Annotated in this window: 47 protein-coding genes, 1 tRNA gene and 1 pseudogene (1 of these 49 running past the window's edge); 19 read left to right on the top strand and 30 right to left on the bottom strand. The window is 61.5% G+C overall.

What is annotated here, in order from left to right; genetic code table 11:
• Positions 1-314: pseudogene (locus ABSB13_RS02010) on the bottom strand (hypothetical protein); the annotation flags it as partial.
• 109 nt (positions 315-423) lie between these two features.
• Between ABSB13_RS02010 and ABSB13_RS02015 the strand changes: the two are divergent.
• From ABSB13_RS02015 to ABSB13_RS02035, 5 genes are read left to right on the top strand one after another with little or no spacing between them, the layout of a single operon-like run.
• The gene (locus tag ABSB13_RS02015) at positions 424-918 is read left to right on the top strand and encodes a MaoC family dehydratase (RefSeq protein ID WP_428105076.1); all 495 of its coding nucleotides are present in this window, start codon (positions 424-426) and stop codon (positions 916-918) included.
• A gap of 5 nt (positions 919-923) precedes the next feature.
• Entirely contained in the window at positions 924-2,090 is a 1,167-nt protein-coding gene (locus ABSB13_RS02020) for an acyl-CoA dehydrogenase family protein (RefSeq protein WP_428105194.1), read from the top strand.
• A complete protein-coding gene (locus ABSB13_RS02025; RefSeq protein ID WP_428105078.1) occupies positions 2,087-2,572 on the top strand; it encodes a MaoC family dehydratase in 486 nt (161 codons plus the stop codon). Before ABSB13_RS02020 ends, ABSB13_RS02025 begins: the two co-directional genes overlap by 4 nt.
• Positions 2,569-3,768 carry a CaiB/BaiF CoA transferase family protein gene (locus ABSB13_RS02030; RefSeq protein WP_428105080.1) on the top strand — a complete coding sequence of 400 codons (1,200 nt, stop codon included), beginning with the start codon at positions 2,569-2,571 and terminating at the stop codon, positions 3,766-3,768. Before ABSB13_RS02025 ends, ABSB13_RS02030 begins: the two co-directional genes overlap by 4 nt.
• Positions 3,765-4,673 (top strand): HpcH/HpaI aldolase/citrate lyase family protein, encoded by a 909-nt coding sequence (locus ABSB13_RS02035; RefSeq protein WP_428105082.1) that lies wholly within the window; start codon positions 3,765-3,767, stop codon positions 4,671-4,673. The genes ABSB13_RS02030 and ABSB13_RS02035 overlap by 4 nt, the downstream gene beginning before the upstream one ends.
• 13 nt (positions 4,674-4,686) lie before the next feature.
• Here ABSB13_RS02035 and ABSB13_RS02040 read toward each other — a convergent pair whose 3' ends face one another.
• The 3 genes from ABSB13_RS02040 to ABSB13_RS02050 form a co-directional block, all read right to left on the bottom strand.
• A complete protein-coding gene (locus ABSB13_RS02040; RefSeq protein ID WP_428105084.1) occupies positions 4,687-5,838 on the bottom strand; it encodes a CaiB/BaiF CoA transferase family protein in 1,152 nt (383 codons plus the stop codon).
• Between the two features lie 72 nt (positions 5,839-5,910).
• The gene (locus ABSB13_RS02045) at positions 5,911-6,516 is read right to left on the bottom strand and encodes a glutathione S-transferase family protein (protein ID WP_428105086.1); all 606 of its coding nucleotides are present in this window, start codon (positions 6,514-6,516) and stop codon (positions 5,911-5,913) included.
• A 63-nt stretch (positions 6,517-6,579) separates the two neighbouring features.
• Positions 6,580-7,605 (bottom strand): amidohydrolase family protein, encoded by a 1,026-nt coding sequence (locus ABSB13_RS02050; protein WP_428105088.1) that lies wholly within the window; start codon positions 7,603-7,605, stop codon positions 6,580-6,582.
• Between the two features lie 218 nt (positions 7,606-7,823).
• Between ABSB13_RS02050 and ABSB13_RS02055 the strand changes: the two genes are divergently transcribed.
• Complete coding sequence (locus ABSB13_RS02055) at positions 7,824-10,226, top strand: TonB-dependent receptor (protein WP_428105090.1); 2,403 nt, start codon at positions 7,824-7,826, stop codon at positions 10,224-10,226.
• A 158-nt stretch (positions 10,227-10,384) separates the two neighbouring features.
• A complete protein-coding gene (locus ABSB13_RS02060) occupies positions 10,385-11,536 on the top strand; it encodes an acyltransferase family protein (RefSeq protein ID WP_428105092.1) in 1,152 nt (383 codons plus the stop codon).
• Between the two features lie 26 nt (positions 11,537-11,562).
• Here ABSB13_RS02060 and ABSB13_RS02065 read toward each other — a convergent pair whose 3' ends face one another.
• The gene (locus ABSB13_RS02065) at positions 11,563-12,714 is read right to left on the bottom strand and encodes a thiolase family protein (protein ID WP_428105094.1); all 1,152 of its coding nucleotides are present in this window, start codon (positions 12,712-12,714) and stop codon (positions 11,563-11,565) included.
• Positions 12,711-13,133, bottom strand: coding sequence for a Zn-ribbon domain-containing OB-fold protein (locus tag ABSB13_RS02070; protein WP_428105096.1), 423 nt, complete (start codon positions 13,131-13,133; stop codon positions 12,711-12,713). Before ABSB13_RS02070 ends, ABSB13_RS02065 begins: the two co-directional genes overlap by 4 nt.
• Before the next feature lie 929 nt (positions 13,134-14,062).
• Between ABSB13_RS02070 and nifJ the strand changes: the two genes are divergently transcribed.
• The 4 genes from nifJ to ABSB13_RS02090 all read left to right on the top strand — a co-directional run bounded on the left by nifJ (position 14,063) and on the right by ABSB13_RS02090 (position 21,072).
• On the top strand, positions 14,063-17,674 hold the full coding sequence (gene nifJ / locus ABSB13_RS02075; protein WP_428105196.1) for a pyruvate:ferredoxin (flavodoxin) oxidoreductase: 3,612 nt from the start codon (positions 14,063-14,065) through the stop codon (positions 17,672-17,674).
• A complete protein-coding gene (locus ABSB13_RS02080) occupies positions 17,671-18,678 on the top strand; it encodes a dihydroorotate dehydrogenase-like protein (RefSeq protein WP_428105098.1) in 1,008 nt (335 codons plus the stop codon). Before nifJ ends, ABSB13_RS02080 begins: the two co-directional genes overlap by 4 nt.
• A 376-nt stretch (positions 18,679-19,054) precedes the next feature.
• Entirely contained in the window at positions 19,055-20,980 is a 1,926-nt protein-coding gene (locus tag ABSB13_RS02085) for a radical SAM protein (protein WP_428105100.1), read from the top strand.
• A gap of 16 nt (positions 20,981-20,996) precedes the next feature.
• Positions 20,997-21,072, top strand: a tRNA-Lys gene (locus tag ABSB13_RS02090).
• Positions 21,073-21,185: 113 nt separating this feature from the next.
• On the opposite strand, the gene ABSB13_RS02095 is transcribed toward ABSB13_RS02090, so the two are convergent.
• Entirely contained in the window at positions 21,186-22,910 is a 1,725-nt protein-coding gene (locus ABSB13_RS02095) for a hypothetical protein (protein WP_428105101.1), read from the bottom strand.
• A 274-nt stretch (positions 22,911-23,184) separates the two neighbouring features.
• Positions 23,185-24,306 (bottom strand): XRE family transcriptional regulator, encoded by a 1,122-nt coding sequence (locus tag ABSB13_RS02100; RefSeq protein WP_428105103.1) that lies wholly within the window; start codon positions 24,304-24,306, stop codon positions 23,185-23,187.
• Positions 24,307-24,350: 44 nt separating this feature from the next.
• Here ABSB13_RS02100 and ABSB13_RS02105 point away from each other — a divergent pair, with 44 nt between their 5' ends.
• Complete coding sequence (locus ABSB13_RS02105; protein ID WP_428105104.1) at positions 24,351-25,244, top strand: transporter; 894 nt, start codon at positions 24,351-24,353, stop codon at positions 25,242-25,244.
• A gap of 134 nt (positions 25,245-25,378) precedes the next feature.
• The gene (locus ABSB13_RS02110; RefSeq protein WP_428105105.1) at positions 25,379-25,585 is read left to right on the top strand and encodes a TOBE domain-containing protein; all 207 of its coding nucleotides are present in this window, start codon (positions 25,379-25,381) and stop codon (positions 25,583-25,585) included.
• A 38-nt stretch (positions 25,586-25,623) separates the two neighbouring features.
• Here the strand turns inward: ABSB13_RS02110 and ABSB13_RS02115 are convergent, their stop codons facing one another.
• From ABSB13_RS02115 to ABSB13_RS02125, 3 genes are all read right to left on the bottom strand, one after another.
• Positions 25,624-26,862: an aldo/keto reductase gene (locus tag ABSB13_RS02115; protein WP_428105107.1), complete on the bottom strand. Its 1,239-nt coding sequence runs from the start codon at positions 26,860-26,862 to the stop codon at positions 25,624-25,626.
• 91 nt (positions 26,863-26,953) lie between these two features.
• Positions 26,954-27,364, bottom strand: a complete 411-nt coding sequence (locus tag ABSB13_RS02120) for a hypothetical protein (RefSeq protein WP_428105109.1) — start codon at positions 27,362-27,364, stop codon at positions 26,954-26,956.
• The gene (locus ABSB13_RS02125) at positions 27,354-27,782 is read right to left on the bottom strand and encodes a hypothetical protein (protein WP_428105111.1); all 429 of its coding nucleotides are present in this window, start codon (positions 27,780-27,782) and stop codon (positions 27,354-27,356) included. The genes ABSB13_RS02120 and ABSB13_RS02125 overlap by 11 nt, the downstream gene beginning before the upstream one ends.
• A gap of 148 nt (positions 27,783-27,930) precedes the next feature.
• Here ABSB13_RS02125 and ABSB13_RS02130 point away from each other — a divergent pair, with 148 nt between their 5' ends.
• The gene (locus ABSB13_RS02130; protein WP_428105113.1) at positions 27,931-29,895 is read left to right on the top strand and encodes a hypothetical protein; all 1,965 of its coding nucleotides are present in this window, start codon (positions 27,931-27,933) and stop codon (positions 29,893-29,895) included.
• 441 nt (positions 29,896-30,336) lie between these two features.
• Here ABSB13_RS02130 and ABSB13_RS02135 read toward each other — a convergent pair whose 3' ends face one another.
• From ABSB13_RS02135 to ABSB13_RS02145, 3 genes are all read right to left on the bottom strand, one after another.
• On the bottom strand, positions 30,337-31,182 hold the full coding sequence (locus tag ABSB13_RS02135) for an IS1 family transposase (RefSeq protein ID WP_428105115.1): 846 nt from the start codon (positions 31,180-31,182) through the stop codon (positions 30,337-30,339).
• 32 nt (positions 31,183-31,214) lie between these two features.
• Positions 31,215-33,074 (bottom strand): AIPR family protein, encoded by a 1,860-nt coding sequence (locus ABSB13_RS02140; protein WP_428105117.1) that lies wholly within the window; start codon positions 33,072-33,074, stop codon positions 31,215-31,217.
• 332 nt (positions 33,075-33,406) lie between these two features.
• Positions 33,407-33,628 (bottom strand): hypothetical protein, encoded by a 222-nt coding sequence (locus ABSB13_RS02145; protein WP_428105118.1) that lies wholly within the window; start codon positions 33,626-33,628, stop codon positions 33,407-33,409.
• Between the two features lie 95 nt (positions 33,629-33,723).
• Here ABSB13_RS02145 and ABSB13_RS02150 point away from each other — a divergent pair, with 95 nt between their 5' ends.
• Positions 33,724-34,797, top strand: a complete 1,074-nt coding sequence (locus ABSB13_RS02150) for a phosphotransferase family protein (RefSeq protein ID WP_428105120.1) — start codon at positions 33,724-33,726, stop codon at positions 34,795-34,797.
• 21 nt (positions 34,798-34,818) lie between these two features.
• On the opposite strand, the gene ABSB13_RS02155 is transcribed toward ABSB13_RS02150, so the two are convergent.
• A complete protein-coding gene (locus ABSB13_RS02155; RefSeq protein ID WP_428105122.1) occupies positions 34,819-35,712 on the bottom strand; it encodes an alpha/beta fold hydrolase in 894 nt (297 codons plus the stop codon).
• A gap of 297 nt (positions 35,713-36,009) precedes the next feature.
• On the opposite strand from ABSB13_RS02155, the gene ABSB13_RS02160 reads away from it, so the two are divergent.
• From ABSB13_RS02160 to mscL, 3 genes are all read left to right on the top strand, one after another.
• Complete coding sequence (locus ABSB13_RS02160; RefSeq protein ID WP_428105124.1) at positions 36,010-36,951, top strand: acyl-CoA desaturase; 942 nt, start codon at positions 36,010-36,012, stop codon at positions 36,949-36,951.
• 456 nt (positions 36,952-37,407) lie between these two features.
• Entirely contained in the window at positions 37,408-40,002 is a 2,595-nt protein-coding gene (locus ABSB13_RS02165) for a protease pro-enzyme activation domain-containing protein (RefSeq protein ID WP_428105126.1), read from the top strand.
• Between the two features lie 101 nt (positions 40,003-40,103).
• A complete protein-coding gene (mscL, locus tag ABSB13_RS02170) occupies positions 40,104-40,538 on the top strand; it encodes a large conductance mechanosensitive channel protein MscL (protein ID WP_428105198.1) in 435 nt (144 codons plus the stop codon).
• Between the two features lie 100 nt (positions 40,539-40,638).
• Here the strand turns inward: mscL and ABSB13_RS02175 are convergent, their stop codons facing one another.
• The 10 genes from ABSB13_RS02175 to zwf form a co-directional block, all read right to left on the bottom strand.
• Complete coding sequence (locus ABSB13_RS02175; protein ID WP_428105128.1) at positions 40,639-41,898, bottom strand: aspartate aminotransferase family protein; 1,260 nt, start codon at positions 41,896-41,898, stop codon at positions 40,639-40,641.
• A 257-nt stretch (positions 41,899-42,155) separates the two neighbouring features.
• Complete coding sequence (locus ABSB13_RS02180; RefSeq protein WP_428105130.1) at positions 42,156-42,557, bottom strand: RidA family protein; 402 nt, start codon at positions 42,555-42,557, stop codon at positions 42,156-42,158.
• A 52-nt stretch (positions 42,558-42,609) separates the two neighbouring features.
• Positions 42,610-43,554 carry a DNA-3-methyladenine glycosylase family protein gene (locus tag ABSB13_RS02185; protein WP_428105132.1) on the bottom strand — a complete coding sequence of 315 codons (945 nt, stop codon included), beginning with the start codon at positions 43,552-43,554 and terminating at the stop codon, positions 42,610-42,612.
• A 49-nt stretch (positions 43,555-43,603) separates the two neighbouring features.
• The gene (gene lpxD, locus ABSB13_RS02190; protein WP_428105134.1) at positions 43,604-44,623 is read right to left on the bottom strand and encodes a UDP-3-O-(3-hydroxymyristoyl)glucosamine N-acyltransferase; all 1,020 of its coding nucleotides are present in this window, start codon (positions 44,621-44,623) and stop codon (positions 43,604-43,606) included.
• Between the two features lie 48 nt (positions 44,624-44,671).
• The gene (waaF, locus tag ABSB13_RS02195; RefSeq protein ID WP_428105136.1) at positions 44,672-45,793 is read right to left on the bottom strand and encodes a lipopolysaccharide heptosyltransferase II; all 1,122 of its coding nucleotides are present in this window, start codon (positions 45,791-45,793) and stop codon (positions 44,672-44,674) included.
• Between the two features lie 194 nt (positions 45,794-45,987).
• Positions 45,988-47,256 carry a Kelch repeat-containing protein gene (locus ABSB13_RS02200; protein ID WP_428105138.1) on the bottom strand — a complete coding sequence of 423 codons (1,269 nt, stop codon included), beginning with the start codon at positions 47,254-47,256 and terminating at the stop codon, positions 45,988-45,990.
• 90 nt (positions 47,257-47,346) lie between these two features.
• Positions 47,347-48,261: a PhzF family phenazine biosynthesis protein gene (locus ABSB13_RS02205; protein WP_428105140.1), complete on the bottom strand. Its 915-nt coding sequence runs from the start codon at positions 48,259-48,261 to the stop codon at positions 47,347-47,349.
• A gap of 152 nt (positions 48,262-48,413) precedes the next feature.
• The gene (locus ABSB13_RS02210) at positions 48,414-49,649 is read right to left on the bottom strand and encodes an acetyl-CoA acetyltransferase (RefSeq protein ID WP_428105142.1); all 1,236 of its coding nucleotides are present in this window, start codon (positions 49,647-49,649) and stop codon (positions 48,414-48,416) included.
• 45 nt (positions 49,650-49,694) lie between these two features.
• Complete coding sequence (locus ABSB13_RS02215; RefSeq protein WP_428105144.1) at positions 49,695-50,981, bottom strand: 3-hydroxyacyl-CoA dehydrogenase family protein; 1,287 nt, start codon at positions 50,979-50,981, stop codon at positions 49,695-49,697.
• A 264-nt stretch (positions 50,982-51,245) separates the two neighbouring features.
• The gene (zwf, locus tag ABSB13_RS02220; protein ID WP_428105146.1) at positions 51,246-52,769 is read right to left on the bottom strand and encodes a glucose-6-phosphate dehydrogenase; all 1,524 of its coding nucleotides are present in this window, start codon (positions 52,767-52,769) and stop codon (positions 51,246-51,248) included.
• 179 nt (positions 52,770-52,948) lie between these two features.
• On the opposite strand from zwf, the gene ABSB13_RS02225 reads away from it, so the two are divergent.
• Positions 52,949-53,392 carry a VanZ family protein gene (locus tag ABSB13_RS02225; RefSeq protein WP_428105148.1) on the top strand — a complete coding sequence of 148 codons (444 nt, stop codon included), beginning with the start codon at positions 52,949-52,951 and terminating at the stop codon, positions 53,390-53,392.
• A gap of 273 nt (positions 53,393-53,665) precedes the next feature.
• Here ABSB13_RS02225 and ABSB13_RS02230 read toward each other — a convergent pair whose 3' ends face one another.
• The 5 genes from ABSB13_RS02230 to ABSB13_RS02250 all read right to left on the bottom strand — a co-directional run.
• The gene (locus ABSB13_RS02230) at positions 53,666-54,334 is read right to left on the bottom strand and encodes a glutathione S-transferase family protein (RefSeq protein ID WP_428105149.1); all 669 of its coding nucleotides are present in this window, start codon (positions 54,332-54,334) and stop codon (positions 53,666-53,668) included.
• A complete protein-coding gene (locus tag ABSB13_RS02235) occupies positions 54,334-55,050 on the bottom strand; it encodes an HAD family hydrolase (protein ID WP_428105151.1) in 717 nt (238 codons plus the stop codon). Before ABSB13_RS02235 ends, ABSB13_RS02230 begins: the two co-directional genes overlap by 1 nt.
• Positions 55,051-55,295: 245 nt before the next feature.
• A complete protein-coding gene (locus ABSB13_RS02240; RefSeq protein WP_428105153.1) occupies positions 55,296-55,793 on the bottom strand; it encodes a TIGR03668 family PPOX class F420-dependent oxidoreductase in 498 nt (165 codons plus the stop codon).
• Positions 55,793-56,572 carry a HEAT repeat domain-containing protein gene (locus ABSB13_RS02245; RefSeq protein ID WP_428105155.1) on the bottom strand — a complete coding sequence of 260 codons (780 nt, stop codon included), beginning with the start codon at positions 56,570-56,572 and terminating at the stop codon, positions 55,793-55,795. The genes ABSB13_RS02240 and ABSB13_RS02245 overlap by 1 nt, the downstream gene beginning before the upstream one ends.
• A 136-nt stretch (positions 56,573-56,708) precedes the next feature.
• On the bottom strand, positions 56,709-57,671 hold the 3' portion of the coding sequence (locus tag ABSB13_RS02250) for a lipoyl protein ligase domain-containing protein (RefSeq protein ID WP_428105156.1). 117 nt of this gene lie beyond the right edge of the window; 963 of the gene's 1,080 nt are visible here — the last part of the coding sequence; the start codon falls outside the window, past its right edge; it ends in the stop codon at positions 56,709-56,711.

Consider the following 57,671-nt stretch of genomic DNA (forward strand, 5'->3'; position numbering starts at 1 on the left):
CCCGCCGGCCCGCCACCGCCGCCTCCCCCGCCGCTGCCCGCCGAGCCGCCGCCGGCGCCTTGGCTGCTGGTCTGACCGGTCTCCGACGGCGAGCGCATGATCTGAGCACTGTAGAACTGGCCTCCGCCGGTATAATAGTACGGTCCCGGATCGGTGAATTCCTTCTCCATGCCTTGATACTGGAACGGCCAATCGTTCGCCGTCCCGCTCACCGTCGGATTCCCTGATGGATCGTAGGTGTACGTCGTCGCCGGCGGAGACTGGGTCGAGGCGGTATTCACCAGCGCGATGCCCGGCAGAGGTTGTGCGGCCATGCGCGGATTCTAACCGTGTGCTGTTTTGTTGCAATAGTTGTAAGTTAACGGCGCGAAACTGCCGCGCCGAGGTCGCGGAGCGACCAGAGTTTTGCTAGGAGCAGGGTCTATGGCAGATCCCGATTTCAGTCAGTTCAAACTCGTGCCGAAAGGCCATGCGTTCGAGGAATTCCACCAGGGCCAGGTCTTCGAGCATCATTGGGGACGCACGCTAAACGCCGGCGACAATTCGCTCTTCACCACCGCGACGCTCGCGCATTGCCCGCTCTACTTCAACGCCGAGTATGCCCGCGCCCACGGTCATCCCGACATGGTGGTCAATCCGATGCTGGTGGTGTGCACGGTGGTCGGCATTTCGGTCGAGGATTTGAGCGAAGCGGGTGGACCGTTTCTCGGCCTCAACGGTTTGGAATTTCACCGCCCGGTCTATCCGGGCGATACGCTGACCGCGCGCAGCACCGTGGTCTCCACGCGCGAATCCGCAAGCCGCGGCAACTTCGGAATCGTCACGTGGCGCACCGAAGCCCGCAATCAACGCGACGAACTCGTCGTCAGCTACGAGCGGACCAACCTGGTCGCCAAACGCAGAGGAGCTGCATCGTGAGTTACATGACCGACGAGCGGCGGATGATTCAGCAGGCGGCGCGCGACTTTGCGATGAAAGAAGTTCTGCCGCTGGCGAACAAGCTCGATCCCGAGCAGGGCGACATCCCGATGTCGTTGCGCGACAAGCTGGCCGAGATGGGCTACTTCGGAATCGTGATCCCGGAGGCGTACGGCGGGCTTGGCCTGGGAGTGTTCGAGTACGTGCTGATCACCGAAGAACTCGCGCGCGGCTGGATGAGCGTCGCCAGCATCATCGCGCGCGGCAACGGACTCGGCGGCGGTTTCACGGCGGAGCAACGGCGCGAATATCTGCCGCGGATGGCGCGTGGAGAATTCCTCGGCGCGGCGGCGCTGTCGGAGGCCGACGCAGGCTCCGATCTCGCCAACGTCTCGTGCAAAGCGACGCGCGACGGCGATGGCTGGATGCTGAACGGGAGCAAGATGTGGTGCACGTTTGCCGACGGCGCGGATTTCATCTCGGTGTTGGCGCGCACCAAGCAACCGTCCGATCCACACCGCCGCCACGAGGGCATCAGTCAATTCCTGGTGCTCAAGGAGCGCGGCAAGTTTCCACCGGGGCTGACCGGCTCGCCGATTCGCAAGATCGGTTACTTCGGCTGGAAGACGTTCGAGCTGCACTTCGAAAACTTCAAGCTGCCGGCGGACGCATTGCTCGGCCGCGAGCGCGAAGACCGCGGCGAGGGCAAGGGATTCTACGGCACGGTCAGCGGACTCGAGGTGGCGCGGGTGCATACCGCGGCGCGCGCGATCGGGCTTGCGCGCGGCGGGCTCGAAGACTCGTTGGTGTACGCGCAGCGCCGCGTCCAATTCGGGCAGCCGATCGGAGAATTCCAGGCGATTCGGTTCAAGCTGGCCGAGATGGCGACCGAGATCGAAGCCGCGCGCCAGTTGACCTACTTTGTTGCCACCGAAATTGACGGCAGGCGGCGATGCGACAAGGAGGCCTCGATGGCGAAGCTGTTCGCCTCCGAAATGTCCGAGCGCGTCACCAGCCAGGCGCTGCAGATTCACGGCGGCTACGGATACACCAAGGACTTTCCGCTCGAGCGCTACTGGCGCGACGCGCGACTGACCAAAATTTTCGAGGGTACTTCCGAAATCCAGCTGCGGATCATCTCCGACCGCCTGATACCGAGGGTAAGGAAGTGAGTACATCGATCGCGAAGCTGACCGGCGCCGGCAATTACTTCGAAGACTTCGAAGTCGGCGCGAAATTGCGTCACGCACGCGGCACCACCGTCGGCGAGATCGAAAATCAGATGCTCACCAAGCTGGTGCTGAACACCGCCGACAGCCACTACAACGAGCATCGCATGAAGGCGACGCCGTGGGGCCAGCGGCTGGTCTTCGGGCTGGTGACCGGTTCGGTGTGCATCGGGCTGGCGACGCAGGACACGGGCGAAAACGCGCTCGCCGAACTCGGCCTGACGGGGATCAGGTTCACCTCGCCGGTCTTTCACGGCGACACGCTGTACGCCTATAGCGAAGTTCTCGAAAAGCGCGACGCCGATCGAGACGACGCCGGCATCGTCCGCTTCAAGCATTGGGGAACCAAGCATGACGGAACGATCGTCTTCGAGGGCGAGCGCACGGTCCTGATCAAGCGCCGCTCGCACTGGGGCAATCGTTGAACGCACGCACGGGACCGCTCTCGGATGTTCGCATCCTCGATCTGACGCAGGCGCTGGCCGGTCCGTACTGCACGATGCTGCTGGCCGACCTTGGCGCGGACGTTATCAAGGTCGAGCCGCCCGGCGGCGACATGAGCAGAAGCATCGGGCCGCATCCCGCCGATCGGAAAGGCTGCGACTACGGCGGATACTTCGCCAGCGTCAATCGCAACAAGCGCAGCATCGTGCTCGACATCAAGACCGGCGCCGGCCGCGATGCGTTTTTCAAGCTGGTGAAGACGGCGGACGCGGTCGTCGAGAATGCGAAGACCGGAGTGATGGATCGCGCGGGAATCGGCTACGAGCGGCTGCGCGAAATTAATCCGGCCGTCGTCTATGCGGCGATTCGCGGCTTCGGAGATCCGCGCACCGGCCTGAGCCCGTATGCGGATTGGCCCGCGTTCGACATCGTTGCGCAGAGCATGGGCGGGTTGGTCGGCGTCACGGGTCCGCAAGGCAGCGCCGGTTACAGAGCCGGCCCCGCGGTCGGCGACATCTATCCCGGCACCCTGGCCGCGCTTGGAGTGGTGTCGGCGATTCATGCGGCGCGCCGGACCGGGCAGGGACAATTTCTCGACGTGGCGATGTACGACGCGATTCTCGCCCTGTGCGAAATGATGGTTTACAGCTACTCGGGCGGCGGCGTCGTTCGGGAACCGGGCGGCAACGGGACGCCGGTGCTGTGCCCGTTCGATATTTTTCCGACGCGCGACGGCGCCATCGCGATCGCAGCGCCCGGCGAAAATCATTGGAAGAATCTGTGCGACGCGATCGGGCGGCCCGAGCTCGCGACCGACGACCGCACCCGCAACGGCCACCGGCGAGTCCTGCATGCCGACTTTGTGCGCGGGCTCGTTTCGGACTGGACGAAAGCGCATAGCACGCGCGAAATCGTAGCTGCGATCGGCGGCAAGGTGCCGATCGGCCCAGTCAACACCGTCAAAGATATTTTCGAGGATCCGCATCCCAGGGCGCGCGGCATGCTGGTCGAGGTCGAGCAGCCGGGCGACAATCCTCCACTGGTGCTGGCGGGATGTCCGATCAAGCTGACGGGCACGCCGTCGGGGATTTACGCGCGCGCGCCGCGGCTGGGCGAAAATACCGAGCAGGTACTCGCCGAGGCGGGAATATCAATCGCGCACAAGGAGCAATCATGACGCTTCGACTAAGACGTTCCGAACTTTCGACGCCGGCTTCGAGTCCGAAAATGATCGAGAAGGCGATGGGGACCGCGGCCGACATGGTGTTCCTCGATCTTGAAGACGCCGTCGCGCCGTCGCAGAAAGAAGCGGCGCGCAAGAACGCGATCGAGGCGCTGCGCAATCTCGATTGGGGCAAAAAGATTCGCGCCGTGCGCGTCAACGGCGCCGACACGCACTGGGCGCATGACGATGTGATCGAAGTTGTCGAGGGCGCGGGCGACAAGCTCGATGTCATAATCGTCCCGAAGCCGAAGGCGCCGCGCGACATCTGGTTCTTCGACACGCTGCTGACGCAGCTCGAAACGAAACTGCATCTGAAGAACAAGATCGGCCTCGAGGCGCTGATCGAAGAAAGTGCGGCGCTGGCGCGCGTCGAGGAAATTGCCGCATCGTCGCCGCGGCTCGAGGCTCTGATCCTCGGCTTCGGCGATCTTTCGGCGAGCCAGGGCATGCGCTTTGGCGTCGCGACCGATCCGGCAAATCGATATCCCGGCGATATGTGGCATCATGCGCGCGTGCGGATGATCACCGCGTGCCGCGCCAACGGCATCGACGCAATCGATGGACCGTTTGCCAACTTCAAGGATCCGGAGGGCTATCGGCGCGAGGCGACCTGGGCGGCGACGCTCGGCGCCGTCGGCAAGTGGGCGATACATCCGAGTCAGATCGAAGTCGCCAACGACGTGTTCGCACCGACGCCGCACGAAATCGAAACCGCGCGCGCAATGTCCGAGGCCTACCAGGCTGCCACGCGCGAAGGCGCGGGCGCGTCGGGCGCGGGCGGGATGCTGATTGACGCGGTCGCGGTGCGAATCTTCGAAGGCGTGCTGGAGCGCGCGCGCCTGACCGGTCGCGCCTAAGGCTCGCGCCGCGTCACGCCGGCGGGGCTATCGCGCCGCATTTGCGCAGTCGCTCCAAATCCGCGTCGGCAAAGCCCCAATCGCGCAGCGCCGCTTCGGTATGTTCGCCCGGCGTTGCCGGCGGGCGCTGAATCGCGCTCGGCGTGCGGCTGAATCGGGGCGCCGGCCCGGGCTGCGTCACTCCGCCTTGCTCGACGAAAGTTCCGCGATGCAGATTGTGCGGATGGCGCGGCGCTTCATCCATGCTGAGCACCGGCGCGAAGCAAACGTCGCTGCCCTCCATGATCTTGCACCATTCGTCGCGGGTCTTGGTGCGGAACAGGGTCTTCAGCCGCTCCTTCATCGCGGGCCACGAGTTGCGATCCTGCTGATGCGGCAGCTGCTCGCCCTTGAGGCCCGACAGCCGGAGCAATTCCTCGTAGAACTTTGCTTCGATCGCTCCGATCGAGACGTACTTGCCGTCCCTGGTTTCGTAGACGTCGTAATAATGCGCGCCCGTATCGAGGATGTTGTCGCCACGCTCGTTGTTCCATATCCCCAAGCCGTGCATACCGTAAATCAAGGTCATCAACGACGCCGCTCCATCCACCATCGCGGCATCCACCACCTGGCCCTGGCCGGACTTCTGCGCCTCGAGCAGTCCCGCGACCACTCCCAGAGCCAGATAGAGCGCGCCGCCCCCGAAATCGCCAACCAGGTTCAGCGGCGGAACCGGAGCCTCGCCCTTGCGCCCGATGCTGTGCAGCGCGCCGGACAGCGCGATGTAATTGATGTCGTGGCCGGACGCATGCGCCAGCGGGCCTTCCTGTCCCCATCCCGTCATGCGTCCGTAAATCAGGCGGGGATTGCGCGCGAGACAGTGGTCGGGGCCCAGGCCGAGCCGCTCGGTTACGCCGGGCCGGAAGCCTTCGATCAATGCGTCGGCCTTCGCGACCAGCCGCAACACGGCCTCAATGGCTTCGGGCCGTTTGAGATCGAGCGCCACCGAGCGCCGGCCGCGATTGAGCAGGCTGTATTTCGCATCCATCGCGATGCCCACACCCGCGTCCGCCGTGCGATCGATGCGCAGTACGTCGGCGCCCATGTCCGAGAGCAACATTGCACACATCGGTCCGGGGCCAATCCCGGCCAGTTCGATGACGCGATATCCTGACAACACACCCATGATTTTCACCGCATAGTCGGCGCGATTGAGTCGGCGCGATTAAGCCCGCGCGATTTTACGCACGAGCTTTGACTACTTCAGCGCGCGAACTTTCTTGTTGGCTTCCCGCCCAAGGCATTTCTGCAACCACGCTTGCACGTTCGGAGTCGATGACAGGTCGAGCCTCATCATCGGCACCCAGCTCATGACCGCGGCCACGTTCAAGTCCGCGATCGTAAAGTTCTTGCCGAGCAGATATTCCTTGCCCTTGAGCGATTCCTCGAGCACGCCCAGCGGCGCCTTCAAAGCTTCGATCGCCGCCAGCGCGGCTTTTTCGTCACGCTGCTCGGGCGGATTCATTACTCGATTGCGCAAAATGGCGATGAGATGCGGCTCGACCTCGCTCATCGCCCAGAAGCTCCACTTGTAGATGTCGGCGCGCGCGGCGGGCTCCGCCGGCCACAGCAAATTCTTGCCGTACTTTTCGGCCAGGTAGAGATTGATCGCCATCGATTCCCAAACCACCACGCCGTCATCTTCAAGCACCGGCACGTGCCCGTTGGGATTGCGTTTGAGATTCTCGGCCGACTTGGCTTCGGTCGTCGCAATCGGAAGATGCTCGTATTTGACGCCGAGCTCTTCGAGAGCCCACAAGGACCGGGCGCTGCGCGATCGTGAAGTTCCGTAAAGTTTTGTCACTTTGCTTCCTCCAATGAGCGCATCTTACTAAACGTGTCTGTCACAATGCACCTGGCTCGGCATCTAGGACGTGAGCGTCAAGCGATAGACCTCCGACGCGGTGCGCTGGAAGAGCTGATTTTTTTCGTCCCTCGTGAAACCCGCCGCGATCTTCTTGAACGCGTTCCAGAGCACGACGTACGAGCATGAAACCCGGTCCACCGGGAAGTTGCTCTCGAACATGCATCGTCGCGGGCCAAACCGATCGATCGTGTGGAGATAGTAGTCCCGTGTCGCCGCCACGAGTTGGTCCGAGGTCGGCGGCGACGGCCTGTGATGCCAGCCGAATCCATTCACCGGCATGTTGATTCCACCGAGCTTGGCCACGACATTGGGACATCGCGCGAGTTCCGCGATGTTCTTCTTCCACTCGCCGAATATTTCCGCGCGCCGGCCTTCGTAAGGACCGATTCCCAGCGGGCCACCGAAGTGATCGAGCACGATCGTCGTATCGGGAAACGCTCGCGCGAGATCGATCACCGCCGGCATCTGCGGATGGAACTGCCATGCCTCGAAGCTGAGACCCAGGCCCCGCAACCTGGCGAAGCCTTCGCGGAAGCGCGGCGATTCGTACAAATCCGCGGGCGGGTTGGTGTGCGAATTCCTGACCGCTGGACTCGCGTCGAAGCCACCCGCGTGCCGGATGCCACGGAAACGCGCCGGCGCCGCGGCGATATGCGCCTGCAACACCTCTTCGACCGCGGCTCCCAGCGCCAAATCCGCAAAGCCCACGATTCCCGCCGCGACCCGCGTCGGGCCATATTGCCCGCTGGCGCTTTGGGCCGCGATGCCGTTGACGAACTCGGTCTCGCCAACGGGCAGCATCGGCTCCGGGCCTTCCGCGCGATACATCGACATGCATTCGACGAACACCGTCGCGAGCACGCGATGCCCCGACGCCGTGTCACGGACAATCTCGTCGAGCATGTAGCGGCTGCCCGGATGGTCCCACAGGTGATGATGCGGATCGACAATCGGCAGCTCCGGTTCGAGCGCATCCTCGCTGACTTGCGCGAGCCACGCGTCGCGCTCCTGTTCGCTGTTCGGCATCGGGTAATTTTCTCCCGTTCGTCGTGAGTAAGACCGGACTTCAGCTACCTCAACTAACACTGGATGTGACAGCTCGACAATCGTCAGGTTGCGCGCTCGACACGGCGCGATCATTGCGGTCGATGGAGGCTTGATGGTCCGCAACGCATGACTTGAGCGGGCCGATTGACAAAGCGTGGGGCTTCGGATATTGAGAATCATTCTCATTTTTCGACCGCATGTCAAAGCATCAACCAACCCTCCACCGCGGCGGCAGAGCGTGGCCCGGCGCGACCCCGATATGGCTCGCGCTCACGCTCGCGTTGTCGCTGGCGCTTGGCTTCGCGTCCGCGTGTTTGGCCGGGATGCAGCAAATATCCGGCGTCGTCAGCGACGCGCTGGGCCGGCCGCTGGTGCAGGTGAAGCTCGAACTGCGCAACCGCGATGGCGCCGCGATCGCGCACGCAATAACCGACCAGGGCGGACGGTTCAAAATCGCTGCCGCGAAGCCGGGCGTGTATTCGCTCGTGGCGGTGAAGCAGGGATTCAAGTCCGCAAACAAAATTGTCCGCTTCCCGCCCAGCCGCGCACAGCCGATCGTGCTGGCGCTCGACGCTGAGACCGCGCTAAGCATTCCGGTCCAGGCCAGCCTGATGCGCGCGCCCAATGGCGTCTCCACGACCGGCGCAAACAAGTACACCGTAACCGCACAGGACATTTCCAACCTGCCGCGCGGCGACAACACCAATCTCACCGACGTATTGGCGCAGATGCCCGGCGTCGCGATCGATCAAAATCAGCAAATCCATATCCGCAACACCGAAGGGCCGCAATTTCAGTATCAGATAAACGGCGTCACGGTGCCGCTGGACATCAACACCAACCCGCCATTCCTCTCGATGATAAATCCGATGTTCATCAAGCAGATGAGCCTCCTCGATGGCATCGTGCCGTCGCGCTACAGCTACGCCACCGGCGGAGTGCTGAGTATCGAGACCAAGGATGGATGCGACAAGCCCGGTGGCAGCGTCACCATGTACGGCGGCCAGCGCGACACCGTGCAGCCGAGCTTCCAGTACGGCGGATGCGACGGCAAGTTCAGCTATTACGTCAGCGGGCTGTATGACATGAGCAACAGCGCATTCAGCTCCGCCACACCGGCGCCTGATGCCATCCATAACTCCACGATTCAGGGCCAGGGATTCGGTTTCTTCGCCTATGATATGGACCCGACTACCCGGCTGAGTCTCATCACCTCCGTATCTGCCAGTAACAACGAGCTGCCTAACCAGGCGAATCTCAAGCCCCAGTTCGAGCTGACAGGCGCGGGTAACTATCCGTCGGCTGATATCAACTCCTATCTCAACTTTCGCGGCTATCTCGGCATCCTGGCGCTGAATGGAGCGCCGGCGCCCGGGCTTACTTACCAGCTCGCATATTCGGCCCATTATATTTCGCAGGCCTACGAGCCCGACAATGTAGGCGAACTCCTTTATCAAGGGGTAGCGTCCACCGCATTTCACAGCGACCTCGATAACACTCTGCAAGGCGACCTGACCTACAAGCTTGGCGACCACACGCTTGGCGCGGGCATCTACCTTGGCGAATACGGGGTAGAGTCCGACGATAACTCTCTCGTGTTCAGAGAGCCGATAGTAGGACCTCCCTTCGTTCCCGTCCGCGTGATCAACAATTCCAACAAGATCAATCTGCTGTCGGGAATCTATCTGCAAGACACCTGGCAAATCACCGAGAAGCTGCGCGCCAATTTCGGCGTGCGATGGGATCGATTGAGCGGATATACCTACGACAATCAGATCGATCCGACGATCAACCTCGTCTATCTGCCACGGCCCGACACCACCCTCCACGCCGGGTTCGCCCGGTATATGCAGGTGCCGAGCTTTCAGGGAATCTCGCCGGGCGCTCCGGCCGCGTTCAAAGGCACTACAGGCTATGCGGGAACCGGAGCGGTGACGCCTGAGACCGAAGACGACTATGAGTGGGATACGGGCGTGGTTCATCAACTGACGAACCGGATAACAGTCTCTGAAGACGCCTTCTATGAATACACCAAGCATTACCTCGATACCGGGCAGTTTGGTGAGGTGCCGATATTCGCGCCGTTCAACTACAAGCACGGTTACATCTGGGGCACGGAGACCGCGGTTACCTATAGCTCCGAGACCTTCTCGGCGCATGCCAGCACCACCATCGGCAGGAACATGCAGAAAGGTGTGGCGACGGGGCAGTTCAACTTCGATCCCGAAGAGCTGGGCTACATCAACCGGCATTACATCGTGCTCGATCATCAGCCGCTTTACGGCGCCTCGGGCGGGATCACCTATCGATGGAAGCCATGGGCGTTCAGCGCCGATGCTCTGTATAGCAGTGGTTTGCGGGGAGGCTTTGCCGATTTGGAAAAGCTGCCGCACGTGGTCCAGGTGGATCTCAGCGGCCAGAGAAGCTTTCACATGCCATCGATCGGCGAAGTGACCAACCGGATCACGATTCTTAACATCTTCGATCGCACCAACCTGATCAGGCCAACGACTGGTATTGGGGTCTTTCAAGCCGCCTATGGTCCCAGGATCACCGTTTACGACACTCTGACAATTCCGCTTCCCGCGTTGACCCGATAGTTGCGGTTTCCCGTTTTCAAAGTATTTACCGACTAAGACCTTGCTGGGGAAAGCCATTTGGTCTATAGGGCGAGGTGGAATCGGGGAGTCAAAAGAAAAATCCCGGTTCATGCCGGCGCAAGTCTGATTCGGGAATCACAAATGGAAATTCCGGCTTAATGGCTATCACGACGAGTCCGCGCCGCGATGTTTCCATCGACTATCTGCGCGCCACGCTGACATTGATGGTTCTCGCGCACCATAGCTCTCTGGCGTATACAACTTTCGCCCACTTCGACAAGCAGGACATTTATCGGTCCACCGCTCCGGTTGTCGATGTCACGCGCTGGCTGTTTCTCGATTATGCGGAAAACTTCAACGATGTGTTCTTTATGTCGCTGATGTTCTTCGTTTCCGGCCTGTTCGTCTACCCGGCGTTGCGCAGGCATGGCACCTACGGTTTCATTCGCGGCCGTCTGCTGCGTCTGGGCCTGCCGTTCAGTTTCAGCGTCGTGTTCCTTATGCCGGTTGCGTACTACGCATCGTGGCAGCTTACCGGACGTAGCACGGGCTTTGCGGACTTCTACCGGCGCCTGGCCGAGCACGGCTTTGCTTCCGGACCTGAGTGGTTCATCTGGGTGTTGCTCTTCTTCGGCGTAGTGCTGGCATTGATTCTAGTTCCGCTTCAGCGTTGGATGGCGGCGGCCGAGCGATTGATGTTGAGCCTGCGGGACCATCCGTTCGTGACGTTCACCGCCATCTACTTCCTAGCGGCGCTCGTCTATCTGCCGCTGCTCGCCCGCTATGGATTCGGAGCCTGGGCTGACTTAGTGACGTCTCCATTTTCATTTCAAATTTGCCGTATCGGCCTCTACGCCCTCTGGTTCGTCTTCGGCTTCCTCGTCGGAGCACCCAGCTTCGCCGATGGCTTGCTATCCCGCGAGGGACCGCTGGCGCGGCACTGGCGGCTGTGGATCTCAGGTTGTTTTGTCGCCTACAACGCACTTGTAATTGTTCCCAGAGTTTACCCGCAACCGACGCTGGAGGCGTTCCTTTGGGTGCTAAGTTGCGTGGCAAGCTGCTTTGGCTTCCTCGCTCTCTTTCGTGGAATCGAGATGACCCCTCGCCTATGGATGAACTCGTTAAGCAGAAGCGCATATGTGATGTATCTGGTTCACTACGTCTTCATTACGTGGACACAGCGCGTGGTTCTTGATCGGCCTATCCATGCCGGCATCAAGTTTCTCTTTGTCTTTCTCTCGACCACTTTGCTGAGCTGGCTGACGGCACAAATTCTTCTGCGCATCCCGAAGCTGAAAACAATTCTTTGAGCCGATCCGCGATTCGACGGCATCATTCACGCGTCCTTGCGTAGAATATGAACGACGCAAACGGCGCCGACCCCCACCATGTGAGCAAGTCCGGTCTTTGCGTTGGGCTGTTGGCGGATGCCCGCTTCGCCGCGTAACTGGCGCGTGATCTCGGCTATTTGCCCGGCGCCGGTCGGACCGATCGGATGGCCCATCGCAAGCAATCCTCCTGACGCGCTTACCGCGCAGCGGCCGCCGATGTCGAATTCGCCCGCGGCGATCGCGCCCGCGGCCATCCCCGGCGCGCACAGGCCCATCGCCTCCACGTACAGCAGTTCTTCGATCGTGAACGCGTCATGAAGTTCGATCAGATTCAGGTCGCCGGGTCCTACGCCGGCTTCGCGATAGGCCTGCTCGACAGTTTCGCGAGTCAGTTCTGCGTCGAAATTTTTCGCGCCGCGGTAGATCTGCTCGGTTTTGGCGACCGACGCGATGACTCTGACTGCGCGCTTGCGATCGATCCCGAGCCCGGCGATCGCATCGTCGGAGGCGACGATGACCGCGGCGGCGCCCTCCCCGATAGGGCAGCATTGAAGGCGCGTCAGCGACCCCGAAATAGCCGGGCCCGCCATCACTTCTTCCAGGGTTTTTGCCTTTTGGCGCTGCGCGTAAGGATTGTTTGCGCCGTTGCGATGGTTCTTCACCGCGACCATCCCAATCTGATCCGCGCTCACACTGTTGCGAGTCATGTACTCCTGAGCGAGCAGGGCGAAATGGGTGAAAGGCACCAGGCGAGAGCCGACCAGGTCGCGCATCCTGGCCTTCCCCGGCGCCATCGCGAACGGTCCCGGCTTGTCCACTCCCACCGCGATTGAAACATCGGTCAAGCCGCTGGCTACATCGATGCACGCCTGGCGAAATGCGGTCGATCCCGAAGCGGATGCGTTCTCAACCTGAGCCATCGGAATTCCGGTCGCGCCGAGATGACGCAGCATCGGCCGCGAAGCCGCCATCCCGATCAGCACTGTGCCGGTGTAGGCCGACTCGACCGCGCGCCATTCGAGGGCAGCATCCGCAAGCGCCTGGCGCACCGCGGTAAGGCCGAGCGTCACGTACGGAGTTTCACTGAGGCGCTGATATCGATGGAGGCCGACGCCGACTACATAGACCGGACGCATATCGCGAAGGTTCTTTTTCATTTGCCCGCGCCTGCCTTGGAGAAGCGCAACTCGACCATCTCGCCGCCCGCCTGATCGGTACCGGCCGCAACCAGCACGCTCTGCATGCGATCGCCGATGGCGAGGCCCTCGTCGGTGCGGCTGGTAAGCGTGGCCGAAATGGCAGGGCCGTCATCGAGAACGATCAGGCCGATCGTGAACGGCGTCTCGATGTCGTTGCCCATGTGGAGATGCACGGTTGCGTAAGAATGAAGCGTGCCGCGTCCGGCCAATTGCACCGCCTCGAGCTTTTCGGGCGGCGCACCGCATGATTCGCATCCATAACGCTGCGGGGGAAAGAAGACATAGCCACACGCGCGGCATTTGCCGCCGTTGAGCGGCGGATTGTCGTTGGAGTCCGGTGAGTAGAGTTCGGAATGAACGGCTGTGCGATTGGGCATGGTCGCCTCCCGCGCGAGATGGTAGGACGAACCTTCCGCGCTGGCTAGTGCCACGAACCGGCAAGCAATCGGTTCGGATCGAAGGGGCGTATCGCGTCCGCCACGAAGATCAGACTGCGATGGGCGCGATTCCGAGCGATCGATTACGGCCGAAAACAGCAATTTCTACCATCCGTAGTGGTTTTGGGACGGCTGCGCTCTAGGGCTAGCTTTGTTCCGTCAAAAATAATTTCTGCCGAGAGCAGGCCTCGCCCAACTTTGGGCGAGCGATGCGAGCACGGGACATCCTGGCGGTTGACCATAGGAGGATGCATAGCACGCGAAATCCGGCGCGGGCAGGCTGAACTAGGACACCCCGCAGGGGTGACCCCTGCACCCAATGTTCAGGCCGCGCTCCGTTGTCGCGCGCGGCCCCTGCCAACGGTCTGTTAGGACTTTTTTTGAGTCATCCTGAGCGTAGCGAAGGAACCCGGATCCGGGATTCTTCGCTGCGCAGACTCCGCTCTAGAATGACAGAAGAGGAAGGAACCGGGATTCTTCCCCTTCGAGTACTCAGGGCTTCGGCTCAATCACAGCAACTTTCGCTCCAGAATGACACGGGCGGCCGTGGGCAGGCGGTGACCCCTGCACCCGGTATCAATCGAAAAGTGCGCCGAAGCGCCCTTTTCTCTCGGGGCTGAGAGCGAAAGACGCGCTGCGCGGATTTCGCGATTAACCCAAGGTGCAGGGCCGTGCCCTGCCGCCCCGCGCGTAGCGGTCCGCTCCCCCGCGCGGCAGGGGTCAGGCCCCTGCCGGGTGACCCTTGAGTGGCGTCGCTGCCTGCGCTACTCAACTACAGCCACAACGTCAATTCAGATGGGCAGCTCCTCGCTCAAGACTGTTGTTGCGATGTTCAAAAAGTCCTGACGAAATACATAACGGGTTTGAAAATGCAGATAATGGACGGGAATGAAGCGGCGGCTTCGATTGCCTACCGCCTGAGCGAAGTAATCGCGATCTATCCGATCACGCCGTCGTCGCCGATGGGCGAATTCGCCGATCAATGGAGCGATGAAGGCCAGAAGAACATCTTTGGCACGGTGCCGAAGGTGATGGAGATGCAGAGCGAGGGCGGGGCCGCGGGAACGCTGCACGGGGCGCTTCAAGCGGGCGCGCTGGGGACCACGTTTACGGCGTCGCAAGGCCTGCTGCTGATGATCCCCAACATGTACAAGATCGCCGGCGAGCTTACCGCGTGCGTGATTCATGTCGCGGCGCGGACGGTCGCGACGCACGCGCTTTCGATCTTCGGGGACCATAGCGACGTGATGGCGGCGCGCGCGACCGGGTTTGCGATGCTGTCGTCGGACTCGGTCCAGGAAGCCAACGACTTCGCCTTGATTGCGCACGCCGCGACGCTGGAATCGCGCATCCCGTTTCTGCATTTTTTCGACGGCTTCCGGACTTCGCACGAGCTCAACAAGATTCATCCGCTGACAGACGACGATCTGCGCGCGCTGATCGATGCGAAGTTCGTCCGGGAGCATCGCGATCGCGCGCTCAGCCCCGATCGTCCGATGCTGCGCGGCACGGCGCAGAATCCGGATGTCTTCTTCCAGGCGCGCGAGGCGAACAATCCTTTTTATCGCGCCTGCCCGACGATTGTTCAGGACGTTATGGATCGCTTCGCGCGGCAGACCGGCCGCGGCTATCACCTTTTTGAATATGCCGGGGATCCTCAAGCGGAGCGGGTGGTCATCTTAATGGGCTCGGGCGCTGGCGCGGCCGACGAGACGATCGAGCGCCTGCGCGCAGGCGGAGAGAAGGTCGGTCTGCTCAAGGTGCGGTTGTTCCGTCCCTTCGACATCGCGGCATTTGCCGCGGCTCTACCGAAAACGACGCGCGCGATAGCGGTGCTCGATCGCACCAAGGAGCCCGGCAGCACCGGCGAGCCGCTGTACCTCGACGTGGTGACGGCGCTCAGCGAGGCGCGGGCGGCGGGCGCGATCGACGGCAGATGGCCGAAAATCATCGGCGGGCGATACGGTCTGTCGTCGAAGGAATTCACTCCCGCGATGGTGAAAGCGGTCTTCGACGAGCTCAAGCGGGAGAATCCCAAAAATCACTTCACGGTGGGAATCCACGATGACGTGACGCATACGAGCCTGGCATTCGACCCGGAGTTTTCGACCGAAAGCCCCAAGACCGTGCGGGCGCTGTTCTATGGACTGGGATCGGATGGCACCGTGGGCGCCAACAAGAACTCGATCGCGATCATCGGCGAGAAGACGCCCGGCTATGCGCAGGGTTACTTCGTGTACGATTCGAAGAAGTCGGGCACGACCACAGTGTCGCATCTGCGCTTCGGGCCGGACCCGATTCGATCGACATACCTGATCAGCAAGGCGAGCTTCGTCGGATGTCATCAGTTCGCCTTTCTCGAACGGATGGATGTGCTCGAGGCCGCGGACCATGGAGCGACCTTCCTGCTCAACGCGCCATACGCTCCCGACGAGGTGTGGAACCATCTGCCGCGCAGGATGCAGCAGCAGATCCTCGACAAGCAGCTTCGCTTCTTCGTGATCGATGCGTACAAGGTGGCGCGCGATGCGGGCATGGGCGGGCGAATCAACACGGTCATGCAGACCTGCTTTTTTGCAGTGAGCGGCGTTTTGCCGCGGGACGAAGCGATCGGGGCGATCAAATCCGCGATCGAGGAGACCTATGGGAAGCGCGGCGAAGCGGTGGTGCGCAATAACTTCGCCGCGGTGGACACGACGCTGGCGAATCTGCACGAAGTCGCCATCCCCGCATCGGTAAGCAGCACTATCGAAGTTCTCGCGCCGGTGCCCTCGCGCGCGCCGGCGTTCGTTCGCGATGTGCTTGGCACTATGATGGCGGGCCGCGGCGATTCGATCCCGACCAGCGCGCTGCCGCCGGACGGCACCTTTCCGACCGGCACGGCCAAATGGGAGAAGCACAACATCGCCCAGGAGATCCCAGTCTGGGATGAGGAACTATGCATCCAATGCGGGAAATGCGTGATGGTCTGCCCGCATGCGACGATTCGCGCGAAAGTTTACGAGCCGAGTTGCCTTGGCGATGCGCCCGGGTCGTTCAAGTCGGCGCCGCCGCGATGGCGTGGACTCGAGGCGATGCGTTACACGCTGCAGGTAGGGCCCGAGGATTGCACCGGATGCCGGCTGTGCGTCGAAGTTTGCCCGGCGAAGAGCAAGAGCGAGGTCCGGCACAAGGCGATCGACATGATGCCGCAAGCTCCGATCCGCGACGCGGAGGCGAAGAACTGGGACTTTTTCCTGTCGCTACCTGAGTTCAATCGAGACGCGCTGACGCATGCGCAAGTTAAAGATGCGCAACTGCTCGAACCGCTGTTCGAATTTTCCGGAGCGTGCGCAGGATGCGGCGAGACGCCCTATATCAAGCTGCTCACCCAACTGTTGGGCGATCGATTGCTGATTGCGAACGCAACCGGATGCTCCTCGATATACGGCGGCAATCTGCCGACTACGCCATACAGCGCGAATTTGGAAGGCCGCGGGCCGGCGTGGTCAAACTCGCTGTTCGAGGACAACGCGGAATTCGGCCTGGGGATGAGGCTCGCGCTGGACAAGCGAGCCGACTATGCGCGGGAACTGCTGCGGCGGCTGGCGGGCAAAATGGGCGAAGGCCTGGTCACGGGGATCCTCGAAGCGGACCAATCCACCGAGGCAGGTATCGCATCGCAGCGCGTTCGCGTCGCCGAGGTCAAGCGCCTGATCGCCAACCTTACGACCAACGACGCGCGCGACCTGATGGCGATTGCCGATGCGCTGGTGCGCAAGAGCGTTTGGCTCGTGGGGGGAGATGGATGGGCGTATGACATCGGGTTCGGCGGACTGGATCACGTGCTCGGTTCCGGAATGAACGTGAACGCGCTGGTGCTGGATACCGAAGTGTACTCGAACACGGGCGGACAAATGTCCAAAGCCACGCCACGCGGCGCGGTTGCGAAGTTTGCCGCGGGCGGCAAGCAGACCGGCAAGAAGGACCTGGCGATGGAGGCGATCAGCTACGGCTCGGTGTATGTCGCGCGGGTGGCAATGGGCGGCAACGACTCGCACACGATCCGCGCCATGCTCGAAGCGGAAGCGCACGACGGGCCGTCGCTGATCCTTGCCTACAGCCACTGCATCGCGCACGGCTACGACATGGCATTCGGCATCAACCAGCAGAAGAACGCGGTGCTCTCAGGTTATTGGCCGCTGATGCGATACAACCCGGGGCTGCGCAAGGAAGGCAAGAATCCGTTCCAGCTCGACTCGAAGGCGCCAAGTATCCCGCTCAAGCAGTACGCCTACCAGGAGGCGCGCTACACGATGCTCGCACGCAGCAATCCTGAAGCCGCGCGTGAATTGCTGCGGGAGGCGCAGGACGATGTGGACCGCCAGTGGCGTGTGTACGCGAACCGCGCCGCGATGGCCGGAACGGGAATCCCGTCCTCGCAAGCCGCCAGCGAAGCGGAGACGGCCGCGGCCAAGGCGGGAAAAGAGGGCAAGCAATGATCGACCTCACGACCAAATATCTTGGCCTCGCCCTGAAGAACCCGCTGGTCGCTTCGGCCTCGCCGCTTTGCGATTCGATGGACCGTATCCGGCGTCTCGAGGATCACGGGATTGGCGCGGTGGTGCTGCCTTCGCTGTTCGAAGAGCAGCTCACGCTGGAAAGTGAGACGCTTGACGCGGATCTCTTTCGCGGCTCTGAAAGTTTCGCCGAATCGCTGAACTACTTTCCCGACCTGACGACCTACAACCTCGGCCCCGATGGCTATCTGGAGCTGATTCGCACGGCCAAGGCGAGCGTTTCGATTCCGATCATCGGCAGCCTCAATGGCACGTCGGCCGGCGGTTGGCTCCGCTATGCGCGCGAGATGGAGCAAGCGGGCGCCGACGCGATCGAGTTGAACCTCTATTCGATTGTGACCGACCCGGAACTCACGGCCGGGCACATCGAGCGGGAATACGTCGATCTGGTTCGGGAGGTAAAACGAAGCGTACAGATTCCGCTGGCGGTGAAGGTGTCGCAATTCTTCAGCGCGCCCGCGAACATGGCAAAACAACTCGACGGCGCCGGCGCCGACGCGCTGGTGCTGTTCAATCGCTTCTATCAGCCGGACCTGGATCTCGAACAGCTCGAAGTCGTGCCGAGCCTGACGCTGAGCCGCCCCGAGGAATTGCTGCTGCGGCTGCACTGGGTGGCGATCATCTTCGGCCACGTCGACGCCGACCTGGCGATCACCGGCGGCGTCCACAGCGCGCAAGATGTGTTGAAGGCGGTGATGGCGGGCGCGCGCGTTACGATGATGACCTCGGCACTGCTGCACAACGGCGTCGAGCATCTCGGCGTTGTGCTGCGCGATCTGCTGAGCTGGATGGAAGAGCACGAGTACGGATCGATTCGCCAGATGTGCGGCAGCATGAGTCAGCGCAATGTGCCCAACCCGGCGGCGTTCCAGCGCCCCAACTACGTGCGCGTCCTGAGTTCTTACTCGCTGCCGAAAAATCTCTAACCGGGCGGGCGACGGCAAGCGGAGAATCAGTGTCGGCGGCATGCTGGTGTTCATGACATGAGCGCCAGCGTGTCGGAGATGCTACTGCGGGCAATCGAAAGCTTCCGGCCCTTCCCTCGCATTTTGAGTTTTCAGCAGGTACACTCGCGTCGCTGCGGCTGCGGATCTGACGAAGAGCCCTCAGAATCAGCTGAAAAGGCGACGGTCCGGGTTTTGGGATTCTCGGGAGAGGCGGATATGGCCGCTTCCGGGGCGGCTTGAAACACCTGAACCAAAAACCGGGCTGGGAACGATTGCACAGGCGGACCGTCTAGTCTAAACGGCCGCTGTTCGGGATCGAAAAGCAAATCCCGATTAACCATGTAAGCCATTCACTTTGACACAACAAGTTCTGTTCACGTCCGTCTGCCGTCCCTTGGGGGTCCGCTACGGCGATTCCCCGAGTGTAGGGTACGAGTTGCTCCACGAACAGGTGACGCGAGCGCAGGGTCTGTTCAGCCCCCGTTCTCACCATACCCAGTTCTCACTGGATTACATCGCCGAGAACCTCGAGGCTCCCACCGTGGTGCTCCAGTATCCCTCGCGCAGCGAGCTGGTCCGCGAGCTCAAGCGCGGGTACGACGTCGTGGGCGTATGTTTCGTCCTGGCGACGTACCACCGCATGAAGGAAGTCGTGGCGCTGGTCCGGAAATATTCGCCGCAGTCGAAGATCGTGCTGGGCGGGTACGGGACGGTGGCGCCCGATGAGATGCTGCTCCCCTACGGCGACCATATCTGCCGCGAGGAGGGGGTAGGCTTCATGCGCCGCCTGCTGGGCGAAGCCGAGATCCCGATGCCGTATCGACACCCTCTGATCATCAACAAACTCCAGGTGTTCTCGAAGCAGATTTCGCGGACGGGGATCGTGTTCGGCGGCCTGGGATGTCCGAACGGGTGCGATTTCTGCTGCACCTCTCATTTCTTCAAGCGCAAGCACATCCGCCTGCTTCCAACAGGGGCCGACATCTACCAGGTGGTCGAGCGCTATCTCGAGGTCGATCCCAAGCTCTCGATCATGATCATGGACGAGGATTTTCTGCTTAACCGTCGCCGAGCGATGGAGTTTCGGGATTGTGTTCTGCGCAGCGGGAAGCCGCTCTCGATTTTCGTTTTCGCCAGCGTCAAGGCCTTGAGTCAGTACACCGTGACCGAGATTCTCGAGATGGGGATCGACGGGATGTGGGTCGGTTACGAGGGAACGCGATCAGGCTACGCGAAACAGTCGGGGCGGCCGATCGAAGAGCTCTTCGCCGAGTTCCGCGAGCACGGAATCACCATCCTGGCCTCGATGATCGTGGGCTTCCCCTACCAGACGCCCGAGATCATCGAACAGGAACTGGCGGGACTGCTCGCGTTGCGGCCGGTGCTCACACAGTTCCTGATTTACGGCCCTTGTCCCGGCACTCCCTTCTACGAAGAAGTCATCCGGGAGCGGAAACTGCTTCCGGAGGTGGCCGACGATCCCGAACTATTCTATCGGCGGGGGAGCGGGTTCTATTCGATGGTCAAGCATCCATCGATGACGCCCGAACAGATCGAGGCTGCGCAAAAGCATTGCTACGAGGAAGATTTCCGCAGCCTGGGGCCGGTCCTGTACCGTTCAGTGGACCGATGGCTCGATGGATACCTCAAGCTTCGGGAGTCCCCGAGCCCATTTCTTCGCGCCAAGGCGCAGCGGATAGCAACCGACCTCAGGAAAGCATACCCCGTGTTCCTGGCGGGCAAGCTGCTGGGGCCGACGGCGAAGGTGCGGCGTTGGATCGGCGGGCTCCAGAAGCGGGTCCACGCAGAGCTGGGGAGTCCCACCTGGCGGGAACGTATCGAGTCGGTTGCGGCAGTAGGCTTGGCTTCATGGACAGGACTTACGCTCAAATTGGGCCTCTTCCAGCACCCGCCGCTGGTGAGAAATACGTTCAGGATGTCGGACGCGGACTGCGGGCGGGCATGGGAGCGTTTGCGCGGCGACGATCCCGCGGGGCTTTCGGTCCAGGTGGAGCAGCGACCCGCCTCGACGGTGTGGGTGCTGCTGGAGGGACGGCTGACGGCATCGGCAGCAGGAAGATTCGTTGCGGATCTGCGAGCGGCCCTGGCGCGCCGGAAGGATCGAGTGGTGCTGGACCTGGCCGGACTGGCGGGCCACGAGGATGGCGCGGTGGGCGAGCTGGCAGCGGGGCTGCGGAGCCATCGTGACCGCATCCGCATCATTCTCCCACGCATCGGAGAGTTCGCGATGCTGGCGGCAATCTTTCGCCTCTACCAGTAACCTCCCCTTCGACGGTGGGCCGTTAGCTCAGTTGGTAGAGCAGCTGACTCTTAATCAGCGGGTCTGGAGTTCGAGTCTCCAACGGCCCACCAAAGAACCCTGGCCTCGGGGCCCGCGACGTAAGAGTGGCGGGGGGGTGGCGCTATCCAAAGCACGAGCCGGCGCGAGCATTTCGGATGCTCGCGCCGGCCGTCTCGATCAGTAACTAGTATCTGAACTCCAGGTGCACGAAGAATGCGTGGGTGTCCCAAGGCACCGCGTCCGGCACAAGAGTCTGCTTCTTGGCCACCCCCGGCCCAAACGGCTCGGCGTAGGTGAACTGTTTCTGGTAGTACTGAATGGCCTGCGTGTCGAACGAGACGCGCAGGTACTTGTTGATGAGCCACTGCACGCCCAGGTCGTAGCGCTCGAAGTCGAGCGGGTCGTGCCCTACGCGGGTGTTGGGCAGAAACTGCTGGAACAGGCCGAAGGCCGTAAACGGCGTGTGTGGGATATCGTAGTGACCCAGGAAATCCCAGCCCATCTGCACCGCCTGACTGTTCAGAATAGTGCCGGTCATCTTGTACCAGGGTGAAAAACCCGGGTCGCCGTACAATCCCTTCGGACTGGTAATACCGATTGCGTCGGAAGGCCCGCTGCCCGAGAACAGGTTGCTGGTGCTGAACGCATTGTGGCCGTAATCCCACTCGCCGATGAGGCCCCAATGCTCCGCGGTGTAGTGCGCCAGCGCCGCGGCGCGCGCCAGATGCCCGCAGGTGGTGTTGTTTCCTACAACGGAATTGTCGTCCGGCGTGCACTTTTGTGAGTAGCCAAAATCGTAGAAGCCGGTGAGGCCAAGGCTGTCGTACCGTGAGTGGGCGCCGAACGGATTGACCGTCACGCGACCCATCACCTGCTTGGTGGAGGTCTGCTCGAGGGCATGGAAGCTGGCGTCGTCGTACACGCCGACGTCGTAGTCGGCGTATTGAATCTCGTTAACTTTGATCGGCCCCTTCATCGCGGCGCCGACCTGTGCCGAGCTTATGCTCGCATAGTTCCACGGCGTCAATGCGGTATAGCGGAAGCCCCAGAGATTCTCTTCCCAATCGACGAGCGGATTCGGCTGTTGGCCGAAGGTGAATCTATCGTCGTGCATCGCAGGGACGTTCAATATTTTTTGGAAAAAAGTATTGTAGTCCATGTATGCGTACTTCAAACGAAGTCCGAGGTTGCCGTCGTCGGTCTGGGCCCATCCGGTGTTGACGCCGACCTTGTCGCCGCTGCTCGCGGTGCAGGTGGTCCCCGCGGCCGTGGTTTTCGCCGTGCAGGTGGTCCCAGTGTTAACCATCGCGTACATATCGGGCGTAACGCGCATCGAAACGTCGTCAACCGGCGTGAACTTGAGGTCTATATAGGTACGGTTGAGGGCAAATTCGTTGAAGGTATCGTTCCCTGGACCAGGCCACTGCTGGTTGGCGTCCATGAACTGTGGACCGAACCCGGTGTGCGACCAGAATCCGTAGTATGCGTAAACCAGCGTGCCGATCGAGATCTTCTTGAACCACCGGTCGCCGAACTCGCGCGCGAACGGCTGAATCTCGGAGACCTGCTTGGCCATCTCGGCGTTCCACTGCTGCTGCTGCGCCTGCTTCGCGGCTTCGTCAGCCTGCATGGCGGCGCGTTCCTGATCCAGTTGCTGCTGGGTCTGCTGGGTGACTCGGCGCTCGACCTTTTGCTCGATCTCTTCGGTCGATCCGGCAGGGATGTACTCGCCGAGCTTGACGCAGTGCTTGCATCGCTTGGTGTACACCTGCCCGCTGGCGGGATCGGTGTACAGCGTGATCGCCCCCGCATCCGCGCTCCGCGCTGGTATCGGCGTGATCGCGACGGCGCCGAGCGTCAACGCCGCGCCAAGCATCGATAGCGCAACCATTCGTATCGTTCGTCTCATCATCGTCCTCCCTGGACTCTCCTATTCCACGATGCGAAAACCCTCGCCGGCCGAACCGGTTCCGACGAGAACCTTTAGGGCGCCAGAGACCCGTTCAGAACAGGAAATCGGCGTCCATCCTTCGCGGCAGGCGCAAAGTAGAGAGGCGCTGTTACAACATGATGAGTCGATTGTTACGAACGCGCGAATTCTGACGCTGAACGGCGTCGAAGATCAGCGGGAATTCACAGCTCAAGAGGCGAGCGAGGCGACTATCGGGAGCGGAATACTCAGCTCAGGCGCGGATAATCTGTCCCATCTGCGCGGTGTCGTAGGCGCATAGCTGGCTGACTTCGCGCGCAAAACGCCGCGAATTCAGAGCGTCGAGCAGCGCCTTGATCGGCGCCGATTCGGCCTCTCGCTCCATGATGACGAGGTCGTAGCGCTCGTCTCGATAGGGAAGAAAATGCAGTCCGTAGGCATCGGCACCCAGCCGGATAGTGACGCCGACGTCGGCCAGCCCCGCCGCGATTGCAGCCGCGACTTCGAGATGGCCGCCGACTTCGAACTGGTATCCCGCGATGCGCTCGGGCTTAAGGCCAAGCTCGCCAAGCGCCTGGTCGAGAACTGAGCGCGCTCCGGCGCCCTCTTCGCGGTTTACGATTCGCAGACCGGATCTTCCCAGGTCGGCGAATCCGCGGATCGCCAGCGGGTTGCCGGGCGCTGTGGCAAGCCCCAATTCCCAGCGGGCAAAGTTCACGACCATCGACCAGTGATGGCCCAAGGCGCGGTTGATGGGCGCCAGGTCGTACTCGCGGCTCTTTTGATCCCGGATATGGACGCCTGCCACGTGCGCGCGGCCGTCGACCACGGCCCGCAAGGCTTCGCGACTCGAGCATGAAAGGGCCACCACGTGAACCGGCGATCGCCGGCGCGCGAGCCAGTCCACCAGAATCGCGACCGCCGGATCGCATCCCGCCATCAGGATCGTCGAGTCAATTTCATCCGGCAGTTGGAACGTGGCGACGTCCGCGCGACGGCGTCTGACCCGCTGCAACATCCCGGCCGCGGGCGCGAGCGTGAGATGGGCAGCCGGTTGCGCCACGGCCACGACTTTTCCGCCCACGCGCGCGAGCGCGACCCGCGATTGCGGGCGGGCAGGTGGGCGTCGCTGGTCGGCGAACCAGCTCGCCTCGACGAGCGTTGAGGTTTCATCGTCGATTTCACCGAACAGCGATTCCACGCTTGCGCCGAGTTCGCGCGCAAGCCGAATCGCGATTGCGACGCCCGGATGATAGGCGCCCGACTCGATCGCGCCCAACGCCTGCCGCGAGATTCCCGCGCGCCGCGCCAGCTCGGTCTGGGTGAGATCCCGCGCCATTCGCGCGTGCGCCAGGGGCTTGCCGGTCGATGCCATGATACTTGTCAATCCGCTCTTAATATGGCATAAAATTCGCCATTATGAAAAAGCTTCATACTCCGTTCATAGTTCCGCGTGCGGTCTGTTCAACAATCATTCTGGCGGTCGCGCTCGCCGTGGCGACGCCGTGTCGAGCGCAAAGTAGCGCTTCATTTGGGTCTGCGATAGAGGACTACTTCCTGAACTGGTTCCCACGTGTCACTCAAATCCAGAGCGAGCAGCCGCACTGGGTAACTCCGCTGGTGACCGTCACCCCCCGGCTGGAAGAGGAGGTGCGCTACGACCAGCTATTCGAGTCGTCGAAGAACGGCGTGGCGACCGACAACTTCGGCAACGGCAAGGGAATTGAGCTCATCCCGTTTCAAGCTACTGAAATCATAGTCGGAATCCCGCCGTTCCTGAATCGCAACACGCCGAAGAACACCGACGGCTTCGGCGACTGGCCGTTCCTGGTGAAGGTGCGGCTGCTCTCGTCCAACGAGGAGCACGACAATTACATCGTCACCGCCTTCATGGGGTTCAGCGTGCCGACCGGCTCGAACGTCAACGGCAACGGGCACGCGCTCTTCACGCCGACCCTGGCGGCCGGCAAAGGCTTCGGCGACTTCTCAGTCCAATCGACGGTCGGTGTCACGTTTCCCAATGGCGGTCACGACACTCTGGACCGGCTGGGGATGCCGGTGGCGTGGAATACCGCCTTCCAGTATCGCATCTGCAAATATTTCTGGCCGGAGTTTGAAACGAACTACACCTGGCAATCGTACGGCGGCGACACCGGGCACAGCACGCTCTATCTCACGCCCGGGATTTTGATCGGGCGGATTCCGATTCACGACCGCATCGGCCTGACGTTCGGCGCCGGCTACCAGGTTGCGGTGACGTATCATGAAAAATACAACCACAACGTAATCCTGACCGCGCGGATTCCGTTCTGAGCATGCGGCGTCCGGATTGGCGCGATTTGCGGTGATTGAACGCCGGCGATAGGGTCGAGTCCCGGCCGACAAGCGTATCGAGACCCCGCGCTCACATTTGCTGGGGCCGAAAGCTACGTGAGGAGAATATATTCATGGCACTCAGCGCTCGCAATCATCTGAAGGGCGAAGTTACCGAGGTAATTCTTGGGACCGTTACCGCGCTCATCACGGTCAAGGTCGGAGACAATATCGTCGAGTCGGTCATTACCAGGAAGAGCGCGGAAGAACTTCACCTGAAGAAGGGCGACAAGGTGACCGCCGTCATCAAGGCCACCGAGGTCATGATTCAGAAAGGCTAGCGTGGCATTCGTTCGTCGAAAGCAGCGGCCCCGAACGGCTACACGAGCATGCGATGCGTGGCCGCGAGCAGCACTTCCGTCGCGATGCCGTGCGGACACGCTCCCGCGCACGGCTTCGCGTCGCAACTGAGACACGCCGCGGCGTTCCCCGAGAGCATCGCGTATTCGCTGCGTGCGAGGCGGATATCGCCGTAGTCTCGAGCATACATCCGCGTGCGCATCACGTCGGCGATCGGCACGCCGTAGGGGCATGCATCCGCGCACTCGTTGCACGCGGGACGGCACTGCGAATCGCCGTTGAGACTCGCGTAGCGATTCAACAGCGGAAGATCCTGCGCCGCAGTTGCGCGCGCTCCCGATGCGCCCAGATATTCGTCGATGAGGGCGCGGCTCGTCATCGTAACGATCAGCGCGTCCACGTTGGGATTTGACAATACCCATCGAAACGCCGCCTGCGAGAAGGTGGCGCCGCCGGATTCATACGGGCGCATATCGTTCAGGCGCGCGCCCATCAGGGTCTTCATCACGACCACGCCGACGCCGTGGCGCTTGGCCTTTTCCATCAGGCGCGGCAACTCGGGCTGAATCGCGATCATATCGAAGTTGCGGGTGAAGCGCTGGAAGAAGCGCGGGTCCTGGCCGAAGTTGTGCGCGCACAGGATTACGTCGCAGTGGCCGCTGTCGATCGCGTAGTCGAGGCATTCGGCCAGATTCCCCGCGTGTCCCGACATCCCAGTGAACCGAATTTTGCCCTGGCTGCGCGCCTGCGAGACGAATTCGTACCACTCGGGATTTTTCAGCCGCGCCGGATCGTTGACCGCATGGTTGAAGTACACGTCAACGTGATCGGTCTGCAGGCGGCGTAGACTCGTTTCGAGCGCGGTCATCATCGAACCGCGGCTGTCGTCCGCGCGCGCCATCGTCTTCGAGGTCAGGAACACCTTGTCGCGCTTGCCCTTGAGCGCGTTGCCGATCGTAGTTTCGGATTCGCCGCCGCTGTACGTATCGGCCGAGTCAAAATAGTTGATCCCGCGATCAAATGCGTGACGGACCAGGTCTTCGTCTCCGGCGCTCAGGCGGCTGGAGCCGAATGAGATGTCAGAAATCTTGAGGCCGGTGCGGCCAAGCGTCGAGTAGCGGCGAACCTGCGGCGCCGCCTCGACCGATGCGCCGGCGGCGCCGGCCAGCGGCAGGATCGACACGCCCACGCCGGCAAGCACGCCTCGTTTGAGGAATTCGCGTCGTCCAATGATCGATCCATCGCGCGATCGTTTCATCTGAGCACCTCGCGGAGCCGCGTGGCCGGACCGGGCGCGGCCAAGGGCAATTCTACCGCCAAGGAATCGCCAGATGCGAGCCGCGACTGGGTCATGCGAGGTCGGCTTTGCGGCGATAGAGAAGCACGGCGGCACCCGACGACACGCCGATCGCGACGAATGGGTAGGGTACAAGGTAGGCCCACGAGTGCTCCTGCATCACCGCGCTGCCGTGGTACGTCAGGATGAACAGGGGCATGTTGAGGATCACATATGCCGCGTAAAAGATCCCGATCGGCAGTGCAAACTTGCGCATCGCGAAGATTCCGTACACGTACACGCTAAGGATGATCCCGAAAATCGGAGCGACGATCAGGTTGGCCATGCCCGAAAGCCGCGTGCCGAAGAATACGAAGCCGACGCCGGGATTATGCGAGAATGGCTTGCCGAAATTGGAAACCGCCATCAGTGCGAGCAGGATCGCGAAGATCGTGAGCGCGGCGCCGCGTGATTTATTTGGCATCGTGAATACCTCCGCCGGAGATTCCTGTGAGATCGGCGCGACGGCGATACAGAACGCTCACTGACGCGAGCGGAACGCCAATCCCGACTATGGCGGCGACAAGGTTGGCAGCGAACGGCTGCGCGCTTTGGTTCTTGACAGCGAACAGAGTCATGTTGAGCAGCACCCAGAGCAAAAAAATGTACGCGATCGGCAATGCAAACTTTCGCATCGCCCAGATGCCGTATGCATATACCAAGAGGAGGAACCCGAACAGCGGACCCATGATCGCGTTGCCGGTGCCGGTCAGCTTGGTGCCCAGAAAAACGAAGCCCTCATTGGGGTCAAGATGAAACGGTTTGAGGAAGTTGGATATCGCGAGAACTGCGAACAGCAGTGCGAAGATCGTAAGAGTGGCGCCGCGTGATTTATCCGCCATCGTGAATACCTCCCCTGGTTCTCGAGCCGGTTACGGCCCATCCTAGTCGGCGGGCGCGTGAACCGCATCAGGTCTTGCATGTGCATATTGAGACTTGATTGGATGCGCAGGGATCAGTACCCGTCACGGCATCGGATTCGATCGAACAATGTGGCGATTAATCGCGGTTGCGGCGCTCGCAATGTGCGCATCATGGCTCTGGAGGCCGATTTACGCCAACGCTCAGACCAACCTGGTAAACAACGGCGAGCTGGCTGCCGGCTTCGACGGCGCGCCGGCTGATTGGTACGCGCTGTCTTCCGACCGGAAGCTGAGCAAGTTTTCATGGACCTATACAGCGGCCGAGGGCGGCGCGCTTGGAATCTCCAATCTGAATCCGAACTACGCGAGCTGGCATCAGGCGCTGATACTACGGCCCGGGATTTACGAAATCAGCGCCGAGGTACGCGTCGAGGGTGCACTGCCGCGCGCCGGCGGCGCGAATATAGCGGTCAGTACCTACGACGGAATCAAGCTCATCTCGACGCATCTGCACGGCACGACGGGCTGGCAGAAACTCTCGTTCTTTCTCAAGGAAGATCGATGGGGCGATTCGACTGAATTGCTATGCCAGCTCGGTGCGGAGGGTTTCCCGGATGCGGGTCGCGCGTCATTTCGCAATATTAAGGTGGCCGCCGTTGCGAGGCCGCAGTCGCGCGGCGTGCGCGCATTCGATCTCGCCTTGATTCGCTACCATTATAAGGACGAGCTACGTCAGCCCGACGGCAGAGTCTCGATCCGCGCGACGGGCGTCGTATCGGGCCTGATCCTGCTGGGGATGCTGGGATGGGCGCTCGCCGTAATATGGCGGCCGGGGCTTGCGGCCGGGCGATGGGCGTGGATGCTCCCTGCCGGCCTCATGCTCGCGATCACCGCGGTCAAGTTTGCCGCGCTATTTCATTTCACCGGCTACTACTGGGACATCTGGGCGAAGACCAATCGCGCGTTGCTGGCCACCGTGCTGGGCCCCTCGCGAATTTACGATCCCGGCCTGCCGGTTGACGCCTATCCGCCCGGGTCGCTGTACCTGTTGTGGCTCTCAGGATGGATCGGCAGGTTGATCGAGCCGACCGCAAACGGTTTCCGTGTGATCGTCGAGGCGCCGCCGTTGATTGCCGATCTTTTTATCGGGCTGACGCTGTACTTTGCGGCGTGGCGCGACGGACGCGGCTTGCGCGCGATGGTGGTAATGCTGCTGTTCGCGCTTAACCCGGCGCTTATCTTCGATACGGTGGTATGGGGCCAGAGCGATTCGATCGTCGCGCTGCCAATGATCGCCGCCGCGATCCTGATCCTGACCGGCCGCTATCGGCTGGGATGGAGTGCGGCCGCGATCGCGATCCTGGCCAAGCCGCAAGCGATCGCATTCATGCCGCCGCTGGGACTGTGGACGCTGTTCAACGCGGGCGTGGCCGAATGCGGATGGTCCGCGGGCGCATTCCTGGGCACGGTTGCAATTGGAATCATGCCGTACCAACTCGGGCATTCGTGGGATTGGATAGTCAACGTATATAAGGATCTCGGCACGCGATTCAGCGAAGCTTCAGTGGGCGCGTTCAATTTCATGGGCTTGATCGGCGGGATGGGCACGGCCGACACCGACAAGATCTTCGGCGGCGTTTCCTACAGCGCATTCGGCCTTTCGCTGACGTGTGCGGTTTACCTGATCGCGTCGTATCTGATCTGGCGCGCGCGGTCCGCTGGCGGCGCGATGCTGGCGATCTTCGTCGCGCTATTCGGATTCTTCATGTTCGCGCCCCGGATGCATGAGCGATATCTTTATTACCCGATCGTATTTCTGATTCCGATCGCGCTGGAGAGCGGCTTTCTCACTTCGATCTTCGCCGTCGCAAGCGCGACGTTCCTGTTCAACCTCATGTACATCAAGCACCTCAGCGACACCTCGTCATATTTCCCCGACCATCCGAACGCCGCGCTGATCGCGGCTGCTTCGATCAACCTCGCCGTCTTCTTCGCGGTGACGGCTTATGGGTTGCTCGGCAACCCGCCCGCGGCGGCGCCTCAAGATGGCGCCGCCGCCCCGCCCGCCCCGCCAACGGAGGAACGTAATTAAATGCGGAACCCACCGTGGGTTCCGCACCTACTTGGGCAGGGGTGACCCCTGCACCCACAGTGAGAAGACGCGAAAATCTGCGCAGCGCATCTTTTCGCGACTACGCAATGGGCAGGGCTGGCCCCTGCACCCAGTGAAAAGAAAAGATGCGGCCTGACGGCCTGTTAGGACTTTTTTTTGAGTCATCCTGAGCGAAGCGAAGGAACCCGGATCCGGGATTCTTCGCTACAGCAACTTTCGCTCTAGAATGACACGGGCGGCTGCGCGGCAGCAGTGACCCCTGCACCGCAGGGCTGAGCCCTGCACCCAATGTTCAGGCCACCCGCCGTTGGCGGGCGCGGGCCCTGCACCCAGTATTAAGATAAGAGAAGATGCGGGACTTCGTACCTGTTAGAAAGGTAAAGGGGAGAGCAGGGTGCGGTAGTGTCCTAATTTGACGGCTCAAGCCGCTATTTGCTCTTCGGATCCTGTCGCCTCAATCAACTCGCTGACCGACCACAGCCGATCTGTCACGCCAGCGGCCATCGCGGGCGTCATCCTGAGCGTCCGGTGAATCCGGACGAAATTGTAATGCGCGTAGTGAAGCGCCACAGACGCCTTGAGATTCGCCAGTTTCTTGCTGAAAGCGTTAGTCAGCCGGGTGAATCGACGGCATTCCATTCGGACAGATAGATTCTGGCGCTCGACAAAACTTGTTGAAACATGCTCCGGATCCGGATCGCCTATAAGTACCTCCTTCTCGCTCCTGACCATTTCAGGAGGCGAGTAGCGACCGCGACCGGCATTCGTCTCTGACGCAAACACTTTGAATAATTGAGCGTAATCGACCTCTGAATTGAACGCGCGACGGATCGAGCCGTAATAAGCAGCAAACGCATCAGTTGTGATTTGCGGTCGATTCAGGATCCGTGAGCGTAAATCGTCAATAAAGATCGCGGTATCGGTCCATGTTCGCCGTCCAACATGAAAGCAGGGAACCAGCTTCGTATCAGCATCGAGCGCCACAAACGTATAGGCATCGCCAAACTCGCCACGTTCAGCGAGTTGAGATGCGCGCTTTTGCTTCATGCCGACGAATGCCCACAACTCATCGAGTTGAAGACGCTCGCATCGAAGATTGCGCATTTGTTCGTCCATCAGACGCGCGCAACCATTGCCGACGCGAACCATCAGCCGCATGATCGTATCGCGGTGGATTCCGGTCATCCGTTCGATGCTGCGAAAGCTGTTGCCCTCTACCAAAGCCGCAACAATGCGGCATCGCTCGTTCATGTTCAGCGTGTTCATGGATGAGATTATGCGTGACCGGTCAGGCAATGTCAAGAGGGTTTATCGAAAAGATGAATCTGCTCTGGGTCTTTAGGCGTCCGAATGACCGCTGGTTTGAACCAATCTGCCAATTTTCTGCATTTCTCGGTGTTCTTGGCGAGCGTTGCCAGATATTCGGTCTTGTGATTTTGCTCAAGATATTCAGCAACCCGAGGAAAAATTCTCTTTGTTGCTCCACGCACAGCTTCAAGCAACTTGTCGGGTTCCCAGTCATCATGATTTAGCGGCTTTACCTGCGGATCCTGAAAAACAAGATGCAAGATAATTCGGTGCAAATGAACACCGATCAGATCGGCTCGGATCACTTCAGCTTGTCGGAGTGTACGAAGTTCGGTTTCAACGGTCCGCATCACTTGAACCAATCTCCATACTGTGACGCCCGTCAGAGCTTCATCAAACAGATCCGTGTATGGCTTGTCCTGAATGTCTCGCCACAGCTCTCCGATATTTCGCTTAACCAATACCGCCAAACCAACATCGGATTGAGCGCATGCCAATGCTTGCGTCGCTTCAGTAATGCTGCATCCAGCCTCTCCTTGAGGATCTGTATCTCCTGACTTAAAGACGTACTTTCGACCGTCCAATGCAAACTCTGTGGCCAGCCGATGTTGGACAGGATCCGTAGCGGCAAAATCTCTTCGACCAACGGCATTTTGGAAATTCGTAGCTTGCGTAATTTGCCGGTCGAATCCAGCGGGGCATCTAATAATCCGTACTTGCACCCAACCCTGCATGCCGGAGGTTTCTACTGCCGAATCTGCGGGGTTGGCATTGCGAAACGTCGCACCGATCATTCCAACCGTCTGCGCGCCGTTTACAATGCTCACGTCTGAGCAACGGAATACACCGACACGCCGATCACCAGCATTTGCGAGACTTCTGTCGATTGAGTTGCAAACAATGGTGATTCCATTGTTGAAGTACCAGAAATTCTCCGGCGCTGTAGTTAGCGTTTTTCTAAGCGCCTCGTTTACCTCTGAACTTTGAAGCGGATAGCGAAGATTTCTATAAGAAAGGGCACGATCATGTTTTTTCCACCATTGAGCAACTTCAAGAACATGCACCTTCCCCATGTAAGCCAAATGCGGGCTGTCAACCACTCCCCAGTCTCGAAGAGTGACCGTCAATTCAATCGGAGACGGCTCAGAACCCTTGGTGACACACTGATAGACGCGCACCAGGTCAAAGTATTCCGCTGACGCGATTGGGATGCCGTCGCTGTTCAGTCGTTCAATTAGGTCTTCGATTTTTAGTTTCGCATGCCCCATAGGCTGCAACGCCGTGTGCGCGGCCACAAGAATGATTCGGATATTTCGGTCTGCGTGAAGCGCCGCAAGAAGTTCCGCTTCCTTTTTTTTAATCTTATCGTTGAAGCGGTCAAATTTCTCAGCCAACAGAAGGCAGATACTATCCACAAAGTCAGCGGTTGATTTGGACTTCCCATTGATGGGTTTATTGCCTTCTTCGCTCCATTTGGATTCAACGAATAGAAGCGCGTCCGTGGCTTGGTCAAAATACAAAGCGTCAACCCCGCCATCCTCATACCCATCGGTAACAGCCGCACCGGCTACCTTTTCGTCAGCGCCCGATAATTCCTTGATGCAAAGAGCCGCAAGGGCGCGAGACCGAAAAGCGATTTCTCGCTCGTGCGCGGGCTTATCGGCGTAGTCCGACATATCGATCAAACCCTTAAAGAGTTTGTCGAGAAGAGTAGCAGTCCGACTGACGGTAAGTTTAGCTTGAGGCACTTTTTCAAGATTCGCGCGATTTGCTCCATCGTGCGCGGGCTGCCTTGATCGCGCTTTCGTGCCTTTCGGCTTTGCTGAGTTTTGCTGCCCTCGCTGGGCCACCTTTCAAGCCTCCCAACCGTCCAAGCGCTCGCGCCAGCCGTTTCCGCTCCTCTTCATTGCTTAGATCGGGTTCGGTAGAGTCCCGCACGATCCGAGCCGCTATCTGGTTTATATCCTCGGGTTCTCGCCTTCGTGACCGGTTACGCATACACTGAGTATGCCACGATAACGCATGAATCCCAAGAGGAGAGAAACACTCAAATGGCAAACCTGATGATCGTTCACAGAGTTGGCGTGACCGGAAACAACGAAGTTCTGCTGAATCGCGATCACATTCTCTATGCCAGCAGGCGTGCGACCGAGCACACAGAGTACACTGAAGTCACTCTCAATCATGTCGTACCAGGTATCGGCGCGGTCCTCTCAATTACTGAAGATTTGGGGGCCTTGATCGTCGGTTTGAGTTCTGGGCCTACGTTACACACTTGACTTCGGACAACCTGCGAAACCTGAAGCGCATTTATCGCGCTTTTCAGTTCGCCGGTCGCTTCGTCGATTGTCAGGCCGTCCAGTACGGCGATCAGCCTGTCGGTGATGGACTGTTTGTTTTTCATAAATCAACCTCAAAATTTCAAATTAGGACACTACCCAGGGTGCGCGATGTCTTGACCCAGTGCCCTCACGTTGCCGGCAGGAGGGTCCGGCTTCGATGCCTCAGCGAATTTACGAAACTTCGAAACGGCTCGGGCCGATTAACCACGGCCAGCTGAGCCGCGCGCTCACTCGCTTCGAGTTGGGCGATTTGCTGACGGTCGAGCCGGTGCCGTTGGGCCTGTTCGGGCAAAACCTGTTCGTCACCTCGAGCGCGGGCGAGTTTGTGTTCCGCGGTGCACCGCCTGGACCTGCTCAGTTTCCGACCGAGCGTTTCTTCACTCGCCTGCTCCACGAGCGGACGAGCGTGCCCGTGCCATGGCCATACCAGATTGATGATGCTTGCGATTTTTTCCCCTGGAGCTACGTGATCATGCCCCGGATGCCGGGGTTGCAGATCACTGATCGCAAAGTGCGACGCGAGCTGACCGGCGCCGAGCTGCGCGCGATTGCGCGGGCGATGGCATACAACCTCGTCGCGATGCAGCAGGTCACAATGCCTTACTGCGCGCGCTACGATCCGGACCTGGATATCGTCAGAGCGGTGCCGGTAAAGGATCACGCCGATTGGCCCTTCAATAACGGCTACGCTGAAGTGATTGCGCCCCCGTCGCATCGCGAGCTGGTCACCGCGCGCATCCGCCGCATCCTCCAACGAGCGCATACCGCGAGCAATCGCACGACGACGGCTGATGTCGAGTGGGCCGAAGAATTGATCGAACGCGCCAACGCCGCGTTAGCAGTACCTTTTACTCCGTGCTTCACGATGGAGGACTACAAGGAAGGCAATGTAGTACTGAGCCGGACACCCGATGGATGGCAGGTCAGCGGAGTCTTCGACTTCATGGGATGCTATTTCGGCGACGGCGAGACCGATCTGTCGCGGATAACGGCCGAATATTCCGATCAGGATCCGGAGGTGGCGCGCGAGTTTCTGGCCACCTACCTGCGGCTCCGCGCGCCGCGACCCGGTTTCCGCGAACGCTTTCCCCTCTACATGCTGCTCGACCGGCTGATCATCTGGGAATATATCCAGCGCCACGAGGTCGAAGTCGCGAGCAAGCTGGGATCCCTGCGCGACTGGGCCGACCGATATACCCGGATCGCGGACACGCTCGGATTCGGTGGCTGAGCGGCTTTCCTATTGGTGACTTTAGGATACTGATTTCAGGAACTTGAGGACCAGTTCGTTGACGTGAGCGGGGCGCTCCTGATGCACGAAATGGCCGGCGCCCGGCACCAGCTCGATCTTCAACCCCTTCGGGAACAGCTTCTCCATCCCGTCGAGCGTCTCCGCCCCGATGCATCCGTCGTCGCGCCCATGAATCATCATCGCGGGCACGTTGATCGGTATATTCATCGCGGGCGCCAGCATTTTTAGATCGACCGGCATGCTGAGCACCGGTCCGAGCGTGGCGCGATAGTAGCCGATGGCGGCCTCGAGCGTGCCCTTGGCGCGAAAGCATCGCTTGAGCGCTTCCATGTCCTCGGGCGCCCATTTCCATCCCGGCGACCAGTCAGCCCAACACTTTTCCAGGAACGCGAAGTCGTTGAAACTCACCGCGGCCTCGGCAATCGCAGTCTGGAAAAAGAACATGTACCAGGAGCGGCGCTGCTGCGCGTAGCTGGTCACGAGCGCTTCGAAAAATTTAGAGCCGTACGGGACTGCCGACGTGACCAGCCTGCTCACTCGATCCGGCGATGCGGCCGCGGCGCCGTATGCCGCGACTGCGCCCCAATCGTGTCCGAACACGATCGCGTCCTTGTAGCCGAGCGCCGCTATCAGCGCGAGCGCGTCCTCCGACAGCGCCGCCGAGTCGTAGCGGCCGTCGGGCGCGGGTTCGGTCGGCGAGTAACCGCGCATGAACGGCGCGACGCAGTGGAATCCCGCCGCGGCCAGCGCGGGCATCTGATGGCGGAAGGAGTGAGCAGTGTCCGGGAAGCCGTGCAGGCACAGCACCAGGGGACCTTCTGAATCGCCCATCTCGAGCACCGTGAAATTCAGGTTTGACGCGCGTACAACTCGTTGCTTCACTTGTGATGGCATGGTGGCTCGATCCATAGCGCAGGGTTTCGCCAATGACAAAGCGCGGCTGGCCGTGTTCATGCAATCGGACGTAGCATGCAGCGTCAGTATCCTGTAAGGTTGACGGGCCGCGACGGCATGCACATTCCGCTCTCTGCCTTATAATCGAAGGCATCCCGGTGAAAAGTGAAAATGTGCTGATGCTGGCGGCAACCAGGAACGCGCACACCCGCGCGCCTGCCGCCCGAAGCATCATTATCCGCGCAGCTAAACAGGCGTGTGCGCTGGTGTGGGCAAATACGATTGGTGGGGAGACGAATGGCATCAGCTTTCACGACGACGAGCACCGCACAAACAGAAAAAACCACGCAGGCCGCGCCGTGGGAGATGCCATGGTGGCACACACCCTCGGGGCGCGACCTTTCGATACTGCTCTGGATTTTCCTCATTCATATCACCGCCGCGATTGGACTGGTGCTTTATCCGATTCCGGGATGGCGGGTGTTGCTCGGCGCGTTAGCGCTGGTATTCATCGGCGGACTGGGCACCACGGTCGGATACCATCGCGCGATCGCGCATCGCTCGCTCACGCTGAATCCGTGGGTGCGTGGAGTGCTGATTTTTTTCGCGATGTTCAACGGTTCCGGCGCGCCGATCAGTTGGGCCGCAGGCCATCGCCTGCATCACGCCAAGGCTGACACCCCGGACGACATCTCAAGCCCGATATGGGGCGGTTTCTGGTGGGCGCATCTACGCTGGCTTTGGCAGGCTGGCGAGATGCCGGTCGATCGTTACTGTCCCGATCTCAGCGGAGTTTCGTATCGGGCCTGGCGATGGTTCCAGACGCCGATCCTCGCGCTCTCATACCTCGGCGGTTTGTATTTCAGTCCGGCCGCATTTTTCTGGCTGGGCGCGATCCGCTTGTGCTTCGCGCTGCACGCGCAATGTTTCGTCAACAGCGTTTGCCACACCGAACCGGGCATCAAGGTCGGCGAGGATTCCAGCCGCAACGTAACATGGCTGGCGCTGATGCATCTGTTGCAGGGCGAGAATTGGCATCGCAACCATCACGCGCGCCCCGGTTCTGCGCGTCTGGGATGGAACTGGCGCCAGCCCGACGCCGGTTACGTGGTCATCCTGGCGCTGGAGAAGCTCGGCCTCGCCACCGACGTTCGCCACGGCACTTCGGGGGGCGGAGCCAACCAGACCGGCGCGAAGGATCCGCTGGGAAGGGCCGATATCCTCGATCCCGCCGCATAATCGCCAAGCGGATAAGGGCTTTTTTTCGCGTAACGAACGGTTCCGCCGTGCGTATTCCTTGTTAGAGGAATTTAAATGAAAACCGCCGGCTTCATCTTTACCGCGATCCTTTGCGCAGTCATTATGCTTGGGACGGTAATGGCTGCGGTGAACGCAGGCATCACGCAAGTTGCGTCGTCGTCTGTCGTAACCACCCTATAATTCGATTCGGAACGTCGATATTCCCTTAGGCGACTTGTCCTGCTCAAGGGCACCTGCCGCGCCTGAGTCGTGCGTATTCCTTGTTAGAGTCATAAGCGGACACTCCGCAGTCATCTTGAGACGGATTGCGGCGCATGCCGTCGCGATCAGAAGGCAAATCCGGCGGCATGGATGGTGCTTTGGAGGAGGAATGCATATGAAGACCGCCGAGTAACAACTTAATAGCTCGATCTTGCTGTCCTGGGGGGCAACTCAATGAGAGAGCATTTCAAAGGCGCGAGTCTCAGCGCCATCTCCGCCCTGATACTGCTGACGTGTGGCTGGACCGCTATCAGTGCCGGCTCGCGAACACCACCGCTCATCACCGCTACGATCGACAAGAATGCGCTGATCACGCTCGCGGGCAATACACGCCCAGAAGCGAAGGCGGCCAATGATCGCGGCGCGGTCGCGGACGACATGGCGATGGCCCACATGATGCTCCAGCTGCGACGCGCGCCCGAGCAGGAGCAAGCATTCGAAAAGTACCTCGATGAACTCGAGGACCCCAAATCGCCGAACTACCATCACTGGTTGACCGCGCAGCAAGTCGGAGAGAGATACGGATTGGCCGGGCAGGACCTCGCGAAGATCACGGGCTGGCTTCGATCACACGGCTTCATCGTCAACCAGGTCTATCCCAACGGCGTGGTGATTGATTTCTCGGGCAACGCGGGCGAGGTGCGCGAGGCCTTCCACACCGAGATTCACAATCTCGAGGTGAACGGTGAGAAGCACATCGCCAACATGAGCGATCCGCAGATTCCGGCCGCGCTGGCGCCGGCGGTGGTTGGTATCGTGTCACTCAACAACTTCATGCCGCGTCCGATGAATAAGGCGCGCCCCGCGTACAGCGTCTATGACGGCATGCAACTGGTCGTACCTGCCGACCTGGCCACCATCTATGACTTCAACCCGCTGTTTGGGGCGGGTTATTCCGGCCAGGGACAGACGATCGTGGTGATCGAGGACACTGACGTTTACAGCACCGCGGACTGGACGACTTTTCGTACAACATTTGGCCTTGCAAGCACCTACCCGGAGGGCTCGCTCAGCCAGGTTAATCCCGCCGACTGCACCGATCCGGGCGTCAATAGCGACGACGTCGAGGCGGCCGTCGACGTGGAATGGGCGAGCGCCGCGGCTCCCAACGCCGCGATCGAGCTGGCCTCGTGCGCCAACACCACCACGTTCGGCGGGTTCATCGCGCTGCAGAATTTGCTCAACGAGTCAGGAACGCCACCGGCGATCGTGAGCATCAGCTATGGCGAGTGCGAAGCGGAGAGCGGCGCGGCGCAAAACGCGGCCTTCAATTTGTTATATCAGCAGGCGGTTGCCGAGGGCGTGTCGGTGTTTGTGTCGTCGGGCGATGAGGGTGCGGCCAGTTGCGACGCCGGCTCGACCAATGCGATCCACGGCATAGGAGTCAGCGGACTTACCTCGACGCCGTATAATGTGTCGGTGGGAGGTACCGATTTCGGCGATACGTTCGCCGACACGAGCAGCACCTACTGGAGCGGCTTGAATGGGGCCGCCTACGGCTCGGCGCTCTCCTACATTCCGGAAATTCCCTGGAACGATTCGTGCGCCAGCGGGCTGATCTCCAGCTTTCTCGGTTATAGCACGGCCTACGGCTCGAGTGGCTTCTGCAACAGCTCGCGGGGCGAAGAGGGTTTCCTGAACACCATCGCAGGCAGCGGCGGCCCGAGCGGATGCGCCAGTGGAACGCCGACGAGCGATGGCGTCATCAGCGGAAGCTGTGCCGGATGGCCCAAGCCGAGCTGGCAATCGGTGCTTGGCAACCCGAGCGACGGTGTGCGCGATATCCCCGACGTCTCGTTGTTCGCGGCCAACGGAGTCTGGGGCCACTACTATGTGGTTTGCTTTTCAGACGTGAGCAATGGCGGTAGTCTCTGCGTGGCTGCGCCCGATACGTGGGCGGGATTTGGCGGAACGTCGTTCGCCGCGCCGATCATGGCCGGCGTTCAGGCGCTGATAAACCAAAGGACCGGGAGCCGTCAAGGTAATCCGAATCCCAGCTACTATGCGCTCGCCAATACCGAGTATGGCACGACCGGCAGCGCCTCGTGCAACTCCACGCTTGGCAACGGTGTCGCCAGCTCGTGCATTTTCTACGACGTGACCCAGGGCGATATGGACATGAACTGCACCGGCACACAGAACTGTTACACGCCGTCGGGCACCAATGGCGTGCTGTCCACTTCCAACTCGGAGTATCAGCCCGCGTATCCAGCGACAAACGGATGGAATTTTGCCACTGGGATCGGGACCGTCAATGCCCATAACCTGGTGATGGCATTTGGCACGGCCGGACCGACGCCCAGTCCGACTGCCACACCTAAGTCGTCGGCATCCCCGACTGCGACCCCCACCCGGACTGCGACGCCCACTTCGACTGCCACCCGGACCGCAACGGCTACACCTACGCCCACATCGACGCCAACCGCGGTTCCCGAGTCGCTGAAGATCACACCGTTGGCGGAGAAGTTTGGCAAAGTGAAAGTGGGGAAGCTCAAAAGCGTAACGCTGACACTAAGCAATCCGGCCAAGAATGGATCGCCGATCGCCTTCGGGAATCCGATGATGACGGTCCCGGCGACGAGCCCGCAGGTATTTGGGTTTCCAAGGAGTGTCACGAACTGCCCCGCGCAACTGCTGCCGAGGGAAAAGTGCATGCTCAACGTGGAATTCGCTCCGGCATCGCAGGGTGCGGTGTCCTCCGCGGTAACCATCTTTGACAACGCGGGAAATGCGAACCAGGTGATCCAATTGCAGGGTATCGGGAAATGAGCCAGCCACGAGTTTGAGCGTTTTACATCGGCGCGCTCCGATGCTTTTGTAAGCGAGGCTCCTCACCAATCTGAGTGGCTAACGGAGGACGCATCGTGTCGATACTCTCAGAGTTCAAACAGTTCGCGATCAAGGGCAACGTGATCGATCTCGCGGTCGGCTTCGTCGTCGGCGCCGCGTTCGGGAAGATCGTAACCTCGCTTACCAATGACATTCTGATGCCGCCGATCGGGCTGGCGCTCGGCGCAGTCGATTTCTCAAACCTGTTCATCAATCTTTCGTCCACGCATTACCCGACCATCGCGGCAGCGAAGGCTGCGGGCGCGCCGACGCTGAACGTCGGATTGTTCATCAACACGATCATCGACTTCGTGATAATCGCGTTCGCGGTCTTTCTACTCGTCAAATGGGTGAATCACCTGGTTGGCGAAAAGCCCGCGCCGCCCACCACCAGGGAGTGTCCATATTGCCTTAGCGCGATTGCGCTCGGCGCCACGCGATGCCCTCATTGCACGTCGGAACTGAAGGCGGCGTGAACGGTGAACGGCATTTCCCGGCACTGAAGATGTGAAAAATGCGAAGGCGCACGCGGACTTGCCGCGCACGCCTCCCGCACTGCGACCCCGATGTCTGCCGCTACTCGCCGGCCTGCACGACGTCGGCCATCGCCTTCGCCGCGCGCGCACAAATATCGCTCAGGACCTCGTCAGTGATCACGGTCGAGAGCGCGATCATCCCGCTCGGGGTGAGAAACAAACCCTGATTGAGCGCCGCCAGATGGAAGCTGGCGATCGCGCGGGCGTCCTCGCGGGCGATCGTCGCGGGCGGCGGCTCTTTGAGAAAGAACAGGTTCATCAGCGATCCATAATGCCGCACGGAAAACGGCAGCCCCGCCTGGCGCGCCGCGCGCGCCAGCTCGGCGGCCAGCCGCTCGGCCTGCGTGGCCATTTTGTCGATTCGCGCCTGGGTGAGTTCTCGCACCGACACTACCCCGGCCGTGCAGGTTACCGGATTGCCGTTGAAAGTGCCTGAATGAAAAATCCTGCCGCGATTGCGCGGGTCGAACGCCGACATCACTTCTTCGCTGCCGCCGATCGCTCCGACCGGGAATCCGCCGCCAATGATCTTTCCGAACATCGTCAGGTCCGGCTTGACGTTGAAAACCTGCTGCCCGCCGCCCTCGGCCAGCCTCAGCGTGATCACCTCATCGACGACGAACATGGCACCTGCGCTATGCGCCGCTTCGGCAACGCGCCCGAGAAATTCGGCCGGCGGCTCCACGATGCCCGCTGAGCCGAGGATCGGCTCGAGAAACACGGCCGCGATCTCCGAACCGCGCTCGGACAGCAGCGCCTCGAACACGGTCGCCTCGCCGAAGTCGGCGAGCATCGTGCGCTCGCCGTCCTGGCCGACCAGCCCGACTTCCAAATCGTCGTACGATCCATGATAGCCGTAGCGCGCCATCAGGATGAGCTTGCGGCCGGTAAGGCGCCGCGCGACGTGTGCCGCGAGCATCCCGGCCTCCGTCCCTGAATTGCAAAATCGCACGCGATCCACAGATTCGACGCGCTCGCACAGCAGAGTCGCCAGCTCGATCTGCGCCTCGGACCGCGCCGGCCACGAGCTGCCGTCGCGAACCGCCTTGCTCACCGCCTCGACGATTGGCGGATAAGCGTTGCCGTGAACCAGGCTGGTGTAGTTGCCAATCAGATCGATGTACTTGTTGCCGTCAACGTCCCAGAGGAAGGGACCTTCGCCGCGCTTGAGCGTGAGCGGGTAGGGCCGATAGTAGGTGGTGGTGCGGGTGTCCCCGCCGGGCATCACGCGCTCGGCGCGCTTGTTGAATTGCGCGGATTTTTCAGTCGCCGCGCGATAGCGTTCCTCGATACTGTTCATCGTCTCTTCCCCTGACTCTTCAAAGTCTCATCCCCCGATGAGACATAACGAGCGATTGCGCGTCTGCCGGCACTATATTCTTCCATCATTTGCGGGTATCTCCCCGCCGCGAGTCAAGCTCCCCACCGCCGGCGCCGCCACCGACGCACAACATCGTTTACTCTGACTGTTCGAGCGCGTCAAAGTGTAAGGAATTATAAACATAATGGCAGTCTTCGGTTAATCCTGACATTCGCCGAGTCGCGGCAGCTGGCCGCTCACTTCACGGCCGCGATCGCTTCCATCTCCACCATTAGTCCCTCGACCGCCAGGGAGGTCACGCCGACCAGCGTCGAGGCCGGTGGCTCGCCATCCGGGAACAGTTCGGAGCGGGCCTCGCGCATCGCGGAATAATCAGACTGCTTGTAGTTAACGATGTAAGTATTGGTTTTGACTATGTCGGCCGCGGTGGCTCCTGCAGCCGCGAGCGCGGCTTTCAGATTATTCGCCGCCTGGCGAATCTGGGTCTTCAAGTCTCCCGGCCCTACCAACTTGCCGTCCTTGTCAACTGCCACCTGGCCCGAAATGAAAATCAACTTCGCCGGGCCCGCGATCGTCACGATGTGCGTATAGCCGCGCGGCGCAAGCAGCGTATCTGGATTGATATATTTTTTCTCCATCGTATTTCTCCGGCAAGCCTGTAACTTTCGTGATTCGGGACTTCCCGTCGCCTTACCAGCCCGCCGATTGCGCGAAATGGCCGTCGTCGGCGAGTCCGTTCACAATCAATTGAAGATAGATGAGTCCGGCGTACGGATGCCACCGCTCGAGCATACGCCACACGCCGTCGTAAGTGGGCTCGCCGTCCACCCCGAGCCATTCAAAGAGTTTGTTGCGCCCGCCGACGTCGTCGCCCGGGAAAATGTTGATTCGGCCGAAACCGCGCAGCATCACGTACTCCGCCGTCCAGCGGCCCACGCCACGAATCCTCGAAAGGCGCGCGACGGCGGCGTCGTCCCCGAGCCGTTCGATCGACGCGAAATCGCGGTCCTTGCGATCGGTCGCCAACCGCGCAAGTCCGATCAGGTATTCCCCCTTCTGTCGGCTGAGCCCGAGCGCGCGCAACGCGTCGGGATTCGAGCGAGCAACCGCGGACGTGGCCGGGAACGATCGCATCGGCACCGTCGCGCCATCAGCCTCGCCGGGCATTCCGCAAGCCTCCGTGAGCCGGTTCAGCACGTGCATTCCCGCGCTGAGCGACACGAGCTGGCCTGCGACCGCTTTCGCGAACGCTTCGAACACCGTGGCGAAGCGCACCGGCTTCATCCCCCGGAGACGATCCGCCAGCTCCCGGATGCGCGCATCGCCGCGTGCGAGCCGGTAGAAGTCCGAAAGGTCGCGCTCCAACCCGAGCATCCTGGTCACAATCGCGGAGACTTCCGCCCTCACCACTTGAGGCCGCGCGGCTCTGACGTGCACTTCGATCTCCGGACGCGAACCGCCGCGTGTCTGCCTGACTGCGACCGCGACCGGCGACCTGCCGATCACCAGGATGCGCCGCCAGACGCTCTCGTCGAATCGATCGACGATATTATGCGGCCGGCGCCGAAGCGCCCACACCGTCAGGTCGAGTCTGAACGGTGGCCGTGGCGGAAGTGTGAAGGTGAGCTCTGGCACTGGGTACGGCGGCCGGATCGGCTGCGCAAAAGAGCGCCGCCGGCAAAAGTTACGCCTCGTTGCCGCCGATGCCGACGTGATTCTCCAGCGCGCGCACTCGCCGTATGACTTCGGGCAGCCGCGTCAGCACGGCGGCGTAGCGGCGGAACTTGCGCACGTCCACGGCGGGGATGCCCGAGACGATCGCGTCGTCTTTCAAGTCGTTGTGGATGCCGGCTTTGGCCACGACCATGACGCGATCGCCGATCGTCACGTGGTCGGCGCATCCCGACTGTCCGCCGAACAGGCACCATTTGCCGATTCGCGTCGAACCCGAGATTCCCACGTGCCCCGAGAAGCGCGAGTACTCGCCGATTTCGCAGTTGTGCCCGATATGCACCTGGTCGTCGAGCTTCACGCCGCGATGCAGCACCGTCGCCCCCATCATCGCGCGATCGACCGTCGAATTCGCGCCGATCTCGACATCATCCTCGAGGATTACGCCGCCGACTTGTGGAATTTTGATCAAGTCGCCCTTTTCCTCGACGAACCCGAAACCGTCGGCGCCGATTACCGCGCCGTTCAAAATCGTCACCCGATTCCCGATCACCGTGCCTTCGCGAATCGAGACCTGGCTGTGCGCGGTGAAGCGATCGCCGATGCGCACGTTGGGGTAGATCGTAACGTTCGGATGAATCACCGCGTCGCGCCCAATCGTCACGCCCGCACCGATCACCGCCGACGCGCCGATCGACGCGTTGGGACCGATCGTCGCGTCGGGCGCGACTGAAGCGCGCGGATCGATTCCCGGCGCGGGGCGGTACGGCGGAAAGAAAATCTCAAGCACGCGGGCGAAGTCGGCGTATGGATTCGCGCTGACCAGCGTCGCGCACTTCGCGCCCGCCGCAAGCTCGGCGGTGGTGATGGCAGCCGAGACGTTGGATTGCAGCGCGGGAGCGTACTTCGCGCTGGCGACGAAGACGATCATGCCGGGACCGGCGGCTTCGATTGGCGCCGCCGCGACAATTTCGACGCCGCCGTCACCGCGGATTTCGAGTCCCAGCTTCGATGCGAGTTCCTTGAGTTTCATCTTGATGCCCTGGTTTACCGGTGAACGAAAGTTTTCAGTCTTCAGTATTCAACGCGACGCGCGCATCGCGAGGATTGCGTCGGCAAGCTCCGCCGGTTCGATTTGCGTCAGACAGTTGTAATGACCGAAGCGGCAGGTGCGCGCCAGGCACGGACTGCATTCGAGCTTGCGGTAAATCACGCGCGTCTTGGGTCCCAGCGGCCCGGTGCGAGCGGGATTGGTCGATCCGAAAATCGCGACGGTCGGGATCCCAAGCGCTCCCGCCAGATGCATGGAGCCTGAATCGTTGCCGATGAAGCCGTCGCACAGCGACAACAATGCGATCAGCTCGCCGACATTGGTGTGCCCGGCCGCGATCATCGCGCCCGATTTGCTCGCCGCCGCAACTTCTTCGCACTTCGCGCGCTCCGACGACGCGCCAACCAGCACGACTTCGGCGTCCTCGCGACGCGCGAGCAAATCGATCAGCGCGCCGTAGCTGTCCGCGGGCCATTCCTTGGCCGGTCCGTAGGCCGCTGCGGGAGCGATTGCGAAGACCGGACGGCCGGGGCGCTTGCGACTGGCCGCGAGCCATTCGCTCATCCGCTCGCGATGCGGTCCGTGGACGTCGATTGTGAAATCATCGGCGCGGGTGTCGGCGCCGCAAACGCCGGTCGCGCGCACCATCGCGAGCCAATAGTTCACCTGATGGCCGGTAACCGCTTCGGGCGGTGGCGACGCTTTCAGCGTCAGCATCGCGCCACGCGCGTCGGCGACAAATCCGGCGCGCCGCCGGATTCCGGCCATCGCGATCCACAGAGCAGACTCGAAGCTGTTCGGAAACAACACTCCCAGGTCGAACCGCCGCGAGCGGATTTCTCCGACAATTCTGCGCCGATCGAAAAACCCGGAAAGGCCGCGCCCGACCGAGTACGGTATCACCTCGTCGAGCCATCGGGCTCCGTCAAAGAAGCTCGCCAGTTCCCGCTTGATCAGCACCGCGAGATGCGCGCCCGGCCACGCGCGGCGGATTGCCCGCAGCGCGGGCGTGCTCATCACGAGGTCGCCCAGCCAGTTGACTTCCTTGACCAGGATGCGGCCCGGCGGAGGTTCGAGCATGACCGCGGGGGCAGATTGCGCCGGTGAGCGCGAATCAAGCGCCTCGTGACGGCGAATATTTTCCGATTCCACGCTAATGATTCTCCGCAGCGCGCCTTCGATCCTGGCAAAGATTTCATCACGCGCGCGCCCCCAAATAAACCCGGCAGGTGCCGCGATTAAGGATGTTGTCCGCGCTCTCTTGCCCCGCCCGTTATTTCACGCGAGGTGTTACAGACACACGGCGGCCGGCCGGTGAGGGTTCTGCGGTTTTGCCGGCGAATCTTTCATTGTTGGATGGGCGCAGCTTGTCTGGAGTTGGCGGGTTCGGGGAGCATCAGGAATCGATGCTGCGTTGGAGAGTAGAACTCGACCGACGCACCTACCAGCGAATTGCCGTCGATGCCGCCGGCGATCATCACCTCGCCGTCGTTCAACAGCGTCGCGGTGTTAGTCAGCCGCGCGACGTTGGTCGGGCCCACATGCGCAAACAGGTTCGTTTCGGGCTGGTAGACTGCCGCGTCGCGCATCCCGGCCACAACCGGCCCCTTGATGGTCCACCCTCCCACGACCAGCACATTCCCGTTGTCGAGCGTGGTTGCAGTCGGCAGGTAATGCGGCGCCTCCATATCGCCGGTTCTGATGAAGGTGCTGGATTCGGGATCGAATATTTCCGCGGTGTTGAGCGGCGTAAGCGAAAAGAGATTGGGATGCCGGCTGGTCACGACTCTGCCGCTCTTGCCGCCGGCGATCAGCACGCGCCCGTCGTTCAATTTGACCGCAGCGGCGCCGACGCGATCGCTCGTCATGCGCGCGCGCATCGCGGTGAAGCTGCGCGTGGCTGGATCGTACATTTCCGCGGTGTCGTAAGAGATATAGCCGCCCGGCATGCCGCTGCGGCCGCCGCCGGCGATCAATACTTTGCCGCTGCCAAGGAGCGCAGCGACATGCGCGACACGCGGCTGATTCAAATGGCCGGCGCCGCTGAACGTGCCGCTCGAAGGATCGTAAACCTCAGCCGAGCCCAACGTACTCACGCCGTTGCCGCTGCCGCCGACGATCAGCACGCGCCCATCGCGAAGCATCGTCGCGGTATGCCCTTCGCGCGGTGTCGCCATCGAGCCGGTCGCGCTGAAAGTGCCCGCGGCTGGATCGTAAATCTCGGCACTGGCGAGCTGCGAGCGAAAGCCGGCATTTTGAACTCCGCCGGTGAGCAGCACGCGTCCGTCACGGAGCATCGTGATCGTCTGCCCGGCTCGCGCGACAGTCATAGCGCCGGCCGGCGTGAAGCTGCGCGCGACCGGATCGTAGAGCTCGGCGCTCGAGAGCACGCCGCCGACCTCTCCGGTCGCTGTGCCGCCGCAAATCAGCACGCGTCCGTCGCGCAGCCGAATTGCAGCCGCGTTGGCCCGCGGCGAGGTCATCGCGAGCGCTTCGACGCGGTTCCCTTGCGGATTCATGTAAGAGACCGGCGCCTCGGAAATACCGTTGCCTGCACAGGCGCTCAATCCGGCCGCGAGGAAAAACGATAACGCAACAAGAGGTTGACGATTCATGCGAACTCCGCGCGCAAAATAATAGGCTCGCCGAGATCAGATGGAAAGTCGAAAAATGCGGCTCGTGATTTTAATAGCGTCGCCCGCGCGCTAGAGGAAGATCGCGCCTTCGCCGACGATCGCGCAGCGGCCGCCGATTCGGATGGCGAATGCGCCGCTGTCCTTGCGCACGACCTCGACGCGAATCTCACTGGGCCGTCCCATCTCGACGCCTTGCTGGATCAGAAATGAAAGGGATGGTTGAGGTTTGATCAATCCGTATGCGGCGGCGTAGGCGCCGAACGGAGCCGCGGCGCTTCCGGTCGCCGGGTCCTCCGGGATTGCGTCGGTATGCGGCGCGAACATCCGCGATCGAGCGGAGAACTCGCCCGACTCGCTCGCGACAAACATATATATAGGAAGCATCTGCCCGCCCGTCTTGAACAGCGCCGCGAGCGCGGCGACGCTGGAGACGCATCTCGCGAGCGCGTCGATCGTTCGAAGCGGCACGAAGGTGAATGGAAATCCGGTCGAGACAATCTGCATCGGCAGATCGTCGCGGATGTCCGCCGCGGCGATGCCGAGCGCCTTCGCGACACGCCCGCGATCGATCCGCTTCGCGCCGAACTCCGGCTCGCGATGCGCCATCCAGACAAAATCCGGCCTGCCGCCAGTACTCTCGATCGTGACGGTCACCGGCCCGATCCCGAGTTGCAACGTCGCATCGACCTTCGCCGACTCGAGCGCGATCTCGCCGCGACTCGCGAGCACCCATGCGGTGCCGACCGTGGGATGCCCGGCCATCGGAAGTTCGCGCCTCGGCGTGAAAATCCTCACGCGCCGTGCGGCGCGGGGATGTTCGGCCGCCATCACGAACGTCGATTCGCTGAAGTTCATCTCATGCGCCAGCTGCTGCATCTCGCTTGCGCCGAGCGCGGCAGCGTCGGTGAAGACCGCGAGTTGATTGCCGCCGAAAGGCCGCGACGTGAAGACATCTACGAGGGCAAACGGAATTTTCCTGGACATTCGGCGATTGTGCCGCGGCGGCGCGCGCGAGCCAATCGGGAATTGACGGGATGCAGCGACTCAAAACCGGTACCGGCTTCGCTGGCGCGAAGCTGTCCGAGATCCTTCCCTGTGCTCGCGTTGCTCGCTTCGGTCAGGATGACACGGGCGCTTTACTTGCCGACGATGAACGCGCAGCTGGTGGTGGCGCTGCCGCCGAGGTTCAGCATCGCAAATTTCTTCGCACCCTCGACCTGGTAGTCGCCGGCGCTATCGGTTATCTGCCGGTAGCAATCGAGCATCTGGCGCACGCCGGTGGCGCCGACCGGATGGCCCGCGCCGATGAGCCCGCCGCTGGGATTGATCGGCAGCTTGCCGCCGAGCTCGATCACGCCTTCCTCGATCGCCTTCCACGATTCGCCCGGCTTGGTGATTCCAAAATGATCGATCGCCATGTACTCGGAGGTGGTGAAGCAGTCGTGGGTCTCGATTCCCGAGAGCTCGGCGACGGACGCGATGCCGGCGCGCCTGAAGGCGTCGAGAATTGCCTGGCGGGTATGCGGCAACACGTAGGTGTTGTCCCTGCTCTCGGCGACCTTGGTGTCGAATTCGAGCGACGCCGTGTGATGGCCCCATCCGAGGATGCGCGGAATGTCGGCGAGCGTCTTGCCGTTGCGTTTGGCCCACGCGCCCGCAAATTTTTCCGAGGCGAGGAAAAGCGTGACGGCGCCGTCGGTGACCTGCGAGCAATCGCTGACTTTGATGCGGCCGCCGATGACCTGGTTGAATTTGCTTTCGTGCTGCGCGTGACTCTCGCTCATGAACCAGTTGCGGGTCTGCGCGTTGGGATTGCGCTTGGCGTTGGAATAATTCACCGCCGAAATGTGCGCGAGGTGTTCGTCCTTGAGGCCGTAGCGCTTGTCGTATTCGTCGCCGAGCCGGCCAAAGAGTTTCGGAAACGGGAATTCGATTCCCTTGGCTTCGCGCTCGTACCACGCCGCGGTGCCCAGGATGTCGCCGCCGACGGTCGAATTGACGGTCTTCATTTGCTCGACGCCGACCACACACGCCAGGTCGTAGCGCGCGGCCTCGATGTCGGCCGACGCCGCGATCAATGCGATCGAGCCCGACGCGCATGCCGCTTCATGACGGCTGGTCGGCAGCCCGGAGAAAGCGGGATCGATCTCGAGGAAAAATGCGCCGATATGGCCTTGCTTGGCGTACAGCTCGGCGGCGAAGTTGCCGACGTGGGCAGTTTCAACTTCGCGCGGCTCGATCCGGGTGGCTTCGAGCGCGCCCAAAGTTGCCTCGCGCATCGCGGCCACGAAATGTTTTCCTTCCTTCGACCAGTTGCGGGCAAAGTCGGTTTGCGCTCCGCCCAATACGTACACCGGTGCTGGTTTCGTCATCGCGTGCTCCTGTCGATCATCGAATTGCATTATCCAACAATTCAATTATCCAACAAAGGTCCGGCCGTATTCGAGTATGCCACCGGAAAACATTCTAGCACCGCTCGCTGCGGCTCTTTCGACGACGGCGGGGACGGTCAGCTTGAGCTTTTGCAGCATCGCCACCGTGTTCTTCGCGCCGAGCAAATCGACGATCGCCGTGGGCGGCGCCCAGTTGAAGCCGTACGACATGATCGTGTCCACGTCGTCCGAACTCGCGGCCACTTCGCCGACCCGGTTCAGCGCGTAGCTGACGTAGCCGAGCACGACGCGGCGGCATAGGTCGGCATCCGCGCCGCCGGCTTCGGCGAGGACCTTCAACGCGTCGCCGTAGCGGCCCACGTGATGCAACTGTTTCATCTTTTCGACGAACTCGATCGGCGCGGGTTTCTGGTAGTTCTCGTGCCCGCCGGTCTTCGGATCGAGCACGAAGACCTGCTTGCCCGCGCGGCGATAGAAGCCGCCGCGCTCGGGAGTCTTGTCACCGAGGCATCCCTTGTGAAGCGCGGCATTCATATACGCGGGCATCGCGAAGGACTCGTGCGCCTCGTCTTCGCAGTTGGCATGGACGTTGTTGACGATCGCCTTGTGCACGTCCCATCCGACCAGATCGATGGTGGCCAGCGGCGCCATCGCGCGCCCGGTATGCGGCCCGATCAAATAGTCGATAAACGCGACGCCGTGTTCGGCGGCCAGTTGCGCGGTTTCGTTGAGGACCTTGAAGCCGACCCGGTTGCCGACGAACGCGGGCATATCTTTGCTGACGATCACCCTGCGGCCCAGCCGTTTCGTCAGCATCGCGACGACGCCTTTTACCACCGCGGGATCGGTATCGGGTCCTGGAATGACTTCGGTGCCGACGATCACCTGCGGCGGATTGAACAGGTGGACGCCGAGGAAATTGCGGCGGAACGAATCGCTTCGTCCGCGCGCCATTTCCGCAACCGACAGTCCCGAGGAACCCGACGCCACGATCGTGTCGGGACGCCGGCTGTTGTCGATCAGCTCGAAAAATTGCCGCTTGAGCGGCAGATCTTCGGCCAGCGACTCGAACACGATCGCTGCCTCGCCAACCGTGCGGCCCAGATCGCTGTCATACGCGCCCACCGAGAGCCGCTCCGCGATCGCTTCCGCGCGCGCGTCGCTCTGCGCGTCGGCGAATCCCAGCGCGGCTTTTTCGCAGGTCCGCGCCAGCAACGTGACGCTGTATCCTCCCCCCGCCAATACGCATCCCGCGCCCGCGCCCATGGTGCCGTTCGCGCCGATAATTACGACCTTGTTGTTGTTGGCCAAGCAGCTCTCCGGTCCTCGTGAAGTTATGCTTTCGTCAAGCGGCGCTCCCGCCGCCGAACTCTAATGCGCTCGCGATCATCCGAACTGCCGCGCCTCGAGGCGCGGGTGCTCAAAGCGGTGTTGGGGCTCATCGAGGCTGCTTGGTGGCGCTGTGCCGCCGCAGCCGCGGGCCGCAAGAGATGTTATCCGAGGGCGGCCATCCGTGCCAAGCAGGATGCACCGGCGCGCGAACGGTATCCGCCGCCGCGCGAAAAAATTCCCGGGTCAGGGTTCATGCCATACTCGCCCGGCCGTGCGGATCAACTCGTCGGCCTCATTGGGTCCCCAGCTTCCGGCCGGATACTCGGCCATCGGCACGCGTGCGCCGTCGCTCCACAAATCCGATATTCCCTGCACTAACTCCCACGACTTCTCGACGAACTGCGCGCTGGGGAACAGCGTATGGTCGCCGTCCATCACGTCGAGCAGGAGTCGTTCGTATCCGTCGGGCGAGGCGCCGTCGCCGAACGCAGTCCGGTAGCTGAGATTCATCCGCACCGGTTGCAGCACCAGGTCTAGCCCCGGCCGCTTGGTCATCACGTCGAACGAAAAACCCTCGTCGGGCTGAATCCGAATCGTCAGCGCGTTGGCCGGAATCACCGAATCGCGATTGAACAGAATTTGCGGCACGTCCTTGAACTGGACGTAGATCGAGCTCGCCCGCCGCTTCATCCGCTTGCCGGTCCGGATGAAAAATGGCACCCCCGACCATCGCCAGTTGTCGATATACATCTTCAGCGCGACGAACGTCTCGGCGCGCGAATTGTCGGGGACTCCCGGTTCGTCCATGTAACCGGCGACCTGCTTGCCGTCTGCGTCGACGCCCGCGCCGTACCGCGCCCGCACCGTATTCGCGCGCGCATGCTCCGGCGTGATCGGACGGATCGTGCGCAGCACGTTGAGCTTCGCGTCCCTGATCGCCGTCGCGTCGAGCGACACCGGCGCTTCCATCGTGAGCAGCGACAGCGTTTGCAGGATGTGGTTCTGCACCATGTCGCGCAGCGCGCCGGCGCGATCGTAAAACGCCGCCCGGGTACCCACACCTTCCGCCTCCGCCACGGTGATTTGCACGTGATCGACGTTGCGGCTGCCCCACAGGCGCTCGAAAATATTATTTGAGAAGCGCAGCACCAGCAGGTTCTGCACGGTTTCCTTGCCGAGGTAGTGATCGATGCGGAAAATCTGCGACTCGTCGAGATGCTTCACCAGCACGCGGTTGGTTTCGAGCGCGCTCGGCAGGTCGTGGCCGATTGGTTTTTCGACGACGACGCTGGAGAAGTTCGGTGCATCGGGCGCATTGATTAGGCCGGCCTGCGCAAGCCGCTCAACCGACTCGCCAATCGCTTCGGGAGGGGTCGCCAGGTAGTAAACACGATTGGGCGGAATACCGCGGGCTTTTTCGATAGCTTCAAGTTTCGCTTTAAGTTTTGCGAAGCCGTCGGCACGGTCGAGCCCGGATAAATAGTCGAGGCCGTCTGCGAACGTCGCCCAGCAGGCTTCGTCGACTTTCAGGCGCGAGAACCGGGTGGTCCAATCGTGCGCACTTTGGCGGAACTGGTCGAGCGACATTTCGCGCCGCGCAAATCCCAGCACCGCGCTTTTCGCGGGCATCATGCCCTGGCCGCACGCGACCAGATTGTACAGCGCCGGGATCAGCTTGCGCTTGGCCAGATCGCCCGACGCGCCGAATATTACCACTGTGCACGGCGGTGCCGGTTGGGCTCGTTGTACGGTCAGTAGATTGTCCATCTCGCGGCCTTCCTTATGAGATTACGCGGCGCGTGGCCCCACTGGTAACGCAAGGCGATGACTGATAAGTGTGGCACGTTCCGCATCTTCATGAAAAAGCCGCTCGCCCGAAATCTCCGCATGACTTCCGACTGCGCAACTCCCGGCGCGCATCGCTCATGAAAACGACGGCCAACTAAATGCCGGCAGCGAAATCTTTATCGCATGGCGCGTCGGAGCCCGCTCCGCTCGGCGCATGGGTCCCGGTAGTTTTGTGGGGCGTCTTGATCTTTATTCTCTCGACTTCGGCGTTTACCGCCGTCAACACCAGCCGGATTATCGACCCGATGCTGCGATGGTTGCTGCCCGGAATCAGCGCCGCGTCGGTTGACGTATGCCACAATCTGATTCGCAAGGCCGCGCATTTCACGGAGTACGGAATCCTCTTCTGGCTGCTGATCCGCGGTCCGATGGCGCGGCGGCCGTACCTGGCGTTGTTGCTTTGTGTAGTGTATGCGCTGACCGACGAGGGCCATCAGGCGTTCGTGCCTGGTCGCACCGCGTCGCTATATGATGTTGCACTCGACTCGACCGGCGCGCTCTTCAGCCATTTCTTGACCACCGCGATCGCCGAACTCGCCTAGGCAGGGCTGAGCCCTGCACCCAGTATTAAGGCCGCCCCCCGTTCGCGGCGGCATGAAGGAAGAATCACCTGCGCGGTGGGCGGCAGGGGCTGCAGCCCCTGCACCCGCAGTGAGAAGACGCGAAAATCTGCGCAGCGCATCTTTTCGCGACTACGCGATAGAAGAGCCTGCAGGTTCGCGGTCTCTTAATACTGCGCTGCCGTCGCCGTGTGGCCGTGGCCGCGCGCGACAACGGAGCGCGGCCTTAACCTTGGGTGCAGGGGTCACCCCTGCTCAGCCCTGCTCTTCGAGCGCTGAGCTGATCCGATCGACTCGTCCGAAGAACGCGCGCAGATTTTTCATGTCGGCGGGGATTTTGAGATCGCCCGTGAACGCCAGGTAGAACAACTGGCCATAGAGCGCGAAATCCGCCAGCCCGATCCTGCCGGTCAGAAACGGCATGCTCGCGAGTTGCTCCTCGAACGGCGCCAGGGCGGCGCGCGCGCGTTCCCAGTTGGCCGAATGCTCCGAGATAGTTCGATCGACAAAACCCGTGCCGTACTTGCGCTCGCGAATCAGGCGCCATAACGCGGCGCGATCCGCACCCTCGCGAACGTGAATCGCGAGTTCGTCGGCCAGCGCGACGCGATACAGCGCATCCTCGAGTTGGTTGTCGATGTAATCGGCGAGGACGAGATGCATCCCGCGCCATCCAGGGGGGAAAATCGTCGGCTCGGGATAAAGCTCCTCGAGTCGCAGCGCGATTGCCGCGGAATCGACGATCGTCTCGCCGCCCTCGAGCGTGACCGCCGGCACCATTATCTGCCCCGACGCGATCAGCAATTCCTTGCGCTCCAGGTAATCAACCTCGACGACTTCGAACTCGACGCCCTTGAACGCGAGCAGCTTGCGCACCTTGGCGCAGAACGGGCTGCCGATAAATTGGTACAGCTTTGCCGCCATCATCGTGCTCCTATGCTTTTTTTCGACCCGCTGATCGAAAGAGCGCGCAAAATCTCGTCGAGGTCCAGCCCGGAAATCGAATCGCGCACGACGTCGGCCGCCGCGAGATCGGCCGCCGCCGCGCTATGGCATAGCGCTAGCACTTTCATGCCCGCGCGATGCGCCGCCTCGATTCCGGCCCGCGTGTCCTCGACCGCGACGCATTCGTCGGCCCGGATCTGATCGCGCGGCCGAAGGATAGATCCAAGCCGCCCAAGCGCCGCGATGAAACCGTCAGGCTCGGGCTTGCCGCGCGCGACGTCCTCCGCCGCGATAATGTCGAGAAACAACTCGCGGAGTCCGGCGCGGCGCACAATCGCTTCGGCCTCGGCGCGCAGCGTACCGGTCGCGATCATCAGTGGAAACCGATTCGCGCATTCGCGCGCGAACTTCGCGGCGCCCGGGTAGAGAACCTCGCGATTCGCAATCGTCGCTTGATAGACCGTGGTCTTGCGCGCCATCAGGCCCGCGATATGTTCCTCGCCTGCGTCCATCCGATTCTCGCGCAGCACCATGGCGAAACAATCGTGATCGTTAAGTCCAATCAGCCGCGAGAAGTATTCGCCGCGTGGGATTTCGATTCCTTCGGGCCGCAAAACCTCGTTGAAGGCGGCGAAATGGATCGGCTCGGTGTCGACGAGGGTCCCGTCGAGATCGAATATGACGGCGCGAATCATGCTCGAACTATGCTTGCCACGCCCGGCTTGGCCTTGGAAGTGGCCGCGGTCAGGAGCGCAGCTAGGAAGGATCCGGGATTCTTCGCTACAACAACTTTCGCTCTAGAATGACACAAAAAAAGAGCGATCTGTCTCCCCCCAATCCCTTCTAACAGGGCGAAGCCCGAATCTTCTCTTCCTCGCTAAGGTGCAGGGGTCACCCCTGCCCAAGGAGGTGCGGAACCCACGGTGGGTTCCGCATTCCATTAAGCGATGCTCGGCTTGGGTTGGAAGCGCGCGCCCCATGCGTGCACGCTGACCGGCTCGACCTTCACGATTGGATTTTTCTCCGGCGTCAAGCTCATCGCGCGGTATTGCAGATATTTGTCGCGCAGATGGCGTATCGCGCCGATATATTCCTCGGGGTCTTCGACCACGCGGGCGTGTCCGCGAATCAGCACGTACGCGAGCTGCGACCAATCCTCTTCATAGTGATCGATCACGATAGCGACGCGCGGATTTTCCGCGATATTGCGCATCCGCTTGAGCGCCAAACCGGTTTGACGCTTGGGTTTCTCGTCGATTGCGAAGTAGATGCGCTCGCCGTCGAACCAGTAGCAGAGCGGGACGTTGTGCGGAGCGCCGCCGCCGTCGGCGGTTGCCAGATGGGCGACGCGGGCACCGGCGACAAACTCCCGCACGTGCGGATCGCCAAGCCGGGTGGCCGGATCGCTTGCCGCGATGGGTTTCGCTTTCGTTGCCATCAGGGTTTCTCCATCCGGTTTTTCTCCGGCCGGCTTTTCTCCGTCCGGTTTTTCTCCAGACGATCGAGCGCGCCGCGCGCGGCTCGCGCCAGCGACTCATCGGAGCGGTCGGCCGCCGCGGCCGCGAGCGCAGCGGTCGCGTCCGCGGTTGCGCTTTGAAGATTGCCGAGCGCCGAGGCTGCGGCGCGGCGCACGCCCGCGTCGGGATCGGATTTGAGGCATCCGAGCATGATTTTCGCCGCCGCTTCCGGCGCGTCGCGCAGCTGCGACAGCACTGCCAACCCGGCCAGCCGCACGTGAACATCCGAGTCGTGCACGGCGCGCTCGACGACGGCGAGCAGCTCGGGGCCGGTGATACCGAGGTCGCGGAGGCAGTAGAGCGCCATCTTGCGCGCGTTGTGGCGGCTGGCGGGATCGGCAGCGAGTTTGAGCAGGCGCGCGCTAATCGGCGCAAGATTTTCGCGCCCGAGGCGGACCATCAGGCCGGTTGCCGCCCATCTGATATCGCCGTCGTCGTCGGACATCGCCTCGCACAGCGCGTCCGCGCAATCCATCGCAAATTCGCCCGCGCCGATTTGGCCCAGCGCGTAAGCCGCAGCCCATCGCACGCGGTGATCGGTGCTGGCGATTGAGTCGCGAAGTTTTTCAGTGACGATTGGGTTGCCTGCGACGGCGATCGCCACGAGTTCATCGATCGCACGGCGTTGCACGGTTTTGCGCGCGTCGCCAAGTTCCCGCATCGATTTCTCGATGACGGCGGTGCCGGTTGGTTTTAACATTGGGTGCAGGGGTCACTCCTGGCCGTGGCGACGGCAGCGCCGTATTAAGCCGTTGGCAGGGGCCGCGCCCGCCAACGGCGGGCGGCCTTAATACCGGGTGCAGGGGTCAGCCCCTGCCAGGGGTCACCCCTGCTTTTCAATTTACGCCCGCGATAAGCCGCACCAGATTGGACAATTCGCCCGCGCCAAGAAAGAAATTGCTTTTGTTGTTATCGTTGTCGCCGAAGGTCTTCGCGACCGCATGTGAGACCGACGCCAGGTCCAGCGGATGGCCGCGAAGTTCGCTTTCGAGCGCGGCTATCGCCGGTGAATTGGCGATGAAATCCCCGCTGAGGCGCGCGGCCTCGATGGTGCCGTCGGCTCTGAGCACGACTGCAGCCTCGATCGCTCCGAGTTGCGATGCGATTCGATTGCGAAGCGTCGGCGATGGTCCCGTGGCGGGCAAGTGAATCCAGTCTGAGGTGGCAAGCGCGCGCGCGCGGTGCTGGGCCTGGGTGGATTCGATCGCAGTCAACTCGCGGCGTCGAGGCTTGCCGAGCGAACTGCCGTAGCCGGACGCGATCGCGCCGGCGAGCTCGTCGAAAGATATGTCGCGAGCAAGCTCGCGGACCACCTTGGTGGCGGACGCGGCGTCATACATGCGGCACGAAAGCGCGCCGTCGGGGTCGATGCGCTCCAAATCGTGGACGAGTTCTTCCATTCCGCGATTGTGCGCGATCGCCGCCTCGAAAAGCATCGCGCCCGCGGCGTCAGTCTCGAAAGTGCACATGGCAATCTCGCGCTGCTCGAAGGTTATCGCGTCGCGGCCGGGGTAGAAACAATCGATTCCGAGCGCGCGCATCCCGGTCAGGATGCCGCGAGCGTAGCGATTCATGATCTGCTCGGGCTTCAGTTTTTTCGCTTTTTCCACCGGCGCAGCGTCTTCCATCAGCAGCGCGGTGCGCGTCGGAGCAATCAGCGCAAGCCCGAGCCATCCCTGGCCCGCGCCGACGACGCGGCCACCGGTCAGACGCCGTATCACGTTGATTCCGTCGCGCTCGGACGCTGCGCCAAATGAATGATAGCGGCCGATCGAGATGCAGCGGCCCGGCGACGCGTA

Origin of the sequence: Binatus sp. (SeqCode) (genome assembly GCF_050013435.1) — a bacterium.
Classification (GTDB): Bacteria; Desulfobacterota; Binatia; order Binatales; family Binataceae; genus Binatus.

Bases quoted from the DNA above. Each gene is read 5' to 3' on its own strand.
- ABSB13_RS02015 (WP_428105076.1), top strand. From the start codon at position 424: ATGGCAGATCCCGATTTCAGTCAGTTCAAACTCGTGCCGAAAGGCCAT.
- ABSB13_RS02020 (WP_428105194.1), top strand. From the start codon at position 924: ATGACCGACGAGCGGCGGATGATTCAGCAGGCGGCGCGCGACTTTGCG.
- ABSB13_RS02035 (WP_428105082.1), top strand. From the start codon at position 3,765: ATGACGCTTCGACTAAGACGTTCCGAACTTTCGACGCCGGCTTCGAGT.
- ABSB13_RS02040 (WP_428105084.1), bottom strand. From the start codon at position 5,838: ATGGGTGTGTTGTCAGGATATCGCGTCATCGAACTGGCCGGGATTGGC.
- ABSB13_RS02050 (WP_428105088.1), bottom strand. From the start codon at position 7,605: ATGCCGAACAGCGAACAGGAGCGCGACGCGTGGCTCGCGCAAGTCAGC.
- ABSB13_RS02055 (WP_428105090.1), top strand. From the start codon at position 7,824: ATGTCAAAGCATCAACCAACCCTCCACCGCGGCGGCAGAGCGTGGCCC.
- ABSB13_RS02060 (WP_428105092.1), top strand. From the start codon at position 10,385: ATGGCTATCACGACGAGTCCGCGCCGCGATGTTTCCATCGACTATCTG.
- ABSB13_RS02065 (WP_428105094.1), bottom strand. From the start codon at position 12,714: ATGAAAAAGAACCTTCGCGATATGCGTCCGGTCTATGTAGTCGGCGTC.
- ABSB13_RS02070 (WP_428105096.1), bottom strand. From the start codon at position 13,133: ATGCCCAATCGCACAGCCGTTCATTCCGAACTCTACTCACCGGACTCC.
- nifJ (WP_428105196.1), top strand. From the start codon at position 14,063: ATGCAGATAATGGACGGGAATGAAGCGGCGGCTTCGATTGCCTACCGC.
- ABSB13_RS02080 (WP_428105098.1), top strand. From the start codon at position 17,671: ATGATCGACCTCACGACCAAATATCTTGGCCTCGCCCTGAAGAACCCG.
- ABSB13_RS02095 (WP_428105101.1), bottom strand. From the start codon at position 22,910: ATGAGACGAACGATACGAATGGTTGCGCTATCGATGCTTGGCGCGGCG.
- ABSB13_RS02100 (WP_428105103.1), bottom strand. From the start codon at position 24,306: ATGGCATCGACCGGCAAGCCCCTGGCGCACGCGCGAATGGCGCGGGAT.
- ABSB13_RS02105 (WP_428105104.1), top strand. From the start codon at position 24,351: ATGAAAAAGCTTCATACTCCGTTCATAGTTCCGCGTGCGGTCTGTTCA.
- ABSB13_RS02110 (WP_428105105.1), top strand. From the start codon at position 25,379: ATGGCACTCAGCGCTCGCAATCATCTGAAGGGCGAAGTTACCGAGGTA.
- ABSB13_RS02115 (WP_428105107.1), bottom strand. From the start codon at position 26,862: ATGAAACGATCGCGCGATGGATCGATCATTGGACGACGCGAATTCCTC.
- ABSB13_RS02120 (WP_428105109.1), bottom strand. From the start codon at position 27,364: ATGCCAAATAAATCACGCGGCGCCGCGCTCACGATCTTCGCGATCCTG.
- ABSB13_RS02125 (WP_428105111.1), bottom strand. From the start codon at position 27,782: ATGGCGGATAAATCACGCGGCGCCACTCTTACGATCTTCGCACTGCTG.
- ABSB13_RS02130 (WP_428105113.1), top strand. From the start codon at position 27,931: ATGTGGCGATTAATCGCGGTTGCGGCGCTCGCAATGTGCGCATCATGG.
- ABSB13_RS02135 (WP_428105115.1), bottom strand. From the start codon at position 31,182: ATGAACACGCTGAACATGAACGAGCGATGCCGCATTGTTGCGGCTTTG.
- ABSB13_RS02145 (WP_428105118.1), bottom strand. From the start codon at position 33,628: ATGAAAAACAAACAGTCCATCACCGACAGGCTGATCGCCGTACTGGAC.
- ABSB13_RS02150 (WP_428105120.1), top strand. From the start codon at position 33,724: ATGCCTCAGCGAATTTACGAAACTTCGAAACGGCTCGGGCCGATTAAC.
- ABSB13_RS02155 (WP_428105122.1), bottom strand. From the start codon at position 35,712: ATGCCATCACAAGTGAAGCAACGAGTTGTACGCGCGTCAAACCTGAAT.
- ABSB13_RS02160 (WP_428105124.1), top strand. From the start codon at position 36,010: ATGGCATCAGCTTTCACGACGACGAGCACCGCACAAACAGAAAAAACC.
- ABSB13_RS02165 (WP_428105126.1), top strand. From the start codon at position 37,408: ATGAGAGAGCATTTCAAAGGCGCGAGTCTCAGCGCCATCTCCGCCCTG.
- ABSB13_RS02175 (WP_428105128.1), bottom strand. From the start codon at position 41,898: ATGAACAGTATCGAGGAACGCTATCGCGCGGCGACTGAAAAATCCGCG.
- ABSB13_RS02180 (WP_428105130.1), bottom strand. From the start codon at position 42,557: ATGGAGAAAAAATATATCAATCCAGATACGCTGCTTGCGCCGCGCGGC.
- lpxD (WP_428105134.1), bottom strand. From the start codon at position 44,623: ATGAAACTCAAGGAACTCGCATCGAAGCTGGGACTCGAAATCCGCGGT.
- ABSB13_RS02200 (WP_428105138.1), bottom strand. From the start codon at position 47,256: ATGAATCGTCAACCTCTTGTTGCGTTATCGTTTTTCCTCGCGGCCGGA.
- ABSB13_RS02205 (WP_428105140.1), bottom strand. From the start codon at position 48,261: ATGTCCAGGAAAATTCCGTTTGCCCTCGTAGATGTCTTCACGTCGCGG.
- ABSB13_RS02210 (WP_428105142.1), bottom strand. From the start codon at position 49,649: ATGACGAAACCAGCACCGGTGTACGTATTGGGCGGAGCGCAAACCGAC.
- zwf (WP_428105146.1), bottom strand. From the start codon at position 52,769: ATGGACAATCTACTGACCGTACAACGAGCCCAACCGGCACCGCCGTGC.
- ABSB13_RS02225 (WP_428105148.1), top strand. From the start codon at position 52,949: ATGCCGGCAGCGAAATCTTTATCGCATGGCGCGTCGGAGCCCGCTCCG.
- ABSB13_RS02230 (WP_428105149.1), bottom strand. From the start codon at position 54,334: ATGGCGGCAAAGCTGTACCAATTTATCGGCAGCCCGTTCTGCGCCAAG.
- ABSB13_RS02235 (WP_428105151.1), bottom strand. From the start codon at position 55,050: ATGATTCGCGCCGTCATATTCGATCTCGACGGGACCCTCGTCGACACC.
- ABSB13_RS02240 (WP_428105153.1), bottom strand. From the start codon at position 55,793: ATGGCAACGAAAGCGAAACCCATCGCGGCAAGCGATCCGGCCACCCGG.
- ABSB13_RS02245 (WP_428105155.1), bottom strand. From the start codon at position 56,572: ATGTTAAAACCAACCGGCACCGCCGTCATCGAGAAATCGATGCGGGAA.